Raw genomic sequence first — 47,603 nt, 5'->3', positions numbered from 1 at the left:
GGCGGTGAGCTACACCCCAGGCGTCTACAGCAAACAGATCGGCGCCTCGAACCGCTTTGACTACATCGTGCTGCGCGGCTTCTCCGACGGCAGCCTGGATAACGTCTATCTCGACGGCCTGAAGATGATGGGCGACACCAACTCCCACAGCTCGCTGGTGGTTGACCCGTGGTTCCTGGAAAATATCGAAGTGGTGCGCGGCCCGGCCTCGGTGCTGTATGGCCGCTCGTCGCCGGGGGGGATCGTAGCGCTCACCTCGCGCAAACCGTCGTTCGATCCGGGCGGAGAAATTAAGCTGTTCGCCGGGAAAAACGATCAGCGCGGGGCGATGTTTGACGTCACCGGCGCGCTGGACGACGACGACCGCGTGGCGGCCCGTCTGAGCGGTATGACCCGCTATGCCGATTCCCAGTTTGATCCACTCAAAGAGGAGCGTTACGCCCTGATGCCGAGCCTGACCTGGCGCATCACCGATAACACGCGCCTGGATCTGATGGCCTACCTGCACCGCGATCCCGAGGGCGGGAGCCACTCCGGCCTGCCCTATGACGGAACCGTGGTGCCGCACAACGGGAAGATGATCTCTAACACCTTCTTCGAAGGCGAGGACGATTATGACAAGTACGATCGCCGCGAGGATATGGTCGGCTATAACATCGAGCACCTGTTCGACAGCGGCTGGTCGGTGCGCCAGAAGCTGCGCTATCTGCACACCAAAGTGGAGCTGAACCAGGTCTATGCCGCGGGTTGGCTGAACGACACCGAACTCAACCGCGGTTACTCCGGCTCGGACGAGAAGATGAACGCCATCACCCTGGACAACCAGATCGACGGCAGCTTCGATACCTGGGCGGTGAACCACCGGGTGCTGATTGGCCTCGATTACCAGGATCGCAGCAACCACACCACCGGCTATTACGGCAGCTTCCCGCCGATTGACGCTTTTAACCCGGTCTACGGTGCCGGGCCGGAGAGCATCACGATGTACAGCAAGGAGAAGCACAAGCTGCGCCAGACCGGCTACTACCTGCAGGATCAGCTCTCCCTGGACCGCTGGCGCCTGACCCTGGGTGGACGCTATGACCAGGTGAGCGTCTCCAATGTCGACAAGCTCAACGATACCCGCAGCGATCTGGACAAGAATAACTTCAGCAGCCGCGCGGCGCTGCTCTACCTGTTCGATAACGGCATCGCGCCGTATATCAGCTACTCCACCGCTTTTACCCCGACCAGCTTTGCGGATGAGAACGGCGATCTGCTGGACCCGATGAAAGGCAAACAGTGGGAAGCGGGGGTGAAGTTTGAGCCGGAGGGGATGAACAGCCAGTTCAGCGCCTCGGTCTTCCGCATCAACCAGAAAAATATCGCTACCAAAGAGGAGCCGACCGATCCGTACCGCTCCATCGGCGAAATTGAATCGGAAGGGGTGGAGCTGGAAGCGGTAGGGCAACTGACCGACAGCCTGCGCCTGCAGGCGGCGTACACCTATACCGACATCCGCTACAAGAAGAGCAGCCCGGAGGAAGAGGGCAAGCGTGCGGTTTATGCCCCGCGCAATATGGCCAGCGGCTGGCTCAGCTATGACGTGAAAACCGGGCCGCTGGATGGCCTGACGGTGGGCTCCGGGGTGCGTTACGTCAACGGCGTGACCAGTGACCGCATGAATACCCACACCCTGCCGTCATACACCCTGGTGGATCTGGCGGTGGGCTATGACCTGTCGAAGGTGGGGCTGACCGGGGTAAGCGCCCAGCTGAACGTCAACAACCTGACGGACGAAAGCTACGTGGCGGCCTGTAACTCGCTCTCCTACTGCTACTTTGGCGCCGAGCGCAGCATTGTCGGCAGCGTGTCGTGGACGTTCTGATGTGAAAATGCCCGGTGGCGCTGCGCTTACCGGGCCTACAAAAGAGTCGAACCGTAGGCCGGGTCAGGCGCAGCCGCCACCCGGCGAACAGGCCGCGCCGCGCTACTCCGCCATCGCAATATTCACCGCTTCCCCCATCTGTTCTACCGCCGCGCGGTGCTTCTCGTTTGGCGGCAGGGCGCAGTTGATCCGCAAACAGTTCCGGTACTTGCCGGAGGCTGAGAAGAGCGATCCGGCGGCGATCTGGATGTTAAACCGCGTCAGCTCCCGCGATACGCAGACCATATCCACATGTTCCGGCAGCTCCACCCACAGCATGTAGCCGCCCATCGGGCGGGTCACACAGATGCCGCAGGGGAAGAACTGCCTGACCCAGCAGGTGTAGGTCTCGATATTCTGCTGGTAGATCTGGCGCATCCGCCGCACGTGGCGGTGGTAATACCCTTCCCGGATAAAGGTAGCCAGTGCCAGCTGGCTGGCGGGCACGTTGGTGCCGCTGGCGGCATACTTCATGTGCATAATCCGGTCGTGATAGCGGCCCGGGGCAATCCACCCCACCCGCAGCCCGGGGGCAACGGTTTTGGTAAAGGAGTTGCACAGCAGCACCCGGCCATCGATGTCCAGCGAGTGAATGGTGGAGGGGCGGGGATATTCGAACGCCAGCTCGCCATAAATATCGTCTTCAAAAATGACGATATCGTGCCGCTGGGCCAGCGCCAGCAGCTGACGTTTGCGAGCATCGGGCATGATAAACCCCAGCGGGTTATTGCAGTTGGGCACCACAATCACCCCTTTGATCGGCCACTGCTCCAGCGCCAGCTCCAGGGCTTCGACGCTGATCCCCGTCACCGGATCGGTGGGGATCTCGATCGCCTTGATCCCCAGGCCGCGCAGCATCTGCATGGTGCCGTAGAAAGAGGGGGATTCCAGCGCCACGATGTCGCCGGGCTTACAGATGGTCAGCAGCGCCAGAGAGAGGGCGCTGTGGCAGCCGCTGGTGACGATCAGATCGTCGGCGGTGACCACCGATCCGGCGTCCAGCATCAGGCGAGCGATCTGCTCGCGCAGTTCGCGTCGTCCGGCGAGTTCGTCATAGCTGAGCACCTCTTTAACGCTGTGCTGCACCACCCGGCTCAGCTCTTTCCACAGGGGCTTGAGGCTTGGCTGGGTCAGGTCGGGCTGGCCGCCGCCAAAGGCCGTGATGTCGGTTTTGTTGCGCCCCTCCATCAGGGTCAGCACCTCATCCCACTGGGTCACCTCCACCGGGCGCTGCACCGGGCGCGACATCGCCGGCACCGGCGGCTGCGCCTTTTGCGGTGCGACAAAATAGCCCGAGCGCGGCTGGGGGGTGATTAGCTGTAAGTTTTCGAGGATCTGATAGGCCTGCTGTATGGTGCTGATGCTGACCCCGTGCTCCTGGCTCAGGGCACGCACCGAGGGTAAACGCTCCCCGCTGCGATAGAGCCCTTGTTCAATGCGTTCCGCCAGAAGATTGGCCAGATGTTGGTAGCGCGTCATGCTGTATCCCTTATTCTCACCATACAGAAAAGCAAACCGGTACAGATGGCGGTAAAAACTGCCATGCAGTTCCTGTTTTAGACGATCTGTATGTTAAAAAAAAGTAATTTTTGAATCTGTATTGAAAGGTGTGGGATCCGTGATGATAACCCCTCAGACACCCCGAGGAGAGCATCATGGAATTCCACGAAAATCGAGCCAAACGCCCCTTTGCGATCTTTATCTGGATGGGAAAAGCCCTTGTCCGCTGGTATCGCATCAACCGCACGCGCCGCATTCTGCAAGGCATGAGCGATGAGCAGTTAAAGGATGTGGGGCTGTCGCGCTTTGATATGTAAGAGAGGGGTGGGGTGAAAGTATCCGGCCGCACCCGCGTTAACATCGCCCGGTGGCGCTGCGCTTACCGGGCCTACGGGGTTGTGCGGTCTGCTGCCCGATGGCGCTGCGCTTACCGGGCCTACAAGGGCACGAACCGTAGGCCGGGTAAGGCGTAGCCGCCACCCGGCGCTTGTCAGCGCAACAGTGCCAGCGTCTGCTGTTTCGGTTTTTCCAGCAAAGCCACCGCCTCCTGATACGACCGCACGTTGTTATACCCCATCACCAGCCCGTAGCGTTTGCCCGACCCGCTGTACCACGCCGACAGGGCGTTCACCTGGAGCTGATGCTGTTGCCAGCAGTGGGCGATCTCCTGGTCACAGCTGCCTTTGGTTAAGAACGCCACGATATGCATTCCCCCATCGTTCTGTTCGGTGAAGAAGCGGTCGCCATAGACCGCGTGCAGGGCGGCAATCATCCAGTCGCGTCGCTGTTGATAGAGGGCGCGCATCTTTTTCAGATGGCGGAAGAAGTGGCCCTCGTTGAGGAAAGTGGTGAGGATCTTTTGCGTCAGCACCGGCTGGCCGCTGGCGAGCAGATCGGCGCAGTCGTTAAAAGCCGTTACCGTGCTGGCGGGCATCACCACATAGCCAAGGCGCAGGGACGGCATCACGGTTTTGCTGAAGGTGCCCATGTAGATCACCCGATCCTGGCGATCGAGGCTTTTCAGCGACGGCAGCACCTTGCGGGTGTAGTGAAACTCGCCGTCATAGTCATCCTCAACGATCCACGCCTCGTTACGGGTGGCCCAGTCGAGCAGTTGCTGACGGCGCGGCAGCGAGAGAGTGACCGCCAGCGGGCTATGGTGCGACGGGGTGACGATGGCAAACCGGGCGTCGGCGTGGTGGCGCAGCAGGTAGTCTGTGTCCATCCCGGCGCGATCTACCGGCACCGTATAGAGGCGGGGCACGATGCGCCGCAGCAGCTGCTGGCCCATAAAATAGCCCGGATCTTCAAACACCACCTTGTCGTTGCGGCTGGCGAGGGTATCGAGGATCAGGCGCAGGCTGCCGCTGTAGCCGCTGGTGATCAGCACCTGATCCGGCGTGCAGGTCAGCCCGCGAGAGATGTTCAGGTAGCGGGCAATCGCCTGGCGCAGGGGAGCCCAGCCCATCACCGGCGGGTTGAGCATCTCCTCCTGGCGCATGGCGCGCACCGCCTGGCCCGCCAGCAGCAGCCATTTTTTGTAGGGAAAGCTGTCCAGCGCCGGAATGCCGGGGCGTAAAAAGCCGGCCCGTTCGCGCTGGCTGACCAGGGACTCCGGTAACGTGCCGGTGACGGGATCGTCGGGCGGCGGTGGCGCGGCGGGGAGGTTTAAGTCCGGGTTCACCCGGGTGCCACGCGCCCCCTGGCTCACCAGATACCCCTCGCCGATGAGAATGGCGTAGGCGGTTTCCACCGTTTTGCGCGCGACCTTCAGCTCCTCCGCCAGCACGCGAATGGCGGGCACCTTGTCGCCGGGCTTCAGTATGCCGCGGGTGATATTGTCCCGGTAGCGGGTATAGATCTGGTGATAGCCCGGCTTCATGTCCTACCTCATTTCGCGGTTTTTGTATCTTTTTACTATGTCATGAACGGCGTAAATTTGCCCCATCGCATGACCTGTACCGCACAAAAGAGGAAAGACCATGAGCACTCGCGTTAACCACCATAAAGCCACACCTGCCCTCGCTAAAGCGCTCTCCGACCTGAGCATGGCGGTGAGCCAGACCTCCATCGACCCGGCGCTGAAGCACCTGATCGACATTCGTGTCTCCCAGCTCAACGGCTGTACCTTCTGTCTGGATATGCACGCGAAAGAGGCGAAAATTGCGGGCGAGCGTGAGCTGCGCCTCTACCATCTGGCCGCATGGCGCGAATCCCCGCTGTTCAGCGCCCGGGAAAAAGCGGCGCTGGCCTTCGCCGAAGCGCTGACGCAGATTGGCCCGCACGGGATCAGCGATGTCCTCTACCGCAGCGTGGCGGAACACTACTCGGAAAAGGAGATTTCAGAGCTGAACTTTGCCATTGTGGCGATCAACGCCTGGAACCGCTTAGGCATCACCTCCCGTATGGAACCGGGCTCCCTCGACGGTGCCTACGGCCTCAACAAGGCTAACCTCGAGTAAGGCCCCGCTCGCGGATCATCGCCACCAGCGCCTGCAACCCAGGCGGGACGTGACGATGGCCAGGGTAATAGAGACGCAGTCCGGCAAAGGGCTGCGTCCACTCCTCCAGCACGCTCACCAGATCCCCGCTTTGCAGCTCCTGCTGAATATAGAGTTCCGGTAAAAATCCCACCCCCAGCCCGGCTTTTACCGCCCGGATCGAGGCAAACAGATCCGAGGTGGCAAAACGGGGCGCCACCGCCAGAGCAATCTGCTCTCCGCGCCGCTCCAGCTCCCAGCGGTAGATCCCGCCGTGCGCCATCCGCATGCCGATCCCCTGATGTTGCAGCAGATCGTCCGGCGTAAGCGGAATGCCGTGACGGGCAAAATAGTCTGGCGTGGCGGTGATGAGCTGGCGGATATCGGGGGTAAGCGGCACGGCGATCATATCCTGCGGGACCGATTCCGCGAGGCGGATCCCGGCGTCGTACCCTTCCGCCACGATATCGATCATCCGCGCTTCGCTTACCGCTTCGACGCGCATTTTCGGGTAGCGGATCATGTAGTCGATCAGCAGCGCGTCCAGGAACAGCGAGCCGACGTTGTTCGGCACGTTCAGGCGCAGGATGCCGGCGGGCTCGTCGGGATCGCTGTGGATCTCCAGGCTGGCCTGGCGGATCTCCTGCAAGGCAGGCCCCACGCGCGCGACAAAGCGTTGCCCCGCCTCGGTGAGGGCCACGCTGCGGGTGGTGCGATTGAACAGGCGCGTTTGCAGGCGGCTTTCGAGCCCGGCAATGGCGTTACTCGCGGCGGTGGCCGACATCCCCAGCTCCTGGGCGGCGGCGCGAAAGCTGCCGCGACGCACTACGGCCATGACCACTTCCAGCTCTGTCAGTCCTGAACGGTGCATAGATTATCCTGAAAATCGAAACAACATTTGCAGCATAGCGTGGATTATCGTCACAGAGAAGGCGTGTCAGACTCGCTTTATCCAGTCTGAGGAGGTCGCTATGCATCACATCGAACAGGTTTATATCAACGGTGAGTTTGTCACCCCACACGGCACCGAGCGCTTCGATTTGTATAACCCGGCGACGGCGCGCGTCATCGGTCAGGTGCGTCTGGCCGACGCGGTGGATGGCGAACGTGCCATTGCCGCGGCCAGAGCCGCGTTTCCGGCGTGGTCGAAAACCACAAAGCAAATGCGCATTGCCGCCCTGCAACGAATGCACGCGGCGGTGGCCGCCCGCCACGACGATCTGCTGGAGGCGGTGGTTGAGGAGTATGGTGCCCCCGCATCACGCTCGGCCTGGATGGCGAGCTATCCGGCGGAGGTGATTGCCCAGGCCATTGCGGCGCTGGAGGCGTTCGACTTTACGACCGTCGCGGGTGCGGCCAGAGTAGAGATGACCCCGCTGTGCGTCGCCGGGCTTATCACCCCGTGGAACAGCGATGCGGGCTTTATCTGCGGCAAACTGGCGGCGGCGCTGGCCGCAGGCTGCACCGCGGTGATCAAGCCCAGCGAGATGAGCGCCCTGCAGACGCAGATTGTGACCGAGGCGCTGCACGCCGCAGATCTACCGCCAGGGGTGTTTAACATCGTTACCGGGCGCGGCGATACGGTGGGGGAGACGATTAGCCGTCACCCCCATGTGGCAAAAATCTCCTTTACCGGATCGACCCGGACCGGCAAAGCGATCCTGCGCAACGCGGCGGAGAACTTTACCCGCGTCACCCTCGAGTTAGGCGGTAAATCGCCGACGCTGATTCTCGACGATGCCGATATCAAACAGGCGATCCCGCTGGCGGTCCAGGCCGGGCTGATGAACAGCGGCCAGGCGTGTGTGGCCGGTACGCGTATTCTGGTACCGCAGTCGCGTAAGGCTGAATTTGAGCAGGCGCTGGCGCTGGCTGTCGCGGCGGTGGTGTCGGGCGATCCGCGCGATGCGAAGACCGTGGTCGGTCCGATGGTGAGCGAGAGACAGTGGCAGCGGGTGCAGGGCTATATTCAGAAAGGGCTGGCTGAGGGGGCGCGTTTGCTGGCGGGCGGGGTAGGGCGGCCGGAGGGCACCCGGGATGGCTGGTTTGTCCGGCCAACGCTGTTCACCGATGTGCATAACCAGATGGCTATCGCCCGGGATGAGATTTTTGGTCCGGTGCTGTGCGTGATCGCCTACCGCGATGAGGCGGAGGCCATCGCCATTGCCAACGACACCGACTATGGCCTGAGCGCGCTGGTGCTCGGCGGCGACAGCGGGCGTGCCCGGCGCGTGGCGCAGCAGATCCAGGCGGGTCGCGTGCTGGTCAATACCCTCACACACGAGCCCAAAGCGCCGTTTGGCGGATTTAAGCACTCCGGCGTGGGGCGCGAGATGGGGGCCTGGGGCATCAGCGCGTTTATGGAGCCGAAGTCGATCCTCAGCTAAAAAACGCCCGGCGGCGCAAGCTTGCCGGGCCTACGATTCGAGCCTGGGTAGGCCGGGTAAGCGCAGCGCCACCCGGCGGTTCCTGCGCATCGATGCCACAACCGCCATTCCGTAGGCCGGGTAAGCGCAGCGCCACCCGGCAACCCCCGGCGCACGAAAGCGACATTTCGCTCTTCACCGAAGCATCACGTTTTTGTTTCCTGCACTCTCTCCTTAACCTCACAACGGAGAGAGATCATGATTGCAGTCCTGTTTGAAGCCAAAGCCGCACCCGCGCACCAGGCGCGTTACCTGCAGCTGGCCGCCGAGCTAAAACCGCTGCTGGCGGATATCGACGGTTTTATCGATATTGAACGTTTTCAGAGCCTGACCACCGAGGGCAAAATCCTCTCCCTCTCCTGGTGGCGGGATGAAGAGGCGATTCGCCACTGGAAGCAAAACCTGTTTCACCAGGCCGCACAGGCCGAAGGGCGGGCGTCGATTTTTACCCACTACCGTATTCGCGTGGCGCAGGTGGTGCGGGAATACAGTTCAGAAACCGGAGGGCATGCCGATGTATGACGTTCATGTGAGGTTCAACGACACCCCTGGCGAGCTGGCACGTTTTGGTCAACTGCTGGGGCGCAACGGCGTAGGGCTGGAGGGCGGCGGCGTGTTTGGCGTAGAGGCGCATTTCCTGGTGGAGGAGGGCGAAAAAGCCCGGCGCCTCCTCCTTGCCGCGGGTTTTAATGTGAAAGCGGTGCGAAAACCACTGATCCGTAAGCTGAAACAGGCGCGCCCTGGTGAGCTGGGCGAGATTGCCGCCGCGCTGGCCGCGCAGGGGGTCTCCATCCTGACCCAGTACAGCGATCATGCGAATCACCTTATTCTGCTGACGGATAATGATAAGCTGGCCGCAGAGATCACCGGGCCGTGGGCTGCCAATGTTAAAGACGCGTTTACCTCCTGATAATAGCGCTGCGCTGGAGCTGGCCGTTGCGGCTGTTGCGGCGGCGATGGCCGATCCGTCACGGGTCAAAATGCTCTGTGCGCTGATGGACGGGCGGGCGTGGACCGCCACGGAGCTCAGCGCGGTGGCGGATGTGGCCCCTTCAACCGCCAGCGGCCATCTCGCCCGGCTGGTGGAGGGCAGGCTGATTACCTGCCTTTCTCAGGGGCGGCATCGCTACTATCGTCTGGCGGGGCACGACGTTGCGGAGCTGGTAGAGCAGATGATGGGGCTGTCGTGGAGCCGCATCACGCCGCCGGAAACCACCGCACCAGCGTCGATGCGTTATGCCCGCACCTGTTACGACCATCTCGCGGGCACGGTCGCTGTGCAGATCTATGATTTTATGCAGGCCGAAGGCTGGCTGGTGGCAGACGGGTCTGCCCTCACCGGAAAAGGCCGCGAGGCGTTCCTGGCGCTGGGGATCGCGCTTAAGGCTAATACCCGGCGCAAAGCGTGTAGCGCCTGCCTGGACTGGAGCGAACGCCGTTTCCACCTGGGCGGTGAGGCGGGCGCAGCGCTGCTGGTTTTCCTGGAAACCAAAGGCTGGATCCAGCGGGTGGAAGGGTTTCGCGAGGTGACGGTGACGGCATCAGGGCTGCGGGCCATTCAGCAGCGTTTTAGCCGTTAAGGAAACGCCCGGCGGCGCCAGCTTGCCGGGCCTACAAAAAAGCAGCCGCATACTCTGTATGCGGCTTGTTTGTTTTAGAAGTTGAGCGACCAGGTGGCGCTCATTGTCTGATCGGTGTCGTGATGAGAGGCATTCACGTTATAGCCCACGCCGAAGGTCATATTGCCTTTCTGCATTTTCACCCCCAACTGGCCGTTAAAGGCGGTGTCATCCATGATCTCTGCGCGGAGAGTATCGCTGGCGCTGATGCCCACGGTGTGCAGGGTGTTTTGACTCTCCCGGTCGCCGGTGACAGCAACCACGCCGACATCGGCCTGGGTACTCATCTTCCAGCCGGAATCCAGCGCGAAGGTTTTCGCTACTTTCACCCCTACCGGGAACTGCCAGATGTTCTGCGTGCCTTTATCGGTATGGAAGACGCGTTCATCCTGATCGTTTTTGGTATCAAAGGCCTCGGTCTTGAGCTGGTTATAACGCACACCCGCATGAGGAATGATATCCAGCACATCGGTTTCGATCAGGTACTCACCCCGCACGCCCGCGCTGAACAGCATCCCGTCGACGTTTGCCTTCAGCTTGTTGCCTGCTTCCATCCAGCCCGGCTGTTTCTGGTAAACATCGTTGCTGGTCTGGGTCAGGCTGACGTCGCCCGTCAGGTTCCAGCGATCCTGGTTCCAGTTCTGGTACAGGGTAACGCCCCAGAAGCTGAAATCATTGTGGGTGGCGTTGGTATCGCCGCGTGAATCACTGTCGCCATTACCGGCATGGAACGCCGCGCCGCTGCGCAGGGTGCCGTGTTCGGTCTGCCAGGCTTTGTCTCCTCCCATCATCAGGCCGTAGAATTTGCTGTTCTGGCCGTAGCTCAGATTCCCGGCGCTCAGGTCGCTGCTGCGCGGGTTACCGTACAGGGCGTGAACCCAGACGCTGGCGTCAGTGTCAGCGGGTTGCAGGCCCGCGTTGGCAATGGAGTTACGCTCCAGAACGGCATCCACCGCCGCGTTGCCTGCCGCCCAGGTATTGTGCTGCACGCCGCCCGCAGTGGCGATTTGCGCCGCGCTGTTGATGGTTCTTACTACCTCATCCACGCTCGCCTGTGGCGTATCGATAGCAACCGACAGATAACGTGCGCCCGCCTGGCTGGCAGAGCGTGAGTTCTCTCCGCTGGCGATAAGCTGATCCAGCGCATGGGTAGTGACCACGCCCGGCAGGACGTCCTGTGCCGCACGAGCCTGGGTAGTGACCCGCACCTCGCCGTCACGCTCCTGGGTCGTGGCCGTCAGCAGTTTATTCAGCAGCAGATTCTCGTTCTGCCAGCCGTTTCCAGCGATGTTGACATCGCTAAAGCCTCTGGCAACCGAGTAAGTCTGGTTGGCCTTCGCATCCGCAACGTAAAGTGCGGCGCTGTCCGCTACGTTCAGACTACCCTCGGTCGCATTCAGCGCGGCCTGGCCATTGGTCATCTCCTTCGTGCTGACCATCAGCAAAGAGTGGTCGGCAAAGTCAACGGTATTAAAGGCGGCGTCACGGTCGGCTGAGCTGCCGGTCAGTGAACCGTCGACCCGCAGCCCGCCCTGGGTGGCGTTAAGGTATTGCGGGGTATGGACAGAGACCGCCGCCGTGATGGCGTTTTCACCCCAGGTTAAGCCGCTGTTGGCGAAACGGGCTTCTGCCGCAGCGGTGGAGGTATCACCCAACACCAGCAGGGCGTTCTGACCCACGGTGACGCGCCCGTTAATCTCACTGCCGCCGCTTGCCACATGGGAGGCGTTAGCCAGCGTCCCGCCATCCGTCCAGGCCGGGTCGATAAACATCCGGGCCCCCTGCAGATCCAAACGTTCTGCGACCAGCGTGCCCGCGGCGGCGATATCGCCGACGGTGATTTGTGCCTCCTGGCTGGCCGAGAGCTGCCCTGCCAGCAGGGAACCGTTAACCGCCATCTGGGCGCTATCCTGAAGCGCGACATCGCTGTGCAGAGTGGCTTGTTGTTCAACCCTGACCAGGCCGCTGCTGACTACCCCGGCAGCAGATCCGCCGGAAACCAGCGTGTGATCGCCTGCCACAATGTTCAGCGCGCCTTCAGGGGCCACGGTGACGGTACCGGTGAGATGACCGGTCACATCCTGCATGGCTGCGATGCCTAAGTTCAGCGTCCCGTTATTGACCGCTACCGCAACAGGCGCATCGGGTGCGCCGGCCACGTCGATCAACGCGCCAGCGGCCCCGGTCAGAGTCAGCGTCTGGCCGCCGACAATATCCACCGCTGGCTGGCCTTCACCTTCAAACCGCAGCTGCGATGCGCCGAAGCCGTTCCGCACGAAAATGGTGTCATCGGTGATCGCATCTTTCTCGCCGATAATGAGCCGGTTTTTGTCAGAGGTAACCTGGGTGTTGGCCAGCACCGCCTGGGTCATGGCGGCTTCGATTACGCTGGCGGTGCCCGCCACGCTATCGGCATTCTGCAGCGTGCCGAGCATCACCAGGCTGTTGCCTTCTGTGGAGCCCAGCAGCTCATTGACCGCCTTCACATAGTCCAGATGGTAGGTGTCATCGGTCAGGATCAGCGTGCTGTCAGTAAAGCCTACGTTCGCGCCGGTCTCGTTATAGCCCTCTGGTAGCAGGGATGAGGCCGCCAGGTTGAACAGCTGGTCAGAACGGGTTTGCAGCTGGCTATGGTTGATCATATTCAACGATGCGCCGCTGCTCAGCGCCAGGGTATCGGCGATAAGTTTGGTGTTATCAAAGGTTAAATTGCCGCTGCTCAGCTGCACCGGCGCGGTCACGGTAGTGCCGTTCACTGTCAGGGCGCTGCCCACGTTGGTGTCGGTAAAGCCGTCGGTGAGGACCACATCGTCCGCGATAGCCAGCTTGCCGAAGTTGCTGAACTTCGTCCCGCTAAACTCAGGCATGTTCGCCAGGTGCAGGGTGCTCGCAGCGCCGCTGCCGTACAGATTACCCGCCACCTCAGCGTTATCCAGCCAGATGTCGGAGCGGAGCACTTTGGCACCGTTGAGGTTGATATCCCCGGAGAGGGTGCTGTCGGTCAGATGCAGATCCACGCTGCCCTGGCCGGCGCTGGCATCGACGTTGCCTGTCAGCACAGAGCGGGTGATATCCATGGCAATCTGCGCGGCTTTGTTGGCAATCAGGTTGCCGTTAAGGGAGGAGTCCGCCAGCGAGGCGGTAACGCTCTCCGAGCCGGAAAGCACCGTATGACCGACAATCTCGCTATTATCCAGGCTCAGCTGAGCGGCTTTGCCATTTGACAGGATAATGGCGTTACCGTTTTTCTGGGTGGTTTTGGTGATGGTGGAATCGGTAACCGACAGCGCGCTGGTGCTGCCTGAGGTAGAGAGGGCCACCGAGCCCGTCAGCTGGCTATGGTCAACTACAATCGTATGCGTTTTATCTGCAGCGGTGAGGTTTGTGATTTCTATCGCATTGGCTGTTTTGGAGACGGCGTTAGTGGTATCGATGAGGCTGTTCTGCACCGTAATGGCGTTATTATTTGTCGCGTTGTACAGCAAAATGCTGCCCGCCTGAATACGGCTGTCCTGCACGGTGACGTCGTGTGTCCCCGCGCCGCCCACGTAGATGCGGCCTGTAATCAAGCTATTGTTCTGGATATCAATATCGGCATCACCGCTGTCAGCGACGTCCAGATGAATGGCGTTTCCGTCAAGATAGTACTTCGAGTTTGGGGCGTTTTTTATATCATAATCTCCCCCCTTAGCGGCACCGTTCAGGGTAGAGTTATCGACAACGATATGGGTATTGGTGTTAGAACTCTTCGCGCCCGCCTCGATGAAGTCCACCGCGGCCTTATTGTTCAGGACAACGGTAGCTGAGCCCTCTTTACTGACGTTGATATAATGGCCACTCAGATTCGCGCCATCAACAAGAAGCTGTTGGATATCAGAAGAGGTTCGGGAAGAGGTGCCGCTGGCAAAATAGATATTCTGGGCCCTGGCCGTGCCGTCAATGGCCGCATCCTGGGTTTTCTGAGTGAAATACCACGCGGTAGGCTTTGGCGTTATCGGTGACGTCATGTCATATTGCGTTAATCCGCAGGTTCCGGTAAATGCAGTGCCCGAGCAGGTATTTGCCAGTGCTGGAGACAAAAGAAAACTGCTGCCCAGAATCATGCTCATGCTAATAGCCAGCTGATTCAGGCGAAATGATTTATTCATAAGGTGTCCCTCTCTTATTACGTAATGATTTTATTTCGCGATAGCGAATATAAAAATACATACACCGTTTAATCCTTCGTTACATTTTGCAGCATAACAAAAGAAAATAATATTGAGGGTGGGATTGTTCTTTCCTTGCCTGGAAAAGTCTTAAGTGGTCGGATATCTTGCTGTTATAACTGATTAAACTTTTCGTTAAATATCATTTTTTGTGCGCGATAGCACGAAATGCCGCTAATTACTTGAGAATATTCCTACAATCCCCCGGAAAACTGTTAATTGCAAATTAATACATTCTCACTGATTATTAATAAATCCACAGTGATGGTGAGGGTAAAGGGAATGGTAATAGTTTTAACATCCTGTAGATATTTCCAGCAGGGGTTTGCCATGCTGGTTGAACAGTTAATGTTCGACGCGCCGTCGTTTCAGCAGGTGCATTATCTTGATGACATCAAAAAAGCGACAAAAGAGGATCTTTCTCGCACCAAAGCGATTGTAGTGGATTATGGTGAGTCTGATATCAAAGTTCTGCATGCCCTACTGGATCTAAAAAACCGGTACGAGCAGAGCTATTTTATTTTTATCACCCGGGATGTGTGCTACGAAAGCACGATTGAAAATATTCTCATTAATACTATTGCCGATTATACCATCGACTGTAAAAGTGCCGTGCGAAAGTTAAGCGCATGTCTTGCCCATCTTGCCCAGGAAGATCAGCCGGTCACTATTTTTAAAAATGCCCGCTGGCACCATCTTGAAAAAGAACAACGGTTAACCCGTATGGAAACCATGCTGCTGCCCTATATTGTGTCGGGGAAAAAGAATAAAGAAATTACCCGCTATCTGGACGTAACGGGAAAAACAGTAAGCCATCATCGACGCAATATTTATCGTAAATTCGCTGTGACCAATCTGACCGGGTTGTTTAAAAAATTTGATCAACGTGCTTGATTCTGCAAGCGACCTCTATTGAACGAAGAATGACGGCACAAAAAAGCCTGGAAAAAGCGCTGTTGATTTTGATACCTGCCAGGGGATGAACGCTCTGCCCGCTTTCGCAATTCCTGCGCTTAACATCCTCGTTTCTTGATACTTACCCTGATAACTATTATCTTCTCAGCGTGTGAAGCGAGGACCTCCCATGCGTGAAGAAGATCTGTTCTGCCGCAGGCCGATGGGCATGCGGATGGCAATGATTGTGCGTCAGTGGCGCGCAGTGATTGACGATGCCATTCTCGACACCGGGTTAACCCAGTCGAGCTGGACGGTGATGATGCAGTTAAAGCAGTTGGGGGATAACGTCTCGGTGAGCGAACTGGCGGAGGTGCAGGGCATTGAACTGCCGCCGCTGATGCGCACCCTTTCACAGCTGGAAAAGCAGGGCTACCTGCTGCGCACCACATCGCCTTATGACAAGCGTATCCGGCTGCTGACGCTCACACCCGAGGGTAACGCGGTGCTGAAAACCCTGACCCGGATTATCGAGACGTTCCAGGAGCGGGTATCGCAGAATATCGCCCCGGAACATCTGGAGATTTTCAGCGCCACACTCAATCAAATCGCCTGCAACTTGCGGACTATCCGCGAAGAAGATAACAAGACCGAATAATCATGACCCCTGAACAAAAGTTTGCCCGCTGGGTAAGGGTAAGTATTGCCTCTTTCCTGCTGATGTTTGTCTATTTCATTATTGCCGATATCTGGATCCCGCTAACGCCGGACTCCACGGTGATGCGCGTGGTGACGCCCGTTTCCGCGCGCGTCTCCGGGTATGTAGCGGCGGTGCACGTGCATAACAACAGCCAGGTGAAGCGGGGCGATCTGCTGTTTGAACTCGATCCGACGCCATTCCGTAATAAAGTGGAAGCGGCGCAGATTGCGCTGGAACAGGCGCGTCTCGCCAATCAGCAGCTGGACGCGCAAATTGTGGCGACCCAGGCGAGCCTGAAAACCGCCCAGCTCACCGCCCGTAACGACAAAGTCACCTTCGATCGCTATCAGAAACTCAGCACGTTGCAGAACGTCTCCCAGGCGGATCTGGATAAAGTCCGCACCACCTGGCAGGGCAGCGAGCAGGCGGTGGCGAATCTGGAAGCCACCATTCATCAGCTGCGCATTGAGCGCGGCGAGCGCGACGAAAAGCGTAACGTGACCCTGCAAAAATACCGTAATGCGCTGGACGAGGCGGAACTCAATCTCCGCTGGACGAAAATCTACGCCGAGGCGGACGGGACCGTCAGTAACGTGCAGCTGAGCCCCGGTTTTTATGCCACCTCCGGTTCGGCGGCGCTGGCGCTGGTGAATAACCAGAGCGATATCGTCGCCGATTTCCGGGAAAAGAGCCTGCGCCATACCCGTCAGGGAACCGATGCCGCCGTGGTGTTTGACGCCTTCCCGGGCCACGTTTTCCGCGCCCACGTCACCAGCAGCGACGCTGGTATTCTGGCCGGGCAGGAGGCCGTCAACGGCCAGCTCTCTGAGCCGGAAACCTCCAACCGTTGGGGGCGTGACGCGCAGCGCATGCGCATTCACGTGGCGCTGGACGAGCCGCTGCCAAAGCACCTGCCGACCGGGGCGCGCGCCACCGTGCAGCTCTATAACAGCGAAGGTCCGTTTGCCCGCTTCTTCTCCGGCATGCAGATCCACCTTGTCAGCCTGCTGCACTATGTGTACTGATCATGTCTATTAATACCCTGGCGCGGGTCTTTACCCCGCACGGCAACATTGTCTATACCGCCAACGACTTTCGCCAGACCCTGCGCATCGTCTTTGCCGGGATGATCGCCCTGAGCGTGTCGAGCTTCTACAACACCAGCTATGGCGTCTTCTTCGTCATCTACCCGATTATGCTACTGTCGTTGGTGCCGGTCTTTAACCGCCACGTGGCAAAACAGTTTGTGTTCAGTTCCGCCCTGAACTGCATTGAAATGGTGTTTATCATCGGTTATCTGGCGCAATGGCCAGTGATCATGACCCTGGTGGTGTTTGGCCTCTACGTGATGCGTTTTCGCTTTATGAGCCAGGGGCCGCTGTTCCTCTTTGGCTCGATGGGGGTGGTGTGCCAGAGCACCATGCTCAACTTTATGAGCTATCCCACCACCAACTGGCACACGCTGCTCTTTTCCAACCTCGAAGCCAGCGTGATGGCGGTTTGCTTAAGCGCGCTGATGCACTATCTGCTGCCGGATGTCGAACCGCGCACGCCACCGCCGCGGCTGGAGAAAGATGCCGCCCGCGTGCGCCATGAATCGCTGCTCTCCGGGACCGTGGCGACGCTGATCTTTGTGGTGTTCCAGATAAGCGATCTCAGCGATTCACTGTCGGCGCTGATGGCGGGCATCCTGATCCTCTTCCCGATGCACTATCGCGGCGCGGTAATGAGCTCGCTGTGGCGCGTGGTGGGGGTGGTGCTCGGCTGCCTCTATATTCTGCTGGTGCAGATGGTGCTCTACGATCACAGCAGCCACATGCTGCTAATGATGCCGCTGATTGGGCTCGGGCTGGCGTTTGGCGCCCGCCTGCACGTGATGGAGAAGGTGGGAGCCGGGGTCGGTTTTGCCAGCATCACCACCATCGGCATCATGTTCGGCCAGAACATGCACCCGGACGGCGACCTGGTGTTCAGCGATCTCTACCGTATCGTCTCGGTGACGGTGGCGCTGGTGGCGACCCTGACGATCGTGTTCCTTATGCATCTGTTTCTTAACTGTTTCGCGCCGACGCGCTATATCATCACTCCACCCGCCGGGGATAAATGATAATGTGCGGTAGTCTGCACATTACTTCGCCCTTCTGTGGTAGTAATGCCGGTTGGCTAACCGGATGACAAAGGGAAGGGATCTATGTGGCAGACGCGGGCGCTGGAGCTGAATAATCAGGCTTACTGGAACTGGGAAAAGGCTTGCGAACTGGTGGACTGGGCCGTCGCGCATGACTTTAACACCGTGGTTGTCGGGCAGGCGGATCTGTTCGACAAGCTGGTCTCCCCGAAAGGCTACACGCCGCATCTCGACAACGACCGCCTCTCCAGCCAGCAGCGTGCCCGCTGCGTCTACCTCAACCGGCTGGGCCAACTCTGCCAGCAAAAGGGGCTGCGTTTTTACCTGCAGGCCAAAGAGTTCAGCTTCCCTACCGAACTGCTGCTGGCGCACCCGCACCTGTTTGAGCCGGGCCACGGCGTGCGCCTCGACGTTGATTTCTGGTGCGGGTTCCTGTCCCGTAAAATCGCCCTGATCTGCCAGCGGATTCCTGCCATTAGCGGCCTGCTGGTCGCTATCTCCAGCACCGACGGCCTGCTGCCCGTGTCGCGCCCTAACTGGGAGTTACAGGCAGAGGGCGAGGTCAATCAGGTCCAGCGCGACGCCCGGAGCCTGGCCATCTATAGCTGCTGCTTTAATGCCATGTCCCGAACCATGCAGGCTGAAAATAAACACCTGGTGCTGCGGGTGTTTCCGGCGGGCAATCACGATCTGCACAACGTGCTGGAGGCGATCCGCCCGCTGCCCCAGAGCGTCAGCGTCTCCATTAAACTCACCCCGGAACGTTTCTGGCCGTCGTTTCCCAATAACCCGGCCCTGCTGGCGGTGGAGGAGCGTGAAGTGTGGGCGGATATCGATCTGGTGGGCGAAGAGGTGGGCTGGGGCGTCTTTCCCTGGCTGCGCATCGACGAACTGCAGGGGCGTCTGCTGTGGTGCCGCTCGAATCCGGCAATCCGCGGCGTGGTGTGCAAAGCCAGCTGGGAAGGGGTGGATAACCACTGGGTGATGGGCACCCTGAGCGAGTGCAATCTGGTGGCCTGTAGCCGGATGTTAGCCAGCGATGGCAGCCACCTTAGCGTGGCGCAACTGCTGAATAGCTGGCTGGATGAGCGCTATGGCTGGCAGCCGGATACCGACACTTTTGCCACCTTCCACGCCCTGCTGGAGCAGGCCGGGCAGGTGCTCTATGGCGCCATCTACGTGCGCGATCACGTTTTTCATCGCCACAGTCAGGTGCCGGAAAGCTATGGCCAGGCAGTGTGGAGCCTTTACGGGCAGCTCAACCGCAACCACTGGCTGCCGGGTTCGGAGCGCGATATTTTCTTCAGCGCCAGCGACGTGGAAGCCTCTGCCGCGTCGCTGGCGCGCATTGCCCGCGAAAAAGACGAGGCTTGGGACGCCTCGCAGACCTTACAGGAAGCGGCCCTGCGCTTTACCGAGACCGCCGCCTTCCCGTATGCGCTGAAACGCCGCTGGCTGGAGGAGTGGCAGGGCTTTGCCCTCTACTGCCATCTGTTTGTCCATGCCCAGAAGGCGTTCTTTACCCTGCGCTTTGCCCGCGAGGTGGAGAACAGCTGGAGCATGCGCGAAATCTGCCAGATCAACATCCAGGAGCTCTATCGCAGCGCCGCCGAACTGGACGATTTCTGCTTAAAGCATGCCGATGCTTCTCCCGGCATGCACGTGCTGTTCGATGCCTCCCGCGTGCGCGCCCTGGCGGACAGCCTGAGCGAAGAGCTGAAGGCACTAAAGTCTTAGTGTGATCAATATCACGTCAGATGGAGAAGGCTAAAAACCTGACGTGATCGCCCTCATCATTCTCCTTCCTTGCCGGTTACGTGGTGTGATCGGCATCACGCTGTATCGCTGCCTGTTATCCGGTTTGTGAGTTGCCAGGCATATCCCGTCAATCTCCCTCCTGGGCTGCTCGCCCCGCAAGGCCAATCTGCTGATGATAGCGGCGTAATGGACGGGCTGATGAGGAAGATATGTCGCAAGGTGACTGGCAGTTAACACAGGGTGACGCACTCACGCGTTTTCTGGGGTCAGCGGCAAAAGCGGAGCGCTTCGCCGAATTTTATACCGGTGAAACGACAGAGCCCACCTGTGAGGTGGGACCGGATGCGCCGTCGTTTTGCCGTCGGGTGTTCCTGAAGACCCACGCCCGGCGGCGGGTGGAGCCCGCCCAGGCCCTGCCGTGCCGGGAAGGGATTTTTAGCGACGACAACAACATTCTCTCCTTTTCGGGCTTTTATCCGCTGGCGTACCATCTGCAGCGCTGGCTGCGGGTGGATCTTTTTGCGCCCCATAGCGGCACCTTTACCTTTCGTCTGACGACCTGTGGCGGCGTGCGGCTCTGGCGTGACGACGAGCCGCTGGTCTGCTTTACGCCCTTCACCCGCAACCGCATGCAGCACACCGAGGTCGCGCTAGCGCTGAGCGCCGGTAAAAACCGCCTGTTGATCCATCTGGATGAACTGTTTGAACGCGATACGACATTTGCCCTGCAAATGGTCTACCTCGACGCGACCCCGCTTGACTATGGGCTGCCGGACGCGTGCCCGCAGCTCATCGCCCCACGGCAGTACACGCCGCCTGCGCACAGTACGACGGCCCACGACGATAGCGGCCAACGCCTGTTGACGCTGATGGCGCAGCGGGAATATGGCCCGGAACTCGACGCGCTGCTGTACAGCACCCTGACGCGCGTCAGCGTCCGGGAGGCGGGCTCGGTGTTTTCACTCCTGTCGCTGCTCGTTCTCTGGCATCGCCATCGGGGAGAGCACTTCCCGGCGGTGCTGTGGCGGCGGGTAAAATCCACGCTGCTGGGCTATCGCTACTGGCACGATGAGCGGGGCTGCGACGTGATGGCGTTCTGGGGCGAGGAGAACGTGCTCGCCTTCCAGACGGCGCAGTATCTGGCGGGGAAATTGTTCCCGGATGCGCTGTTTATCGCTTCTGGCCGCCGGGGGCATCAACAGCAACGCCTGGCGCTCACGCGTGCCGCCGATACCGGGGCATTACTGGCCCATGCAGAAACATTCTTAAAAGGGGCGACAGCATGAACAGCGCGCAGCAGAGGAAAATACTGGATCGCGTGGTGCGCGGTTTCTGCCGACTGAAAAATCTTGATGAAGTGGGGGCTGGAGACGGGTTCTCCATCAACTTCGAAGAGTGGGAGTGGGAGATTGGCGTCGGGCTGTATGGCTTCTGGCGCTTTGCGGAACACCAGCAGGATGTGGCGCTGCAGCAGTCGATTCTGGCGTGGTACGAAACGCAGATTGCGAAAGGGCTGCCGGAGATGCAGATCAACACCACCGCGCCGATGATCGCCCTGGCGCTGGTGGCCGGGCATCATCACCGCCAGGATCTACTGGAGACGGTCAACGACTGGGCCGACGCCCTGCTGCGCGATCTGCCAAAAACCGAAGAGGGCGGATTCCAGCACGTGGTGAAAGAGCAGGCGAACACCGGCCAGCTGTGGGATGACACGCTGTTTATGACCTGTCTGTTCCTCGGCGTGGCGGGGATCGTGCTCACACGCCGGGATCTGATCGACGAGGCGAGCTACCAGTTCCTGCTCCACACCCGCTATCTCAGCGATCCGGTAAGCGGGCTGTGGTATCACGGCTGGACCTTTGTCGATAAGCACCATTTCGCCGGGGCGTTCTGGGCGCGTGGCAACGCATGGATCACCGTCGCCATTCCGGAATTTATCGCGCTGATGGGCGAGCATCTGGACGCCAGCGTGCGTCGCTATCTGGCGCAGGTGGTGACGCGTCAGGTGCGCACGCTGTGCGAGCTACAGGCGGAGAACGGCATGTGGCACACGGTGCTGGACGATCCGCTCTCGCCCCAGGAGTCCTCCGCCACGGCGGGTATCGCCTGGGGGATGCTGCGCGGCGTGCGGATGGGGATTCTGGATGCGTCGGTGAGCAGGCATGCCCTGCGGGCGTTCGACGCGGTGATGGCGCGCATTGACGAGGAGGGGATTGTGCGGGAAGCCTCCCGCGGCACCATGCTGGGCTGGGATATTCAGTATTACTGCGATATCGCGATGGCCCCGGTGCCCTACGCCCAGGCGTTAACCATCCTGCTGCTGCTGGAGATCGATCAGGGCGGCTGGCTGGAATAATGCGCAGAAGGCCGGCGATCCGGCCTTTTTTAGCGGCCCAGCAGCGGCAGGAGTTCCGGCAGTTGCGAGAGTAAAAACAAAATCAGCCCAATCGTGCCGCCCACCAGCGTGCCGTTGACGCGGATAAACTGTAGGTCCTTGCCGATGTTGAGCTCAATCTGGCGGGACATATCTTTGGCATCCCAGCCTTTTACCGTGTCGCTGATATGGCGGGTGAGGAAGCGGGCAAAATCGGGCGCCACGCGATGTGCGGCCTGCTCCAGATGTTCGTTCAGCGAGGCGCGCAGGTTGCTGTCTGCCACCAGGGTTTCACCAAACCACAGCCCAGCGTTGGCGAGACGCTGCTTCACGCGGGAGTCGTCGCGCTGCATATCGGCCTTCAGCCACTGGCGCAGGTCGGCCCACATTTCGCCCAGATAGCGGTTAAACGCCTCGTCGTTCTTCAGATACGTTTTGATGTTCTCGGCTTTGGCCGCGGTTTCCGGGTCGTTTTTCAGGTTATCGACCAGCTTATGCACCGCGCGGTCGAAGGCCTGGCGGATCTGATGGGTTCGATCGTGGCTAACGTCATCCAGGATGGCGTTCACCGCGTTTGAAACCACCTCGGCGCTCTGATCCCCCAGCCACTCGGTGGGCAGCACCATCGATTTGCGCGGATGTTCGGTCTTCAGCCAGTGGACGATCTGCGCGGCGATAAAATCGCGCGTGCTGTCGCGCTGCAGCAGGGTAATCAGGCGATTAATGACCGCGTCCAGCAGCACCTGATGACGCCCGTTTTTCGTCATGCTCTCCAGCATGGCGGCGCTGGTTTCGCTGAAATCGACCTTATCCAGCGCCTTATGCACCGCCCGCTTCAGCATCCGTTGAATGCGCCCGTCGTCGGTCAGCTCCAGAAAACCGCTCATCACCTGCATAATATGCTGCCCGACGCGCTCGGCGTTGTCCGGCTTGCTGAACCAGTTGCCGATGAGCAGCGCCGGTTCATGTTTGCGGATGAGCGCCACCAGCGACTGGGTATCAAGAAACTTCTCCTGCACGAACTGGCCGAGATTGTCGCCAATCCGGTCCTTATTGCGCGGGATAATCGCCGTATGTTTTGAGATAAAAGGGATCGGCACCCGGCGAAACAGGGCCACCACGGCAAACCAGTCCGCCAGCGCGCCAACCATCGCCGCTTCGGCAATGGCTTTTACGCCGCGCACCCAAAAGGTTTGTGGCAGAAAGAGGGTAGCGATAAAGGTCGCGGCGGCAATCAGCAGCAGCGACAGCGCCAGCAGCTTGGCGCGTTTGAGTTCAGCGAGTTTTTCCATAGGGTTAAGGATAGAGGGAGAAAAGGCGAAGGGGCAAGGGAGCGGGCATTTTCCCCGGTGGCGCTGCGCTTACCGGGGCTACGAGGAGTGCGCGGGGGGGTTGTAGGCCTGATAAGCGTAGCGCCATCAGGCGTTTTCTCTGCATTCACAAGGGTAAGAAGAATCGCCATAAAATCCCTACGCCAAACGCAATCAGCACTACCCCCGCCACGCGCTCCATTTTCCAGATGTGGTCGCTCAGCCGCCGCTGAACGGCGGGCAGGGCGATGAACGATACCACCGCCAGATCCCACGCCAGCACCACCGTGACCATCCAGATGCCGCTCACCGACTGCTGGAGCAGCGTCACATTCGGCCCGAGCAGGGCGGTCATCAGCGCCAGGTAAAAGAGGGCATTTTTCGGATTTAATACCGCCGACCCCAGGCCGAGCAGAAGCTGCCTGCGCCAGCCGGGGCGTTCCGGCTCCGCATCATCCAGCGTCAGGGTGCGGGCGCGGCTATGGAGCAGATGCCAGCCTATCCACAGCAGATACAGCCCGCCCAGAAGTTCAATGGCGTTAAACAGTAGCGTGTACTGGCGCAACGCGCTGGCGCCAACGATCACCAGCAGGATATAGAGCCCGTTGCCCAGGGCTATCCCCACGCACAGCCCGGCGCTGCCGCGCAGGCGATGCCGGGCGGCAAACCCCATCAGCAAAAAGAAATCCGGGCCAGGGCTGAGCAGGGCGACGAAGTGCGCCAGCGCGAGCGCCAGAAAAGCGGGCGGGAAGAGAGCGGGAGTCAGTTCCATAGTGACCTCATCAGCAAAACTGAGGTCAGGCTACGCCGGTGCGAGCGCTAATTATTGTCGGATATTGATCGCCCGGTGGCGTACTGGCGCGGCGTGGCGGCGGTGTAGCTGACGAAGGTTTTATGGAAGTGGCTCTGATCGGCAAAGCCGCTCTGGTAGCTGACGTCGGCGATGTTGTCCCCGGCGCGCAGCCGGGCTTTGGCGAACTCTACCCTGGAGATGGCCAGAAAGGTGCCGGGCGTCAGGCCGGTATCCTGCTTAAAGGTTCTGATTAACGTCTCTTTGCGCAGGGAAAAGCGTTGGGCTAAGACATCCAGCGAGGGCGGTGCCTGCAGGCTGTGGCGTAAGGTCTGTAACAGCGCAAGGCTGGAGGGGCGTAGCGTTTCAGGCGGAGAGGGGTTTTCTTTCAACGCTGCCAGTAGGGCATCAATAGCTTCGGGTGACAGCGTGTCAACCACAGCCAGATACTGGCGGAAAAGCGCTTCGCTGCGGATCACCTGCATGGCGGGCTGAAGGTCAGTCTCCAGATAGAGCATGTGGTAGCTGCGGGGTTGTCCCGCAACGGGGTTACAGCTGTGCGGCAGATGCGCGGGGATCACAATCAGATCGCCAGGATAAAGCGTAAACGGCTCGCCGTTGCAGGTGCAGCAGGTTTGCCCCTCGAGGATGGCGCCAATAGAGAGCTGAGCATGGCTGTGACGCTTATAGGCTTGCGTGCTCTGCCAGGTGCTGCGCAGCTCCACGCCGGGCTGGCGTATGAAGGTCTGATGGACGTGGCGGGTATGGGGCATGGCGGTCACCGGTGTGAGGGGTAAAGGGGCTTAGGTGCTTATAGCATGAGCGGACAAAGGTGTCGCCTGGAATAATTTGGGAGAGGTCGTTATGTGATTAGAATAGTGGTATAAAATTCAGGGTTAAATAAAATAGCGACGACGCATCATGGACTTATAGGTGAAATTATCAAAGGAATGAATATATGGCCGTTATACCATTATTACCCAAAGAGGGTTTGGATCTTATTCATAAGAATATGCGCGAGGCGCGTATAAATGGAATGTCGAGAAATATGGCCTTGCCGCAAACTTATTACTGGTTCTATCAAAAAGTCCGGAATCGAGGGCCCTGGGATTACAAACAGCAAGACAGAAAACTGGCAAATTTTGGCAATTTTAATTATGGTGCAACAGGATTTGCCGCGGGTATACCTGAGAAAACGCTCTATATGGGAGCGGGTTTTGCGCAGTCACATGCTAAGACGTCGCGTCCACAATGGGGTGCATGGCATGGCGAATTTCCCTATGGTGACGACCCGCGCGATCAGTTTTGGATTAAACAGGGAATAAACTATGCACGTCAGCACGGCTATTAAATGGTTACATCGGCTGATCACCATCCTGTTACTTATTATCGTTGCAGGCTATTTTTCTTATGAATACTTCATGGAGAGTCGAAGCGACGATCGTTTAGTGATGCAAAAGGAGATTTCAGAAAACGTGACGCTTTACGTCACGCAGTATGGGGGTGGGGCAACCGTGCCTGATGTCTATCGTTATTACCTGGATAAAAAAAATCAGACGATAGAGCAGCTCAGGGAAAGTGAGCCTTTTCTTGTTTCAGATAATGGCAGTGCCATAATTAGTGGCTACGGAAATACTATCAATGTTAAGTTATCAGGGCGTATCTACTCTTTCAGTAATCTTACAATGTTCTACGCTCAGGAAAATCTGGTTATCCCTGTGATTAATCTTACTGCCACAGGAGTACGTTAATTCATATGGACATGAAAAAGCATGCAGTGGTGAGACTCAAACGCGATGATATGCCACTACATATTATCCTGCATACTAATGAACTGTTAGCATTGGCAGAAAAGTCTGATAAGGAAATCGATTATAGCGATATTCCAGAAACTACCGATGAACAGTGGGGTAATGCGGTTCGCGGGAAATTTTAGTCATCTAAAATAACAGATATCACCTGAAGGTGGCGCGCTCGATATAATTGACTTCACCCTCGTAAAACCCTTTGTGGAAGCGGTTTTTATAGCAAGCCAACGATGGTGGCTCTATTTAGAAAAATAGAAATCGTGACAGTAAATTAAATGAAAAATAGCAATTTTTTCTCCTGTATGTATAAGCATATTTTGAAGGCTTTGATATTCTTGACCGTTCAGATCTGGAGTTTGTTTGAAGCCGTATTATTTGTAGGCGGGTTTATAGTTTGCCTTATGTTGCCTGTCGTGTGGCCAATGAAGTTCGTTTATGCCGCGTTATGGCTTGTTGTATTCTACGTATGTTTAAACGTTATTGGTGTATTAGAAAAATCTCTTGCCAGAAAAAAAAGCGAATAGGAAAAGATTGTCTTCAAAGACAGCTGGAACGAACGCTGCGTCGCCTGAATGGAGCCATTATATCGCACGCCACCCGCCGGGTGGCACACCCTGTATACCTAACTTTACCTGCGAAACCAGCTATTTTGACTACTCTTAATACCCCAAGCGGTAAAAAAGGAGGCAACAATGGCCTATCAGACAGTGAATCCTGCCAACAACAAACTCATCAAAGAATATCCTTCTCATACTGATGCTGACGTCGAAGCGGCGCTGAATACGGCTGATGCGCTCTATCATTCCGACTGGTCAAAGGGCAGTATCGACAAGCGCCTGGCGGTGCTGCATAAGCTGGCGGACCTTATTGATTCCCGCACTGAAGAGCTGGCAAAAATCGCCAGCGAGGAGATGGGGAAACTCATAGCCCAGAGCCGTGGCGAGGTAAAACTCTGCGCCCAGATAGCCCGCTACTACGCCGACAATGCGAAGCAGTTTCTTGCGCCGGTGAAGTATCCGTCGGAGCTTGGCGAAGCGTGGGTGGAGCATCACCCCATCGGCGTGGTGATGGCCGTAGAGCCGTGGAACTTCCCTTACTACCAACTGATGCGCGTACTAGCGCCGAACCTGGCGGCGGGTAACCCGGTTATCGCCAAACATGCCAGCATCGTGCCGCACTGTGCCGAGGCCTTTGCCCATCTGGTGCGTGAAGCCGGTGCCCCGGATGGGGCGTGGACCAACCTGTTTATCTCTTCAGATCAGGTAGCCAATATCATCGCTGACGATCGCGTGCAGGGTGCGGCGCTGACCGGGTCTGAGAAAGCCGGTAGCATCGTGGCGGCCCAGGCGGCGAAGCACATCAAAAAATCGACCCTTGAGCTGGGCGGTAACGACGTCTTTGTGGTGCTGGACGATGCCGATCTGGAGAAAGCGGTAAAAATTGGCGTCAATGCGCGCCTGGCCAATGCCGGACAGGTCTGTACCGCAGCCAAACGCTTTATTATCCACGAGAAAGTGGCGGAGGAGTTCCTGGCGAAGTACACCGAAGCCTTTAAGCAGGTGAAGATTGGCGATCCGCTGGACGAGAGCACCACGCTTGGGCCGCTCTCCTCTAAAGACGCGCTGGAAACCCTGACAAAGCAGGTCGATGAGGCGGTGAAAAATGGTGCCACGCTGCATTACGGCGGCAAACCGGTGCAGCGCGAGGGCAGCTTCTTTGAGCCGACCATCCTGACCAATATCACCCGCGATAACCCGGCGTACTTCGAAGAGTTCTTCGGCCCGGTGGCGCAGATTTATGTGGTGAAAAATGATGAGAAGGCGGTGAAACTCGCCAACGACTCGCACTACGGTCTGGGCGGCGCGATCTTCAGTAAAGATACCGATCGTGCCAAAAAGATGGCCTCGAAGATCGAAACCGGGATGGTGTGGATCAACTGGCTCACCGATACCGCGGCAGAGCTGCCGTTTGGCGGGGTGAAGCGTTCTGGTTACGGGCGTGAGCTGTCGGATCTGGGGATCAAAGAGTTTGTGAACCAGAAGCTGGTGGTGATCCGCCGGTAAATGTCTTTACCGGTACAAAGGCGGCAGCGGATGCCGCCTTTTTTATGCTTCGGCCTGGAGCAATATCCGCATGGCGGCGCTGCTACAGGCCTGGCTTTATCAGAAGGTGACGCCGCCGCCAACGTAGGCGCCGTCAATCAGGGTGTGGCCCGGACGGCCATCTTTGCCGTCAACGCTGACGTGACGGTAACCCACCTTCAGGGTAACGGGGGTAACCGGCGTCCAGCTCACGCCGCCGTTGGCTTCAACGTAGTTTTTCACGCTGTTATTCAGTCCTTCCGGCGCGACATAGCCTTCACCGTAAACGTGGATGCTGTCGGTCAGGGCCAGGTTGACGCCACCACCGATAGGGAATGCCACGCCGTTATCGCCTTTCTTCGGTCCGAGGTAGATGGCTTTCGCACCGGCATTGAGCATCACCGGCCCCACTTCCAGGTTATAACCCGCGCCAACACCGCCGGTCTGGGTGCCGTCATCGGTGTTTTTCAGCCAGTTACCTTCGGCATACAGACCTGAGGAGGATTTACCCATCTCAAGGTTCAGATTGGTGAAGTTTTTGCTCTGCTCAATGCTGCCGCCCATGGCCATCACGGAGCCAGAAATCGCGGTCAGTGCAGCAAGGATGAAGATATTAAGCTTTTTCATGTTTTATGCCTCGTCATCTAATTTGTCTGCGCACACCCTAACAGGCGAGGTTTATGGCTGCAAATGTGCTCATGAGCACGGTTTTATGCTGATTTTGTGTGGATTTTGTTCAGATAATGTGAGCGAAAGGTGTAAATGGTGCCGGGTCAATCGTTAAATTTTTCATGTTGAGCGGAGGTTTAGATTAGCGCCTAAACAGAAACTGAACGGGGCGGGAAAAGTAATTAGTTAAGTATTAATTGAATTTCTTATAATTTCCGAAAATGTTTCTGATGTAACAGATAAATATGTGAATTTACATTTTTGCAGATAAGCTGAAATCCTGAACAGGCGATTTTGCCGGCGGGAAAAAGCGGCCGGGATAAATTGCCCCTTGTTCCTGGCCGGCAGGCGGCCGAAAATGTCGCAGGGGAGAAGGTAATCTCCTTAAAAGAGCCAGAACGGAAGTAGGAATATTTTGAGTGGTAATAAAAAAGGAAAAAAAATGAGCGCCCTGATTACGCGCGCACGATGTTTATTCGCAACGAAAAAGACGCGGATTATTGCCTTCTGCATCGTTACGGCCGGCGTCGTTGGCTTCGCAAACGATCTGTTTGGCCTCTGGGATATGATAGGCCCAAAGCCGCAGGAGAAGTTGGCTGTGATTCAGGCGCGACTGCAGCCGTTTCGTACCAGCCCGCTCGTAACCCACTCGGTGAACGATCTTTTTTTAATGATGGAGGTGAGGAATTATGGTGAAAAGACCATGATGTTGACGTCCGCTGAGATTGATATCAAAAAGAGCCGGGTGGCATCAAAGGGTAAGGCCGGTTCCTTTTCCCGCTGCGCATTAACCGACGATGCGAATCGCAACACGCCCATTTTGCTTCGGCCCGGAGAGACTTCATGGATAATGGTGTCACAGGCGGTAACGCTGCCCGGGCTGACCGACTGGTTAAATAACGATGAGCTGAAGAATATTTTTGTCGCCACGCCTGAAAATGCTTTTACCATCGCGCAGCACGATTATCTGCCCGTCTTTAATAAAAAAATGGCCGAGCATTATGGCGCTGATGCGGAAATTGAGGCAGTTGTGCATTTTGGGCAAGACAGCGGCTCTCAGGTTTTCCATTTTCCTCTGGCTAACGGGAAAGATATATATGATAAAAGCGGCGGTTTGCAGCACGACTGGTTTATCGCAAATTGGCTTTATCCCCAGCCGAGCAGGTTACGGGCAGAGGGCGACATCTGTCATTTCCGTAGCGGATAGCAGACCCTCTCCGCAGGAGAGGGCGCCATCAGGCGTTACTTCCGCAATCCCGCAAACCCTGCGCGAATCTCTTCTTCTGGCAGTTCAATGCCAATAAACACCATGACGCTGTGCGGCTGCTCGTCGCCCCAGGGGCGATCCCAGTCGGCGCTGTAGAGACGCTGTACGCCCTGGAACAGCAGGCGGTTCGGTTCGCCGTCGATCCAGAGCATCCCTTTGTAGCGCAGCAGTTTGTCGGCAAACGACAGCAGCAGGTTCTCCATGACCCGGGAGACTTCGCTGATATCCACCGGATAATCCAGCTCCACCACAATCGACGCCACGTCGTTCTGCTTGTCCGCCATAAAGTGGAAGCGCGGTTTTGAGGTGACATTCTCTTCCAGCATAAAGCCGTTGGTGTTGAACAGCTGAGACAGGTCGATATCGCCATGGGTGACGGTATAGATGGGGGCTCGGGAGTTGATGCGCATCAGGCGCTCGCGCAGTTTTTCACTCTCGCCCGCCACATCGGTTTTGGTCAGCAGGATGCGGTCGGCGTAGCCCACCTGCGACTGGGCGATGGTGAACTGGTTCATCTGGTCGTCGGCGTGGACCGCATCGACCAGGGCGATCACGCCGTCCAGCAAATAGCGCTGGCAGAGGATCTCATGGGAGAAAAAGGTCTGAATAATCGGGCCGGGGTCGGCCATGCCGGTGCACTCAATCACCAGGCGGTCGAAGTCGATCTCACCCCGATCGCGGCTGTCGAGCAGGTCGAGCAGGGCATCTTCGAGTTCGTTGGAGCGGGTGCAGCAGATGCAGCCATTGGTCAGGGTTTTGATCTGAGTGGCGCGATCGCCAATCAGCTGGTCGTCCACCGAGACTTCACCGAACTCATTTTCGATGACGGCGATTTTAAAGCCGTGCTGTTCGTTAAGGATGTGACGCAGCAGGGTGGTTTTGCCCGCGCCGAGAAAGCCGGTGAGTAGGGTAACTGCAATCGGTGTCATGGTTTCTCCTTCAGCAGCAGCGTACGCCGCCTTCTCCTCCTCCGCCATAGCGCGCTTCCTGACGCTCGCGGAAGAATTCGTTGTAGGTCATGTACGGCTTATCCGGATGGTTGGTCTTCATATGCTCAACGTAGTTGTCATAGTCCGGAATGCCAATCAGCATTTTCGCTGCCTGACCGAGGTATTTTTTTGCTTCGCCTAAGTTACCAAACATTGTGCCATCCAGATAGAAAAAGCCCGGTGGCGCGCAGCGATCCGGGCCTACAGTACCGTTGTAGGGCGGGTCAGCGCAGCGCCACCCGCCATTGTTTTAGTGGTGTGAAGAGGTCTTCACGCCGCCTTCCGGCACCGGTACGTACGGCGTCTCTTTATCGGTACGACCCTCGGCGTTACGCACTTTCATCCAGGTTTTGATGCCGTAGAAGATGATGCTGTAGACCACCACCAGGAACAGAATGCTCAGACCCGCGTTGGTGTAGTTGTTCACCACGATATGGTTCATGTTGGCAATCTGCTGGGCAGTCAGCTCACTGCCGCCTGCGGCAATCTTCTCTTTGTACTGGTTCGCCATAAAGAAGAAGCCTTCCAGCTGCGGGTTGGAGCTGAACAGTTTCAGACCCAGCGCCCAGGTGGTGCAGAGCAGCAGCCACAGAGCAGGTACCACGGTCACCCAGATATATTTGGTGCGCTTCATCTTCACCAGTACCACGGTGCCGAGCACCAGGGCGACAGCCGCCAGCATCTGGTTAGAGATACCGAACAGCGGCCACAGGCTCTTCACGCCGCCCAGTGGGTCGACTACGCCCTGATACAGCAGATAGCCCCACAGACCTACGCAGCCCGCGGTACCCAGGATGCCCGCCACCAGCGAGTCGGTCTTCTTCAGGAACGGCACGAAGTTACCCAGCAGATCCTGGAGCATAAAGCGGCCTGCACGGGTACCGGCATCCAGCGCGGTAAGGATGAACAGCGCTTCGAACAGAATACCGAAGTGGTACCAGAAGCCCATGTCCGCCCACGGCAGCACTTTGTGGAACACGTGGGCGATACCGACCGCCAGGGTTGGTGCGCCACCGGCACGGTTCAGCACCGACGGTTCGCCGATGTCTTTGGCTGTCTGCATGATCTGCTCAGGGGAGATCACAAAGCCCCAGGAGCTGACGGTCGCCGCCGCGTGGGCGCTTACGTCTTTCAGCTGCGCCATGATCAGCGCCGCGTTGTCACCGCCCATCTCATGCAGGTTCGGCATGGTAATGCCCAGGCCCGCTGGTGGGGTGTTCATCGCGAAGTAGAGACCCGGCTCGATGATGGAGGCCGCCACCAGGGCCATGACCGCCACGAAGGATTCCATCAGCATTGCGCCGTAACCGATAAAGCGCGCGTCGGTTTCGTTCGCCAGCAGTTTCGGCGTGGTGCCGGAAGCGATCAGGGCGTGGAAGCCAGAGACCGCACCACAGGCAATGGTGATAAACAGGAACGGGAACAGCGCGCCTTTCCACAGTGGACCGGTACCGTCGATGTACTGGGTCACCGCAGGCATTTTCAGCTCAGGGTTGATGATCACGATGCCGATCGCCAGACCGACGATCACGCCGATTTTCAGGAATGTCGCCAGGTAATCGCGCGGCGCCAGAATCAGCCATACCGGCAGCAGGGCGGAGATAAAGGCGTAACCAATCAGCGCAAAGGTGATGGTGGTGTCTTTAAAGGTCAGCGCCGGGCCCCAGTACGGGTCGTGGGCAATCACGCCGCCGAAGTAGATGGAGGCCACCAGCAGCACAATACCGATCACCGACACTTCACCCACGCGGCCCGGACGCAGGAATCGCATATAGATCCCCATGAACAGCGCAATCGGCACGGTAGAGCAGACGGTGAAGACGCCCCACGGACTTTCCGCCAGCGCTTTCACCACGATCAGCGCCAGCACCGCAAGGATGATGATCATGATCAGGAAGCAGCCGAACAGGGCGATGGTGCCTGGGACGCGGCCCATCTCTTCTTTGATCATCTCACCCAGAGAGGCGCCGTTACGGCGAGAAGAGATAAACAGCACCATAAAGTCCTGCACCGCACCCGCCAGCACCACGCCCGCCAGCAGCCACAGGGTACCCGGCAGATAGCCCATCTGCGCCGCCAGGACTGGCCCAACCAGCGGACCCGCGCCTGCGATAGCCGCAAAGTGGTGACCAAACAGCACGTAGCGGTTGGTTGGCACGTAGTTCAGGCCGTCATTGTTAATGACCGCCGGGGTGGCGCGCGTCGGGTCGAGCTTCATGACCTTTTGCGCGATGTAGAGGCTGTAGTAGCGGTACGCCACCAGATAGACCGACACGGAGGCCACGACGATCCACAGGGCGCTGATGTGCTCGCCGCGACGCAGGGCGACGACAGCAAGGCAACATGCCCCGAGTATCCCAAGCAGCAGCCAGGGGACGTGCTTAAGTAGTTTTTTGATATCCATAATAAGACCTGGTTTTTAGATGAAAAAAGCGTCAGGGTTCGCTGTAGAGAGAGTGATTAATGCTGCGGCGATCTTGCCAGAGCCTTGCGCGTGTAAAGGAAGGTAAATCGGTGAGTGGTTGTATGGCGGGATGAGCGGTCAACTGGGAGGGCGAGTGGTTCAGGCTCGCCGTCAGAGGAGGGGATTGTGTGAAGGGGATCACGAACCAGGGGTTAGTCCAGGGTTTCCAGTACCTTGCAGGCGATCTGGTTCAGGGCAATGAACTCGCTCCAGCTGTACTGCTGCTGATAATTCAGCACAAACTGTTTTTCCACCTGGCAAATAAGGGGGCGGGTTTCATAGATGCTGCACAATTTTGTCTCTATGCAGTAGTGGCGGCAAACGCCGTCGCCACGGTCGAGAAATCGGGTCTCATCAGCCCGGTTCACGTGGCGGCAGCAGGCGCCGCACTGATTGCAGGGAAACGCCGGGGCCAGAATCATAGTGATTTTAGCCAGTCGTTGACCGAGGCAAGGTTCCCTGCCTCGAAGGGCAGTTCGATGTTGCGTTTTTCTATCTCCTGACGCAGCAAGAACTCCCGTTCCAGCTCGGTGTTGACCAGCGTCAGGTGGTGGGAGAAAGACGCAAGCTCATCGGCATTCATCGAAAACTCAAGGGCTGCCAGCTCTTTCAGGTAGCGATCCAGTTCGACGTTTACTTTCTCGTAATAGGCTACCCCGCGCTGGAACTTATCCTGGAAACGGTCCAGAAACGCCCAGACGCTTTTCATCATGCTGCTATGCTCCAGAAAATAGTGCATCACCAGCGTGAGCAGACCGGTCGCCAGCGCGCCGCAAAATGCTGCCAGCTCCGGGCCGAAGGGGAAGGCGAAGAGAGTTGAAAGATGTTCATTGATAACGACGCCCGCAGCAACTGCCACGCCAGCGGAAATGATTTTACTGACGGCTTTCATCAGCTCACCTGGCGCCAGGTTTTGCGGGTTAAAGACCATCACTTTCCACGCCTGCACCAGGTTATTCCACATCTCACGGATCAACCTCACCGCCATTTTTTGCGTAGTGAAGACGATATTCATCAGCGTGGTAGTCACGGTAGAGAGTACGCCGCCGATAGCCCCCTCTTTAAAGGCGATAAGGAATTCGCTGAACCTGACACGGATACGCTCCCATACGGCGCGAAGTGCCTCGCCAAGATCGCCCGCAAAATCGCTGGCCTGGAAGCGCTCGCGATGGCGTTGGTAAATGGCCGGAATGCGGTCGCGAAATTCGAACCACACCTCTGCCAGCACCAGGCCAAGCATCTGGCGAGTGCCCATTTTGAAGCCGTTAGCCAGGGATGCCTGTGAAATATTCAGGGCAAATTTACTGCTGGTGTAGTACGCCTGGTTTAACGTGGCATTGTAGCGAGCGCGGGCCTTCTCATCCGCCTCGCGCATCTTATCAAAATCGGCGCTGGCTTTATTTTCCAGCTTTTTCAGGCGCTTTTGTTCCTGCTCCGTAAGCGCCGGTTTGCTTTTCAATTCGGCAATCTCGGTTGTCGTCGCCTGATATTGCTCCTGTAACACCTTAATGAACTCGCTCATCGGTTTGGCTTTTTTGGCTTTGTTGAGCGATTCGTTGGTGAAGGTCAGGTTGCTGGCATCATTCGCAAGGTCAGCGCCGTCCATCTCCGCTAAAATGCGTCCGGCATCGTGGTGAATTTCATTGGCCGCAATGATGTGGTCAAGGTTAGTTACTCCATCGGCGGCGAAGGTTGCGCCGGTATAGCTGTCTTGTAGATCTCCCGCCTGGCGCTGTTTTTTGCCCTCGCGGTTGGTATCTATGTAGTTTTTATGATGATGATAGAGGGTGGAGTTATAGGCTTCGCGTTGTTCATAGCGCTGGCGCTCTGCTTCGGTGCCATAAATGTTTTGCCGGACATTATGGAGAGTATTTACATCGCCACCGGTTTTGTCTTCAAAGAGTAAAAAATCGAGTCCGAAAGAGGTGGTCAGGCTTTTCACGACCGTGGTGTGTAACTCTGATCCCCAGTCGAAGGTTGTTGTGCTCATGATAACGTTCCCTGAATAAGTTCGCCGGGCGGAGCCCGGCAGTAAGTTAGGCTTTCGCTAAAAAGCGAACATACTCCTGGTCTGAGGTTTCCAGGGCCTTATCCAGCGCCTGTTTGTTCAACACGTTGATGCCGTTTTCATCCACTTCCAGCTCAATAACGCCCTCGTCATTGATAACCGCCTCGTTCTGGGCGTTGGTCACCGGTTTGAACAATGGGGTGGTGATGACATCGGTCATGATGGCGGCGAGCATGTACCCGTTTTGAATCGCCCGCAGGACGTATTCCGGTTCATTAATCTCTTTCTGACCTGCCGTGATTTTTTGATGGGTTGCTTTCAGGATGTCAAAATAGTCAGCGAAGGTGTCGTGCATGCGTACCAACGCGTGGTAAATGTTATCGACGTAGTGGTTCACATTTGCCAGATGCGCTTCGGCCTGATCCATCTGCGTGATGGCCTTGCGCACCTTACGCGCCATCTCCTGGGCATTTTCCAGCGCCTTCTCAGCATGATTGTTGTAGGCCCAGCCCATAATAGCTATCAGCGGGGCTACTACAGCGCCTCCCAGCACCATTGCACCGCCGGCCATTCCCCAGCCGCCAGCCGCCAGCGATCCGCCACCGATCGCAGCCATCGTGGCATTATAGGCAGCGGCGCCAGAGAGGGCGGCAATCGGCGTTCCGGTAGAGGCCGCCGCAAATGCCATCACCCCGCTGTAGACGGCAAACCCCGCTGCGGCACCAGAAGTACCTGCCCCAATGACAGTACCCAAAAACTCCGTCGCGGAAATAGAGAGTTTTTCAATCTGATTCAGACGATGCTGGGGAACCTGTACATTCAGATCTGTTTGTCCCTCTCTGGCCATTTTTTCTAACAACGCTTTAGCGATGGTATTGAATTCCTTAAATTCAGTACCAATTTGCAGTTCTTTCTCGCCCAGGCGTTCAAGCTTCTGTGAAGAGAGAGTATTAGCCGCCTCGAAAGTCTCCTTACGATTATCAAACCGTTCCTGTGCGCCATCGAAAATATCGTTAGCTTCGGATTTTTTTTGGTAGCCGTCGTACGCTTTTTTCCCGCCAAAGGCGGTCGCCGCTGCCGCAACGCCCAGAATGATAAAAGGTAATGCCATCTGTATTTCTCCGTTGTGTGTCGTCTGTAATGCAACGTCCGTCTTAATCCACAGACTCAGGGGTCGCTGCCAGGTAATCATGTAAAGTTTTAAAGAACGTGGCCTTCAGCCATGCCGGTTCCAGCACCTCGATGTTAGGCAGCCAGTAGAAGAGCAGCGGCAGGATCTGGTTTTCATGTGCGGCATGGCAGCGCAGGGTGATGCCGTTTTTATCTTCCGCCAGAATTTCCTGGCCGGGCAGCAGATCGCGGCGTTTAAAATAGTGCGCAATGGTGGCGGGAATAAGCACATCCACTTCGAATGTCTCTTCGCTGACCCACGGGTCGGGATTTTTTTCCAGCAATTCGAGGGTGTCATTATCTGGCGAGAAGGTTTCGCTGCGAATATCCAGCCACTGAATAAGGCTTAAAGAAAACGATTTCAATCTGCCATCTTCGGTGGCTTGTAAATACCATATATTTTTTTTGTTAATTATTTTATAAGGGTTAACCTGGCGCGATTTTCCTTTATAGAGGATCTGGCAAATCTGCTGGCCCTTAATCGCCTTCTCAAAGGCCGCAAGCTGCGCGTGAATATCCCATTTTTCTTTCCGCTCGGCCTCGTTACCGAGGATCATAATATGGTTTTCCTCCACCCGTGACTCCAGTTTCTGCCAGAATTCACGCCCTTTATCAGGAAAATAGTCATCCACATTCAGGAAGTTAGCAATGACGTGATGCAGCCCCGGTCCGGTGTGTCCTTGCGGGGAATGAATAAGCCGGTACAGCCCGTTTCCGGTGTACTCCACAATTGGCGAGAGTGCATTCAGATCGCGATAGACGGTGCGCTCAGTAATATTAAATTTATGCATCAATGCCTGGCGGTTAACCACGCCGTGTAAATGAAGCTCCAGCAGAATATCTACCAACCTTTCAGCCGAGCGACTCCTGGTCGGAATTGTCATATAGCTTTCCCGTGATTTAAAACATTGCTGTGAATTACGCCGGTGCGTGCTGACAAAATATGTCAGTGCAAAAAGCGGCGTGAAAATTTGTCTTAGGTTATAACGGCCAGATTAGGGGTAAACATTAGTTATTTTTACAACGAGGGGATAAAAGCGAGGGGCAGATCGGATCCGCCGGGCAATCTCCCCGGCGTAGGGGTGAATTAGCGTTCGAGTTCGGAATCGGTAATGGAACCCGGCAGGGGGAGTTCGGTCGGAACGTTAAGCCAGTCGGACTTACCGTAAAACACGGCGTTGATCTGCGTGTTGTAGAGCAGGTGGGTACGAAAACGCTGGAACAGCTGCTTGTCAGGCGCGAAATCCGCTCGCCAGAACTGGTTCAACGGCCCCTGCCAGGTTAAGCCTTCGATGTCGTACAGCGCTTTGCCCATCACCTTGAGCGGCTTGTTGTGGATAAGCGCCGACAGCCCCGCGGTGCTGTTGACGGTGATCACCCCCCGGGTGTGGGTCAGCAGGGCGGGCAGGGAGAGATCGTGGATATAGATCACCCGGTCAGTCGTAATGCCGTACTTCTCGCACAGCGTATTAATCAGCACGCCATAATAGCGATGACCGCGATCCATCGGGTGGTGCTTGAACACCAGATGGCGTTCTTTTGGCGCATGGCGGGCGAACGAGCGGATCACGGTTTCGATATAGTCACGCACGTCTTTATACGGGCTGTGATGAATGATCTGGCTGTCGTTGTAGACCTGCAAAATCGCCAGGTAGTACGCGTTGTCCAGCGTTTCGGTGATATGTCGCAGCATGTGGCGCTGCTTCCAGCGATACCACAGCTTACGGCGGCCGGCACGGAACCAGCAGCGCATCTCATACCACGGGGAGAACGACTTGTGGTGGCGGTAGCCGCGATAGCGATGGCGACCAAACCAGCCCGCCGCGTAGTAGAGCATGGCGTGGGCGGCACGGTTAAAGGCGCTGGGCTTCCACGGCGTCGGGGTTTTCAGCTCCGGCAGCGGCTGCTCGCGATAATATTTCGCATCGATGGGCATTGAGGAGAAGGCGTTCACGCCCCCTTTTTCCAGGGTGATATAAAATGGCCGGAAATACCCCTCCTCAAACGCGAGGAAGTCGATGGCTTTGCCGCGCGCCCACTTCTTCGCTTCGACATGCATCGGGCGGCAATCCCCGAAGCAGACGATGGTGTCGAAGGGGTAGGTTTTATGCAGGTCGCGCAGCCAGAAGGCAAAATTTTTCACCGGGCCGGTGTAGTGCAGCGACGTCTCTTTCGCGGCATACCAGGCGTCTCCGGCGTTAAAGCAGACCTGCTTTACTTCGCGGTGGCTGTGCTGCAGCCAGGTCGCCAGACGTGAAAAGCAGGGGCCCATCGGTCCTTGTAGTAAAAGATATCGACGGCCATTTAGCAGGTGGCGGATAGCTTGCTCTTCCATTATTTTTCCCAGATCGGTCCGTTGATAAAGAGTGAGTAACGGCTTGATGACCGCTTTTCTTTAATAAATCAGGATAAATTGTTCGCTAGCGAAGTGTCTGAACGAGATAGCTCAGTTTGAGCTGCCAGCGCTGCCAGCGGCTGGCTTTTTGCGATAAGGAGTGACCCTGCGCGGCCAGCTGGCGGATCAACTGCTCCGGGCTCATCCACAGCCCGCTCTGCCAGTCGATATAGCGCGGATAGGCCACCAGCGTCAGATAGACCAGCGCCGCCAGCGAAAGAGGGCGCTGACGACGCGGGGCGGGATGCCTGTCTTCGGTGAGCCCCCAGCCGCTGTAGAACGGCTGGCCCCAGGTGGTAACCTTCACCCCCTGCACCAGTGCTTCAAAGCCGCTCAGCGAGGTCATGGTGTGCAGCTCATCCACATGGGGATAGAGACTGGTGAGGCCCAGATCCAGCACCTGGCTGTCGACGCAGCTTGCCAGACATTCGGCAGAGATAGCCCCGGCCCGGTTGCCCGCCACCACGTCCGGGTGCGGTTTAAACAGGATATGCGCCTCTGGTCTGGCGTCACGTACCGCCCACAGCAGCGCTTCGTTGCTGCGGATGACCGGGCTGCCGGTGAGGATCGAGGCATCGCCATCCACCTGGCCCACCACCAGCACCAGAGAACGGCCATCACCGGGTGGGGTGAAGGGTTGTACGGTGCCGACGTTATATTTGCTCACCCCGTGCTGGCGGAGCAGATCCACCAGCGTCTCGCCGCGAGCCAGCTCCTGGTCGGTAAGTTCATGCTGATTTAGCAACTGCTCCAGCCCGCTTGGACGGCGACTGTCGAAGTAGATCCCCACCGGGTCGATGGAGAGCGACGAAGGGCGGCACAGATTCGAGCCCAGCCCCCGGGAGCGGATAAAACCATCTTCCACCCGGATGGCGCTTTTAAGTTCAGGATGACGGCTGCCCCACACCAGCACCTGTTCGTCGGCGGCCAGCGTTTCAGGCAGTTTGCGCACAAAGCGCAGCTCTTTGGCCAGCGGCTGGCAGAAGGCGCGCATAAAGGCGCGCTTCCACAGCGAGAAGCCCACCATATAGAGACGGCGATAGCGCGGGGCGGGATTCTGCTGACCGGCAATAATGTCGAGTACCTGCTCCACTTCGCAGCGCTGGCCCAGGATCGGGTCCAGATAGCGCGGGTAGAGGATCAGCGCCGCCGCCACCAGCTGGGGCAGGGCGATCGGCCCCTGGCGACGCGGGCAGGTTTTGCTGTCTTGGGTCAGTCCCCAGCCCGCGTAAAACGGCATGCCGAAGCAGTAGACCGTTTTCCCGAGCAGCAGCGCTTCAAAGCCCATCTGGGAGGAGACAGTATAAACCGCCTCTACGCTGTTCAGCAGGGCATGGGGATGGCAGTGTTCGGCCACCACCTCCACATCGTCCAGCGCCAGCCGCGCCAGCACGCCGCTTTTTTTACCCAGCCGGGTATCCGGGTGGGTGCGCAGCAGCAGGCGGGCATCGGGGTGATTACGTCGGGCCGCCGCCACCATTGCGACAAAATCGTCTTCGCTTGCCAGCGCACCCGGGATGGAGAGATCCCCCGCCACCTGGTCAATCAGCAGCACTTTCGGGCGCAGGTCGCTATGCAGACGGGTCGCCAGCGTATCCGGCAGGCCGCTGCCTGCGGTATAGCAGTTGTACTTGGTGATGCCAAGACGCAGCAGTTCAGCTGTGAGCGTTTCGGCACGCGCCAGCATGCTGTCATCGCAGGGGGTCGCGATCAGCTCTTCAAGGCGGCTCGGCTGGCGGGCATCGTAGTAAATTCCCACAGGATCGGCGATCAGGGAGACGGCTTTGCCCCCCCTGGCGGGATGGCCAATATACCCGATAAAGCCATCCTCAAGCTGCCAGTACGGCAGGCCTAGATCGTGGGCTTTTTGTCTGATTTGGCGGGTATTGGCTTTTTGGCCCCAGCCGACCAGGACATCGTCTTGCGCCAGTTCTGTGTTGGTTTTAAAGGCGTGTAACGGGTGGCCCAGCATCGGCTCAAGCTGCGCTTTTCGCGCCAGGATCCCGGCTGAACCTGTATAGAATGTCATGTGCGCTCTGTGCATCAGAAAACGCCCCGCGTCACTGCGGGGCGTGGGACTCAGAAGTACTCTGCGTCAGGGAAGGATTTGGCAACGCTGTCTTTGGCGGAGGTGAGGATCTCGCTGTCGATTTCTGGCCAGGTAATACCAATGGTCTCATCGTTCCAGCGGATGCCGCGGTCGCTCTCCGGCGCGTAGTAGTTGGTGGTTTTATACAGGAACTCTGCGGTGTCGCTCAGGGTCATAAAGCCGTGGGCGAAACCTTCCGGGATCCACAGCTGGCGCTTGTTCTCGCCAGACAGATGCACACCCACCCACTGACCGAAGGTCGGGGAGCTTTTACGGATATCCACCGCCACGTCGAAGACTTCACCCGCCACGCAACGCACCAGTTTGCCCTGCGCATGTGGCGCCAGCTGGTAGTGCAGGCCACGCAGAACGCCTTTTGAGGATTTAGAGTGGTTGTCCTGCACGAAGTTGACGCTACGGCCAATGGCAGCTTCGAACTGCTGGTGGTTAAAGCTTTCGAAGAAAAAGCCACGGTCATCGCCAAACACTTTTGGCTCAAAGATAAAGACGTCGGGGATTGCGGTCTGAATTACGTTCATGATTACGGCCTGATTGATAAATGGGGCATGACGCCCCAGGTGTTAATGGTGACTACTTGAGCATTTTCAGCAGATATTGCCCGTAAGCATTCTTCGCCAATGGCGCGGCTAACTTGCGCACCTGGTCGGCATCGATAAACTTCAGACGGTAAGCAATCTCTTCAGGACAGGCCACTTTCAGCCCCTGACGGGTTTCAATGGTCTGGATGAAGTTGCTGGCCTCAATCAGGCTCTCGTGGGTGCCGGTATCAAGCCAGGCATAACCACGACCCATCATGGCGACCGACAGATCGCCCTGCTCAAGGTAGATACGGTTCACGTCAGTGATTTCCAGCTCGCCGCGCGGGGACGGTTTCAGGCTTTTGGCAATCTCAACCACGCGGTTGTCATAGAAGTAGAGACCGGTTACCGCATAGTTGCTCTTCGGTTCCAGCGGTTTCTCTTCCAGAGAGATGGCGGTGCCCTCATGGTCGAACTCCACCACGCCATAACGCTCAGGATCGTGTACATGATAGGCAAAGACGGTAGCGCCCGCAGGTTTGGCGGCGGCGGCTTCCAGCTGTTTTTGCAGGTCGTGGCCGTAGAAGATGTTGTCGCCCAGCACCAGCGCACAGTCGTCGTCGCCGATAAACTCTTCGCCGAGGATAAAGGCCTGCGCCAGGCCGTCCGGGCTTGGCTGCACTTTGTACTGCAGGTTCAGGCCCCACTGGCTGCCGTCGCCCAGCAGCTGCTCAAAGCGCGGTGTATCCTGCGGGGTGCTGATGATTAGGATGTCGCGGATACCGGCCAGCATCAGGGTGCTCAGCGGGTAGTAGATCATCGGCTTGTCGTAGATTGGCAGCAGCTGTTTGCTCACCGCCATGGTGACCGGATAGAGGCGAGTCCCTGACCCACCGGCCAGAATAATACCTTTACGCTTGTTCATAATCCTTCATTTCTTCTGTTTTGCTCGGGAGGGCGGCGAACCGCCATCCGGCATCTGTTTGATTGCTGTAGAGGGAGCTAAACGAGCCGCTCCCTGACAAAGGTCCGTGTCGATAAAACAAGGCATGCATAGCATACCCTGTTGCATTTACTTTCCAAGAATTTCGGCAAGCATGCGATCGACGCCGATGGTCCAGTCCGGCAGCGTCAACCCGAAGGTGCGCTGGAACTTGCTGGTATCGAGGCGTGAGTTATGCGGACGTTTTGCCGGCGTCGGGAACGCGCTGGTCGGCACTGCGTTCACCTGGGTGACCGCCAGCTCAACGCCTGCCGCCCGTGCAGTCGCGAAGACCCGCTGGGCATACTCGAACCAGGTGGTGGTGCCGGAGGCGATCAGGTGATAAAGGCCGGCGACCTCCGGCTTATCCTGGGCGATACGGATCGCATGCGCTGTGCAGTCAGCCAGCAGCTCTGCCCCGGTCGGCGCGCCAAACTGATCGTTGATCACCGACATTTCGCTGCGCTCTTTGCCAAAGCGCAGCATGGTTTTGGCGAAGTTAGCGCCACGGGCGGCATAGACCCAGCTGGTGCGGAACACCAGATGACGGGAGCAGAGCGCAGCAGCCTGCTCGCCCGCCAGCTTGGTTTCACCGTAGACGTTCAGCGGTGCAGTCTGGTCTGTCTCGACCCAGGGTTTTTCACCGCTGCCATCGAAGACGTAGTCGGTGGAGTAGTGCACCAGCCAGGCACCCAGCGCCTCGGCTTCTTTAGCGATGGCGGCTACGCTTGTGGCGTTGAGCAGCTCGGCAAAGTCGCGCTCGCTCTCGGCTTTATCCACCGCGGTATGGGCGGCGGCATTGACGATCACGTCCGGCTTCAGCAGACGCACGGTCTCAGCCACGCCTTCCGGGTTGCTGAAATCACCGCAGTAATCGGTGGAGTCAAAATCCACCGCCGTAATACGACCCAGCGGCAACAACGCGCGCTGCAGCTCCCAGCCCACCTGGCCCTTTTTGCCGAACAGCAGAATATGCATCAGTTACGCTCCTGATAGTTCTTCGCGATCCAGTCCTGATAACTGCCGCTTTTTACGTTGTTAACCCACTGCTGGTTATCCAGATACCACTGCACGGTTTTGCGGATACCGGACTCGAAAGTCTCCTGCGGCTGCCAGTTCAGCTCATGGCTCATTTTGCTGGCATCGATAGCGTAGCGACGGTCGTGGCCCGGGCGGTCAGTCACGTAGGTGATCTGGTCGCGGTAGGAACCGGCCTTCGGCACCATCTCGTCGAGCAGGTCGCAAATGGTGTGGACCACGTCCAGGTTCTGCTTCTCGTTATGGCCGCCGATATTGTAAGTCTCGCCCACCACGCCGGTAGTGACCACGGTGTAGAGCGCACGGGCGTGATCTTCCACATACAGCCAGTCGCGGATCTGATCGCCTTTGCCGTAGATGGGCAGCGCTTTGCCATCCAGCGCATTGAGGATCACCAGCGGGATCAGCTTCTCAGGGAAGTGATACGGGCCGTAGTTGTTGGAGCAGTTGGTGACGATGGTCGGCAGACCATAGGTACGACGCCACGCGCGCACCAGGTGATCGCTGGAGGCTTTCGACGCCGAGTACGGGCTGCTTGGCGCGTACGGCGTGGTCTCGGTAAAGAGCGGCAGCTCACTACCCTCACTCACTTCATCCGGGTGCGGCAGGTCGCCATACACTTCGTCGGTGGAGATGTGGTGGAAACGGAACGCCTGCTTGCGGGATTCATCCAGCTCGCTCCAGTAAGCGCGAGCCGCTTCCAGCAGCGTGTAGGTGCCAACGATATTGGTTTCGATAAAATCAGCCGGGCCGGTAATGGAGCGATCCACATGGCTCTCGGCGGCCAGATGCATCACCGCATCCGGTTTATGGGTGGCAAAGACCCGATCCAGCTCTGCACGATTGCAGATATCCACCTGTTCGAAGGCGTAACGGTCGCTCGCTGCGACCTCGGCCAGCGATTCCAGATTGCCCGCGTAGGTAAGCTTATCAAGGTTGATCACCGCATCCTGCGTATCCCGGATGATATGGCGAACAACAGCAGAACCGATAAAACCGGCTCCACCGGTTACAAGGATTTTCATAAGCGATTTTTACTTTTCTATTGAATGAAATGGTCACCAGAACACAATCTCTGCTATCCGTTCAGACCGTGTTTTAGCGGCAGGCAGTCAGAAATACAACGCCTGTTACAGGGTGGAAATCATTATTTCCCTTGCCGTCCCGTTTTTAACTGATTAACGAGTACGAGTATTCCTTCGCATTTTTCGCCAGCGTCTGACGTTTTTGCCCGGAATTCACCAGCAGCGCCAGGGTATCGATCCACTTCTGTGGATCGTTATCCAGCAGCACACCGTTGATATTTTGCTCTATAAAGTCACTGTAGGGCGCGCAGTTGCTGTAAACCCCCACCGCGCCCATGCGAACGAAATCATAAAATTTTACCGGCCCGCGCGCCATATTAAACTCTGACGCCAGTAATGGCGCCAGACCAATATCGATTCGATGATGCTGGGTGTAATCCAGATAGTTCTGCCAGCTCATGGGATGCAGTACCGTCACGCGCGGCAGATCGCGATAGAGCTTGTAGATTTCGTGCTCGCCAAAGATTTCGAAGCTGGCCTGCGGACACTGGGCCAGCACGCCTTTCATCACTTCACGCAGCCAGTATTTTTCGGCCTGGTGCGAGCTGGAGCCGTGATAAGCAATTTTTACCGGCTGCTTAACGGCCAGCAGCCGCGACGTGGGCTGGGCAGGCACCACATCAGGGTTGAGGTGGGCATATTTACGGGCCAGGTAGGGCGTTGACACCCAGATCGTGTCGCAGTGCGAGGTGATCCAGCGGTGCTGGGCCGCAGAACGACGAATGATCTTCGTCCGGTAGGCTCTGGGAAGTGCCCCTAACGCGGACGGGTCAAACAGATCGTCATCCATGAAGTAGACCACCTGGGAGAGATCGTCGATGTTGCGCGCAATTTCGCGCTGCCACTCGGCGGAGATAAAGCGGATGACCACAATGGCCGCCCCTTTATCCACGTCGATAGTGGGCGTGGTTAAAGTATCCACCAGCTGACAGACCGCGCCGGGAAAGCGACGCCGGATGGCCGCTTCAAAGTAGGCCAGCGTCGGTGAATTCCCTTCATGCAGAATCAACAGGGAGCGGCACGCCCAGTTGTCAGCAGGCGTCTCGCTGCTTTGCTTATTTAACTTCAGATACGGTTTAAAGAGTGCCTTTCTGATCAGTTCGTCCATGGCAGCACCACATTAGGAGCATGACTTAATGAGAAATCGGGTCGGTCATAGCTCAGGTTGGGATTGTATGCGGGATCGTGTGTGAGCCGCTGCGCCCAGCGTTTTTTCATATAGCGCAGCTCACCCTGGGCGCGCGCCAGCTGTTCTGGCGTGACATCTTTGCCGCGGGAGACCGACTCGTGGTGATAAAGCTCGGCAAAGGGCGTCCAGACGATACGCCAGCCAGCCTCGCCGACCCGCAGACAGTAATCCACATCGTTAAAGGCCACCGGCAGGTTAACTTCATCTAAGCCGTTAAGGGACAAAAAGAGCTGGCGATGGGTGAGCAGACAGGCCGCCGTTACGGCGGAGAGCTCCTGGGCGCTCACCGCCCTGCGCTGGTAGCCGGGTTCATCGGCGGCCAGCCCACTGTGAAAATGATCGGCGCAGCCACCCGGCCCGACGGCATCGCCCGCATGCTGGACCCGGCCATCGCCGTAGAAGAGCCTTGCCCCCACGATGCCGACGCCCGGGCGCAGCAGGTGGGAGACCATCTCATCCAGCCACTGAGGGTTAATCACCTCGGTGTCGTTATTAAGCAGGCAGATAAGCTCGCCCGTGGCCTCGCGCACCCCCGCATTGTTGATCGCAGAGTAGTTAAACGGATGGTCCCAGGCGATAACCCGCACCCCGTACTCCTGGGTAATGTAGCCAAAATAAGCCAGCGTGTCGGGATCGTCGCTCTGGTTATCCATCACCATGATTTCGATATTCGGGTAGCGGGTGTGCTGCACCAGGCTTTCGATACACGGCCTGAGATGCGCCAGTCCGTTGCGGGTGGGGATGATCACCGACACCCGGGGAAGCTGTTCCGGCAGCGGCCAGCGCCAGCGGCAGATGCCGTGCGGAGCTGACTCCAGCGTTACCCCGACGGGTAAATCTTGCAGCTGGTTTGCCAGGGTTTCGTAGCCATCGTGCTGCACCAGCGCGTCCGGGACGTGCATCAGCAGGGCGGGGATGTGCGCGATATCTTTGGGCGCGAGCTGCCGGGCCAGCTGCAACCAGCCGCGGTAGTTTTCACCCCCGTCCTGCGGGATGGCGAAGGTACCCTGTTCCCGCCAGAGGCCACTCCAGCCGATATAGTTCTGGCTGTGCAGCAGGGTTTCGTTCCAGTCCGGTTTGAAGTCCGGCGAGTGGCGTTTTCCTTTTTCATCCAGCAGATCGTGATCGCCGTAGATCCATTTTGCCTCTGGCGTCTGGCGCAGCTGATGCGCCAGCCACACTAATGCGGCCGGAGCGAGTTCCGTCCCAACCGGAATGGCCCACTGCCATTCTCCCTCTGGCCTGACACTATCAGAGGGGTGCTCCAGCACGGTGATATGCGTGGCCGGGTAACAGAGTGTCGCGATGCTGTCGAGCGTGCGCTGGCGTGATGCCTCATCGCCGCCGTTCACCAGATGCAGGCAGACGCGGGGCAGGTTGCCCCAGCGGGCCAGCAGGCGATCGATCAGACGGCGTTCACCGGGCTGCACGATATCGAAATTCGCCAGCCAGTGTTCATAGGCGTGCAGCGGCCTGTCGTCGCGGATTTTGCCCACCAGCGTGTAAGCCTGCTGTAAATCGGTAAACCACAGGTGCCACGACAGCCCCAGACGTTTGCGCTTTTGCGCATTCAGGCGCTGATAAAAAGGCCACACCCGGCGCAGACGGCGCCAGAGGCTGTTTGCTGCCGACACCTGGGCAAAACGGGCAATGTTAAGCTCACATTCCGCCCCTTCGCTGCTGGCGAGCAGCCCCACCTGAGTGGCGCCCACCGGCAACCAGACTAGCTCCTGCAGG

General features: G+C 57.8%; 42 protein-coding genes. 19 read left to right on the top strand and 23 right to left on the bottom strand.

The annotated features are described in order from the left end of the window. Positions 1-1,867 (top strand): ferrioxamine B receptor FoxA (gene foxA / locus WFM46_RS09655; protein WP_336997534.1); only part of this gene is annotated, 1,867 nt, incomplete at its 5' end. A 102-nt stretch (positions 1,868-1,969) separates the two neighbouring features. Here the strand turns inward: foxA and WFM46_RS09650 are convergent. Continuing rightward, entirely contained in the window at positions 1,970-3,385 is a 1,416-nt protein-coding gene (locus tag WFM46_RS09650) for an aminotransferase-like domain-containing protein (RefSeq protein WP_336997533.1), read from the bottom strand. Positions 3,386-3,561: 176 nt separating this feature from the next. Between WFM46_RS09650 and WFM46_RS09645 the strand changes: the two genes are divergently transcribed. Next, a complete protein-coding gene (locus WFM46_RS09645; RefSeq protein WP_180209900.1) occupies positions 3,562-3,723 on the top strand; it encodes a DUF1127 domain-containing protein in 162 nt (53 codons plus the stop codon). A 173-nt stretch (positions 3,724-3,896) separates the two neighbouring features. On the opposite strand, the gene pdxR is transcribed toward WFM46_RS09645, so the two are convergent. After that, positions 3,897-5,288: a MocR-like pyridoxine biosynthesis transcription factor PdxR gene (gene pdxR / locus WFM46_RS09640; protein ID WP_180209901.1), complete on the bottom strand. Its 1,392-nt coding sequence runs from the start codon at positions 5,286-5,288 to the stop codon at positions 3,897-3,899. 100 nt (positions 5,289-5,388) lie between these two features. On the opposite strand from pdxR, the gene WFM46_RS09635 reads away from it, so the two are divergent. Next, complete coding sequence (locus WFM46_RS09635; RefSeq protein WP_103178094.1) at positions 5,389-5,868, top strand: carboxymuconolactone decarboxylase family protein; 480 nt, start codon at positions 5,389-5,391, stop codon at positions 5,866-5,868. Here the strand turns inward: WFM46_RS09635 and WFM46_RS09630 are convergent. Continuing rightward, entirely contained in the window at positions 5,855-6,757 is a 903-nt protein-coding gene (locus WFM46_RS09630) for a LysR family transcriptional regulator (RefSeq protein ID WP_336997532.1), read from the bottom strand. The two genes, WFM46_RS09635 and WFM46_RS09630, sit on opposite strands and share 14 nt — an antisense overlap. 100 nt (positions 6,758-6,857) lie before the next feature. On the opposite strand from WFM46_RS09630, the gene WFM46_RS09625 reads away from it, so the two are divergent. The 4 genes from WFM46_RS09625 to WFM46_RS09610 all read left to right on the top strand — a co-directional run bounded on the left by WFM46_RS09625 (position 6,858) and on the right by WFM46_RS09610 (position 9,892). Further along, complete coding sequence (locus tag WFM46_RS09625; protein ID WP_336997531.1) at positions 6,858-8,273, top strand: aldehyde dehydrogenase family protein; 1,416 nt, start codon at positions 6,858-6,860, stop codon at positions 8,271-8,273. A 237-nt stretch (positions 8,274-8,510) separates the two neighbouring features. Then, on the top strand, positions 8,511-8,834 hold the full coding sequence (locus tag WFM46_RS09620) for an antibiotic biosynthesis monooxygenase family protein (RefSeq protein ID WP_336997530.1): 324 nt from the start codon (positions 8,511-8,513) through the stop codon (positions 8,832-8,834). After that, positions 8,827-9,222 carry an amino acid-binding protein gene (locus WFM46_RS09615; RefSeq protein WP_336997529.1) on the top strand — a complete coding sequence of 132 codons (396 nt, stop codon included), beginning with the start codon at positions 8,827-8,829 and terminating at the stop codon, positions 9,220-9,222. The genes WFM46_RS09620 and WFM46_RS09615 overlap by 8 nt, the downstream gene beginning before the upstream one ends. Next, positions 9,197-9,892, top strand: a complete 696-nt coding sequence (locus tag WFM46_RS09610) for an ArsR/SmtB family transcription factor (RefSeq protein WP_336997528.1) — start codon at positions 9,197-9,199, stop codon at positions 9,890-9,892. Before WFM46_RS09615 ends, WFM46_RS09610 begins: the two co-directional genes overlap by 26 nt. A gap of 74 nt (positions 9,893-9,966) precedes the next feature. Here WFM46_RS09610 and WFM46_RS09605 read toward each other — a convergent pair whose 3' ends face one another. After that, the gene (locus WFM46_RS09605; RefSeq protein WP_336997527.1) at positions 9,967-14,079 is read right to left on the bottom strand and encodes an autotransporter outer membrane beta-barrel domain-containing protein; all 4,113 of its coding nucleotides are present in this window, start codon (positions 14,077-14,079) and stop codon (positions 9,967-9,969) included. 390 nt (positions 14,080-14,469) lie between these two features. Here WFM46_RS09605 and WFM46_RS09600 point away from each other — a divergent pair, with 390 nt between their 5' ends. The 7 genes from WFM46_RS09600 to bglB all read left to right on the top strand — a co-directional run bounded on the left by WFM46_RS09600 (position 14,470) and on the right by bglB (position 21,975). Further along, positions 14,470-15,033 carry a helix-turn-helix transcriptional regulator gene (locus tag WFM46_RS09600; RefSeq protein ID WP_180209908.1) on the top strand — a complete coding sequence of 188 codons (564 nt, stop codon included), beginning with the start codon at positions 14,470-14,472 and terminating at the stop codon, positions 15,031-15,033. 190 nt (positions 15,034-15,223) lie between these two features. Next, complete coding sequence (locus WFM46_RS09595) at positions 15,224-15,691, top strand: MarR family winged helix-turn-helix transcriptional regulator (RefSeq protein WP_103178102.1); 468 nt, start codon at positions 15,224-15,226, stop codon at positions 15,689-15,691. Then, entirely contained in the window at positions 15,691-16,758 is a 1,068-nt protein-coding gene (locus WFM46_RS09590; protein WP_336997536.1) for an HlyD family secretion protein, read from the top strand. Before WFM46_RS09595 ends, WFM46_RS09590 begins: the two co-directional genes overlap by 1 nt. A gap of 2 nt (positions 16,759-16,760) precedes the next feature. Continuing rightward, positions 16,761-17,840, top strand: a complete 1,080-nt coding sequence (locus tag WFM46_RS09585; protein WP_103823107.1) for a DUF2955 domain-containing protein — start codon at positions 16,761-16,763, stop codon at positions 17,838-17,840. 84 nt (positions 17,841-17,924) lie between these two features. Next, a complete protein-coding gene (locus WFM46_RS09580) occupies positions 17,925-19,598 on the top strand; it encodes a hypothetical protein (RefSeq protein WP_336997526.1) in 1,674 nt (557 codons plus the stop codon). 230 nt (positions 19,599-19,828) lie between these two features. Further along, positions 19,829-20,905, top strand: a complete 1,077-nt coding sequence (locus WFM46_RS09575; protein ID WP_336997525.1) for a hypothetical protein — start codon at positions 19,829-19,831, stop codon at positions 20,903-20,905. After that, the gene (gene bglB, locus WFM46_RS09570; protein ID WP_336997524.1) at positions 20,902-21,975 is read left to right on the top strand and encodes a beta-galactosidase BglB; all 1,074 of its coding nucleotides are present in this window, start codon (positions 20,902-20,904) and stop codon (positions 21,973-21,975) included. Before WFM46_RS09575 ends, bglB begins: the two co-directional genes overlap by 4 nt. A gap of 29 nt (positions 21,976-22,004) precedes the next feature. On the opposite strand, the gene WFM46_RS09565 is transcribed toward bglB, so the two are convergent. The 3 genes from WFM46_RS09565 to WFM46_RS09555 all read right to left on the bottom strand — a co-directional run bounded on the left by WFM46_RS09565 (position 22,005) and on the right by WFM46_RS09555 (position 24,866). Next, positions 22,005-23,285, bottom strand: a complete 1,281-nt coding sequence (locus WFM46_RS09565) for a DUF445 domain-containing protein (RefSeq protein WP_103178108.1) — start codon at positions 23,283-23,285, stop codon at positions 22,005-22,007. A 145-nt stretch (positions 23,286-23,430) separates the two neighbouring features. Further along, positions 23,431-24,075, bottom strand: a complete 645-nt coding sequence (locus tag WFM46_RS09560; RefSeq protein ID WP_336997523.1) for a LysE family translocator — start codon at positions 24,073-24,075, stop codon at positions 23,431-23,433. Between the two features lie 47 nt (positions 24,076-24,122). Further along, positions 24,123-24,866 (bottom strand): helix-turn-helix transcriptional regulator, encoded by a 744-nt coding sequence (locus WFM46_RS09555; RefSeq protein ID WP_336997522.1) that lies wholly within the window; start codon positions 24,864-24,866, stop codon positions 24,123-24,125. Between the two features lie 185 nt (positions 24,867-25,051). Here WFM46_RS09555 and WFM46_RS09550 point away from each other — a divergent pair, with 185 nt between their 5' ends. The 4 genes from WFM46_RS09550 (at position 25,052) to WFM46_RS09535 (ending at position 27,964) form a co-directional block, all read left to right on the top strand. Continuing rightward, complete coding sequence (locus tag WFM46_RS09550; protein ID WP_103178111.1) at positions 25,052-25,444, top strand: polymorphic toxin type 44 domain-containing protein; 393 nt, start codon at positions 25,052-25,054, stop codon at positions 25,442-25,444. Then, positions 25,422-25,844, top strand: a complete 423-nt coding sequence (locus WFM46_RS09545) for a hypothetical protein (RefSeq protein WP_103178112.1) — start codon at positions 25,422-25,424, stop codon at positions 25,842-25,844. Before WFM46_RS09550 ends, WFM46_RS09545 begins: the two co-directional genes overlap by 23 nt. A gap of 5 nt (positions 25,845-25,849) precedes the next feature. Next, on the top strand, positions 25,850-26,029 hold the full coding sequence (locus tag WFM46_RS09540; RefSeq protein WP_103178113.1) for a hypothetical protein: 180 nt from the start codon (positions 25,850-25,852) through the stop codon (positions 26,027-26,029). A gap of 564 nt (positions 26,030-26,593) precedes the next feature. Next, the gene (locus WFM46_RS09535; protein ID WP_336997521.1) at positions 26,594-27,964 is read left to right on the top strand and encodes an NAD-dependent succinate-semialdehyde dehydrogenase; all 1,371 of its coding nucleotides are present in this window, start codon (positions 26,594-26,596) and stop codon (positions 27,962-27,964) included. A gap of 99 nt (positions 27,965-28,063) precedes the next feature. On the opposite strand, the gene WFM46_RS09530 is transcribed toward WFM46_RS09535, so the two are convergent. Further along, positions 28,064-28,609: a YfaZ family outer membrane protein gene (locus WFM46_RS09530; RefSeq protein ID WP_336997520.1), complete on the bottom strand. Its 546-nt coding sequence runs from the start codon at positions 28,607-28,609 to the stop codon at positions 28,064-28,066. 484 nt (positions 28,610-29,093) lie between these two features. On the opposite strand from WFM46_RS09530, the gene WFM46_RS09525 reads away from it, so the two are divergent. Then, positions 29,094-29,858 (top strand): hypothetical protein, encoded by a 765-nt coding sequence (locus WFM46_RS09525; RefSeq protein ID WP_214421591.1) that lies wholly within the window; start codon positions 29,094-29,096, stop codon positions 29,856-29,858. A 35-nt stretch (positions 29,859-29,893) separates the two neighbouring features. On the opposite strand, the gene yjiA is transcribed toward WFM46_RS09525, so the two are convergent. From yjiA to WFM46_RS09450, 15 genes are all read right to left on the bottom strand, one after another. Beyond that, positions 29,894-30,847 (bottom strand): GTPase, encoded by a 954-nt coding sequence (gene yjiA, locus WFM46_RS09520; protein WP_336997519.1) that lies wholly within the window; start codon positions 30,845-30,847, stop codon positions 29,894-29,896. A gap of 10 nt (positions 30,848-30,857) precedes the next feature. After that, a complete protein-coding gene (locus WFM46_RS09515; RefSeq protein WP_032616354.1) occupies positions 30,858-31,061 on the bottom strand; it encodes a YbdD/YjiX family protein in 204 nt (67 codons plus the stop codon). Positions 31,062-31,157: 96 nt separating this feature from the next. Further along, positions 31,158-33,311, bottom strand: a complete 2,154-nt coding sequence (locus WFM46_RS09510; RefSeq protein ID WP_114315979.1) for a carbon starvation CstA family protein — start codon at positions 33,309-33,311, stop codon at positions 31,158-31,160. 212 nt (positions 33,312-33,523) lie between these two features. Beyond that, on the bottom strand, positions 33,524-33,793 hold the full coding sequence (locus WFM46_RS09505) for a YkgJ family cysteine cluster protein (protein ID WP_103823127.1): 270 nt from the start codon (positions 33,791-33,793) through the stop codon (positions 33,524-33,526). Further along, positions 33,790-35,361, bottom strand: a complete 1,572-nt coding sequence (locus WFM46_RS09500) for a cobalamin adenosyltransferase (RefSeq protein WP_336997518.1) — start codon at positions 35,359-35,361, stop codon at positions 33,790-33,792. Before WFM46_RS09500 ends, WFM46_RS09505 begins: the two co-directional genes overlap by 4 nt. 46 nt (positions 35,362-35,407) lie before the next feature. After that, positions 35,408-36,490 carry a chemotaxis protein gene (locus tag WFM46_RS09495; protein ID WP_336997535.1) on the bottom strand — a complete coding sequence of 361 codons (1,083 nt, stop codon included), beginning with the start codon at positions 36,488-36,490 and terminating at the stop codon, positions 35,408-35,410. A 43-nt stretch (positions 36,491-36,533) separates the two neighbouring features. Next, on the bottom strand, positions 36,534-37,433 hold the full coding sequence (locus WFM46_RS09490; RefSeq protein ID WP_325941395.1) for a helix-turn-helix transcriptional regulator: 900 nt from the start codon (positions 37,431-37,433) through the stop codon (positions 36,534-36,536). 203 nt (positions 37,434-37,636) lie between these two features. After that, the gene (locus tag WFM46_RS09485; protein WP_336997517.1) at positions 37,637-38,884 is read right to left on the bottom strand and encodes a capsule biosynthesis protein; all 1,248 of its coding nucleotides are present in this window, start codon (positions 38,882-38,884) and stop codon (positions 37,637-37,639) included. 85 nt (positions 38,885-38,969) lie between these two features. Then, entirely contained in the window at positions 38,970-40,973 is a 2,004-nt protein-coding gene (locus WFM46_RS09480) for a capsular polysaccharide biosynthesis protein (protein ID WP_336997516.1), read from the bottom strand. 50 nt (positions 40,974-41,023) lie between these two features. Then, entirely contained in the window at positions 41,024-41,572 is a 549-nt protein-coding gene (gene rfbC / locus WFM46_RS09475; RefSeq protein WP_016236887.1) for a dTDP-4-dehydrorhamnose 3,5-epimerase, read from the bottom strand. 52 nt (positions 41,573-41,624) lie between these two features. Beyond that, positions 41,625-42,497 (bottom strand): glucose-1-phosphate thymidylyltransferase RfbA, encoded by an 873-nt coding sequence (gene rfbA, locus WFM46_RS09470; protein ID WP_130587884.1) that lies wholly within the window; start codon positions 42,495-42,497, stop codon positions 41,625-41,627. Positions 42,498-42,644: 147 nt separating this feature from the next. Next, positions 42,645-43,532 carry a dTDP-4-dehydrorhamnose reductase gene (rfbD, locus tag WFM46_RS09465; protein WP_336997515.1) on the bottom strand — a complete coding sequence of 296 codons (888 nt, stop codon included), beginning with the start codon at positions 43,530-43,532 and terminating at the stop codon, positions 42,645-42,647. Next, positions 43,532-44,617 (bottom strand): dTDP-glucose 4,6-dehydratase, encoded by a 1,086-nt coding sequence (gene rfbB, locus WFM46_RS09460; protein WP_336997514.1) that lies wholly within the window; start codon positions 44,615-44,617, stop codon positions 43,532-43,534. The genes rfbD and rfbB overlap by 1 nt, the downstream gene beginning before the upstream one ends. Positions 44,618-44,762: 145 nt before the next feature. Next, on the bottom strand, positions 44,763-45,785 hold the full coding sequence (locus WFM46_RS09455; protein WP_336997513.1) for a glycosyltransferase family 1 protein: 1,023 nt from the start codon (positions 45,783-45,785) through the stop codon (positions 44,763-44,765). Then, a complete protein-coding gene (locus WFM46_RS09450) occupies positions 45,773-47,602 on the bottom strand; it encodes a glycosyltransferase family 2 protein (RefSeq protein ID WP_336997512.1) in 1,830 nt (609 codons plus the stop codon). Before WFM46_RS09450 ends, WFM46_RS09455 begins: the two co-directional genes overlap by 13 nt. Position 47,603 lies beyond the last annotated feature (1 nt).

It is taken from the genome of Leclercia sp. M50, from assembly GCF_037150775.1.
GTDB lineage: Bacteria > Pseudomonadota > Gammaproteobacteria > Enterobacterales > Enterobacteriaceae > Enterobacter.
Note: the sequence above shows the minus strand (reverse complement) of the source record. Positions and strands in the feature narration are given on the sequence as shown.

Excerpts from the sequence above, each read along its gene's own strand:
- WFM46_RS09505 (WP_103823127.1), bottom strand. The coding sequence starts at position 33,793 with ATGATTCTGGCCCCGGCGTTTCCCTGCAATCAGTGCGGCGCCTGCTGC.
- WFM46_RS09485 (WP_336997517.1), bottom strand. The coding sequence starts at position 38,884 with ATGGAAGAGCAAGCTATCCGCCACCTGCTAAATGGCCGTCGATATCTT.
- bglB (WP_336997524.1), top strand. The coding sequence starts at position 20,902 with ATGAACAGCGCGCAGCAGAGGAAAATACTGGATCGCGTGGTGCGCGGT.
- WFM46_RS09595 (WP_103178102.1), top strand. The coding sequence starts at position 15,224 with ATGCGTGAAGAAGATCTGTTCTGCCGCAGGCCGATGGGCATGCGGATG.
- WFM46_RS09645 (WP_180209900.1), top strand. The coding sequence starts at position 3,562 with ATGGAATTCCACGAAAATCGAGCCAAACGCCCCTTTGCGATCTTTATC.
- WFM46_RS09495 (WP_336997535.1), bottom strand. The coding sequence starts at position 36,490 with ATGGCATTACCTTTTATCATTCTGGGCGTTGCGGCAGCGGCGACCGCC.
- WFM46_RS09585 (WP_103823107.1), top strand. The coding sequence starts at position 16,761 with ATGTCTATTAATACCCTGGCGCGGGTCTTTACCCCGCACGGCAACATT.
- WFM46_RS09480 (WP_336997516.1), bottom strand. The coding sequence starts at position 40,973 with ATGACATTCTATACAGGTTCAGCCGGGATCCTGGCGCGAAAAGCGCAG.
- WFM46_RS09565 (WP_103178108.1), bottom strand. The coding sequence starts at position 23,285 with ATGGAAAAACTCGCTGAACTCAAACGCGCCAAGCTGCTGGCGCTGTCG.
- rfbA (WP_130587884.1), bottom strand. The coding sequence starts at position 42,497 with ATGAACAAGCGTAAAGGTATTATTCTGGCCGGTGGGTCAGGGACTCGC.
- WFM46_RS09610 (WP_336997528.1), top strand. The coding sequence starts at position 9,197 with ATGTTAAAGACGCGTTTACCTCCTGATAATAGCGCTGCGCTGGAGCTG.
- WFM46_RS09540 (WP_103178113.1), top strand. The coding sequence starts at position 25,850 with ATGGACATGAAAAAGCATGCAGTGGTGAGACTCAAACGCGATGATATG.
- WFM46_RS09615 (WP_336997529.1), top strand. The coding sequence starts at position 8,827 with ATGTATGACGTTCATGTGAGGTTCAACGACACCCCTGGCGAGCTGGCA.
- WFM46_RS09600 (WP_180209908.1), top strand. The coding sequence starts at position 14,470 with ATGCTGGTTGAACAGTTAATGTTCGACGCGCCGTCGTTTCAGCAGGTG.
- WFM46_RS09510 (WP_114315979.1), bottom strand. The coding sequence starts at position 33,311 with ATGGATATCAAAAAACTACTTAAGCACGTCCCCTGGCTGCTGCTTGGG.
- WFM46_RS09530 (WP_336997520.1), bottom strand. The coding sequence starts at position 28,609 with ATGAAAAAGCTTAATATCTTCATCCTTGCTGCACTGACCGCGATTTCT.
- WFM46_RS09620 (WP_336997530.1), top strand. The coding sequence starts at position 8,511 with ATGATTGCAGTCCTGTTTGAAGCCAAAGCCGCACCCGCGCACCAGGCG.
- WFM46_RS09630 (WP_336997532.1), bottom strand. The coding sequence starts at position 6,757 with ATGCACCGTTCAGGACTGACAGAGCTGGAAGTGGTCATGGCCGTAGTG.
- WFM46_RS09635 (WP_103178094.1), top strand. The coding sequence starts at position 5,389 with ATGAGCACTCGCGTTAACCACCATAAAGCCACACCTGCCCTCGCTAAA.
- WFM46_RS09490 (WP_325941395.1), bottom strand. The coding sequence starts at position 37,433 with ATGACAATTCCGACCAGGAGTCGCTCGGCTGAAAGGTTGGTAGATATT.
- WFM46_RS09575 (WP_336997525.1), top strand. The coding sequence starts at position 19,829 with ATGTCGCAAGGTGACTGGCAGTTAACACAGGGTGACGCACTCACGCGT.
- WFM46_RS09500 (WP_336997518.1), bottom strand. The coding sequence starts at position 35,361 with ATGAGCACAACAACCTTCGACTGGGGATCAGAGTTACACACCACGGTC.
- WFM46_RS09515 (WP_032616354.1), bottom strand. The coding sequence starts at position 31,061 with ATGTTTGGTAACTTAGGCGAAGCAAAAAAATACCTCGGTCAGGCAGCG.
- WFM46_RS09550 (WP_103178111.1), top strand. The coding sequence starts at position 25,052 with ATGGCCGTTATACCATTATTACCCAAAGAGGGTTTGGATCTTATTCAT.
- rfbB (WP_336997514.1), bottom strand. The coding sequence starts at position 44,617 with ATGAAAATCCTTGTAACCGGTGGAGCCGGTTTTATCGGTTCTGCTGTT.
- WFM46_RS09580 (WP_336997526.1), top strand. The coding sequence starts at position 17,925 with ATGTGGCAGACGCGGGCGCTGGAGCTGAATAATCAGGCTTACTGGAAC.
- WFM46_RS09525 (WP_214421591.1), top strand. The coding sequence starts at position 29,094 with ATGAGCGCCCTGATTACGCGCGCACGATGTTTATTCGCAACGAAAAAG.
- WFM46_RS09650 (WP_336997533.1), bottom strand. The coding sequence starts at position 3,385 with ATGACGCGCTACCAACATCTGGCCAATCTTCTGGCGGAACGCATTGAA.
- WFM46_RS09535 (WP_336997521.1), top strand. The coding sequence starts at position 26,594 with ATGGCCTATCAGACAGTGAATCCTGCCAACAACAAACTCATCAAAGAA.
- WFM46_RS09455 (WP_336997513.1), bottom strand. The coding sequence starts at position 45,785 with ATGGACGAACTGATCAGAAAGGCACTCTTTAAACCGTATCTGAAGTTA.
- WFM46_RS09545 (WP_103178112.1), top strand. The coding sequence starts at position 25,422 with ATGCACGTCAGCACGGCTATTAAATGGTTACATCGGCTGATCACCATC.
- yjiA (WP_336997519.1), bottom strand. The coding sequence starts at position 30,847 with ATGACACCGATTGCAGTTACCCTACTCACCGGCTTTCTCGGCGCGGGC.
- WFM46_RS09605 (WP_336997527.1), bottom strand. The coding sequence starts at position 14,079 with ATGAATAAATCATTTCGCCTGAATCAGCTGGCTATTAGCATGAGCATG.
- WFM46_RS09555 (WP_336997522.1), bottom strand. The coding sequence starts at position 24,866 with ATGCCCCATACCCGCCACGTCCATCAGACCTTCATACGCCAGCCCGGC.
- WFM46_RS09560 (WP_336997523.1), bottom strand. The coding sequence starts at position 24,075 with ATGGAACTGACTCCCGCTCTCTTCCCGCCCGCTTTTCTGGCGCTCGCG.
- pdxR (WP_180209901.1), bottom strand. The coding sequence starts at position 5,288 with ATGAAGCCGGGCTATCACCAGATCTATACCCGCTACCGGGACAATATC.
- rfbD (WP_336997515.1), bottom strand. The coding sequence starts at position 43,532 with ATGCATATTCTGCTGTTCGGCAAAAAGGGCCAGGTGGGCTGGGAGCTG.
- WFM46_RS09625 (WP_336997531.1), top strand. The coding sequence starts at position 6,858 with ATGCATCACATCGAACAGGTTTATATCAACGGTGAGTTTGTCACCCCA.
- rfbC (WP_016236887.1), bottom strand. The coding sequence starts at position 41,572 with ATGAACGTAATTCAGACCGCAATCCCCGACGTCTTTATCTTTGAGCCA.